Below are 57,671 nucleotides of genomic sequence, written 5' to 3'. Positions count from 1 at the left end.
CTTCTCGATTACTTCGTGTTGTTGGATTAGATTGCGAAAGTTGCTCATTGATTTTTCACTACGGTATAAATATATGTTCGGTATATAGTGCTTACTTGGACATATACCTTTGGGAGGTAATCGCCGAGGAGACTCGCAAATATATCGTAATTCAGCAACCTTATCTAATGCGGTATTCAGCAAAATATTTAGGCAGAATCGTCGTCGAAGCACCTGGCATTTGAGGCAATACATAATGCCCGTCCTTCACCGTTGCCGGCTCTTCAAAAATATGACGAATCCATGGAATGTACTCAAGCATGATTGCATTTTGTGTAGATGCGACAAGGTGTTGGTGAATCTGTCCCATATCACCTACGTGCGGACAAATCGGAACATCATAGGAAGCGGCTAAGCCTGCCACTTGCAGCCATTCCGTAATACCGCCAACACGGGTTACGTCAACTTGGCAATATTCGACGGCGCCTTGATGAATATAGTCTCTGAAGGCGTATTTGTTGTACACATGCTCGCCTAAAGCAATCGGAACATTTAATTCGTCTGCAAGCTTCTTGTGACCCATAATGTCATCCGGATTCAGCGGCTCCTCCAGCCAGAACAAATCGAATTCTTCCAGTTTTTTGCCCCAAGTCATAGCGGTATTAATATTCCATTGTTGATTGACGTCAATCATGAAGATCACATCGTCTCCGATCGCCTTCCTTACCGCCTTACAACGATCATAATCCTCACGCGGATCCGGCTTGCCGACTTTGATTTTGACACCTGTAAAGCCTGATTCTACAATCTCCGTTACGTCCTTAAGCAAACGGTCCTTCGACCAGTTGAGCCAGCCGCCATTCGTATTGTAAGCCTTGATCGGTTGCGATTTAGCTCCCCCAAGGTACTGCCACAGCGGTTTATTCGAGGATTTTGCCATAATATCCCAAATCGCAATATCTACAGCTGCAAGCGCCATATGCGTTACGCCGGATCTGCCAATCCAATGCATTTTGCCAAAACGCATATCATTCCACAGCTCTCTTACCATAAACGGATCTTTGCCAACTAGCAGCGGCGCATAATATTTATCGATGGTATCGACGATCATATCGTCACCATGCGCACATGTTCCAGTGTAACCGTATCCAACAAAGCCCTCGTCAGTAAAGATGCGAACTCCAGCTAATCCCCAGTGTGTAGCAATATTGATAGCATCTGTAATTGGCGGTGTAATCGGCACGTGCAGAACAAAACTTTCCACTTTGGTAATTTTCATTTGATCCATCTCCCTATTTTTTATAAGTAAAATCTATTAGTAGCCAAGTGAAGCTCCGCCATCGACGGGAAGAGCAACACCTGTAACGAAATCAGATTGAGCGCTTGCAAGAAACAACGCAGCCTGTGCAATTTCTTCCGACGTTGCCGGCCAATTGGATGCATATCTTTCAAAATCTGAACCGTAGCAGCCGGATCATCCTGCTCTTGAATCCAATGCTGCAGCAGTGGTGTAGAGACGCCCGCTGGACATATACAATTCACTCTGACGCCATCAGGCGCATAATCCAATGCTAATGCCTTCGTCATAGCGACGATTCCGCCTTTCGTTGCCGCATAAACCGGATTCATCTTTTGTCCAATCAGACCGTTGAGGGAGGCCATGTTGACGATCGTACCACGCGACTTCTTCAAATAGGGGAGAGAATGCTTGACCGTTAGGTACACACTTTTCAAATTAATATTGAGGAGACGATCCCACTCCTCTTCCTCCACTTCCTCTATGAACTTTGGCAAAATAACGGCTGCATTATTGACGAGTATATCCAGTTGTCCAAATCGTTGTACGGTTTCTTGGATAAGCGATTGGACATCCGCAGCTCTAGAAACGTCCGATTTCACCGATACTACGTGTTGCCCAGAAGACGTCAATTCATCCGCCAAACGAACAGCCTCTTGCTCATTCCAATCTGCAATCACCACTTTTGCGCCATTAGCAGCAAATAAACGTACAATTGCTTCGCCAATTCCCGAGCTACCTCCGGTCACAATCGCCGACTTCCCAGCTAGATTCATCATCATTGCCTCCACTCTTTATAGAAAAAACTTCTCAATCGAATGCGCGTATTGATCAAATGTTGAGCAAAATTTGTTCTGCTATATACATATCATTTATCATACACGATTTATCATATTATATAAATAGCATATTTTTAAAAATGGCAATCAAGATACCATCAAGCGAATTCGGAAGCTTGGGAATTTAGGGTTTTATGTGCCATCCTTTTTACTTATGATTCGCATGGAATTGTTGTTTTCTTGTTATGTTTAAAAAGGCCGTGTTACACTATGCTTAACAGTTCTTCAGGAGGAATAATGATATGAAATTCTTTGAAGATGTAGAATTACATGAAATTCCCTATCGCTTCAGCTATCGCAGGATAACGAGTGAGAATTATAAAGGATTCTACCATTGCCATCAGGGTATGGAATTTTTATATGTATACCAAGGCACTGGACAGATTGTTGTTAATAGCAAAGTCTACCCGATTCAATCTGGAACCTTCCTTTACTTGCAGCCTTATCAACTGCATCACATTCAAGTTGAAGTGCATCCAGATGCCCCTTTTGAACGAACGATAATCTCCTTGGAGCCATCTATATTTGAACACCATTTCGCTTCATTCCCTCACTTGAATATTTATTTTCAGCATTTATGGAAAAATGAACTCGAGGAGCAGGTACTTTACCAAATTGATGACAATAGCTTTATCAGCCAGTTATTTCAGCATTACAATGCTGGGTTTTCCAAGTACAAGAGCGATGTCAAACAGCAAAATTTCGCTTTACTCCTGCTGCAGACTTTTCAATTTCTCTATGCCAAAGGATTTGGAAATCCGATGGATCATGGATTAAATCCGCAAAGACAGCTTCGTTATTCAGAGAAAATCATGAATTGGATAGAAGTCCATTATTCAGAAGAAATCTCACTCGATACACTTGCCGATCATTTGCATATATCCAAATACTATGTTTCCCGTATCTTCAAACAAGAAACCGGCGCTACGCTGATGGATTATATTCTCGCTAGACGAATCAGACAAGCCTGTCTGTTATTAACAACTGGCAACAAAGGGATTGAGCAGATCAGCATTGAGGTCGGGATGAACAATTTCCCTTATTTCTGCCAGGCTTTCAAAAAGCTTGTAGGCATAACACCGATGAAATACAGAAAAAAACTACAACAGTAAATGCACGCTACGTTTAACGCGAGGAGACAATGATCTTGGACTTCGATGAGTATTCCTTATTTGCTGGGCACTTTCTGGAAAATGATACCTATATAACGAAGCGTCCTCAAGGCAAAACCGATTGGCTGCTTACTTTCACCCTAGATGGAGAAGGTTATTTTAACATGCAAGGCGATGTCCGAAAATGTCATGCCGGTGACTTCAACTTGCTGCGTCCTGGAACTCCGCAGCACTATGGGACAAGCAAAGGTACTACCTGGCAATTTGTCTGGGTGCATTTCCCCGATAGCTTCATAGAAACAAATCTGCTTCCCACTCAACAACTTTTGCAATTATCTATTGAAAGCGACTCCCTGCGCGATCGCATTTATCGAGCTTTCACTCGCATCCTGGAGGATTCACGCGAACGAGGTGAATATTGGTTTGAGCTCTGCAGTTCCTCCGTCCGAGAACTTTTATTGATCATTGCTCAGAAATCCAGCAGAAAAATCGATGCTCGCATCGAGGAGGTGCAATATTTACTCTCCAAGCAAATGCGCCAGCCTATTCGGATTGACGAGCTAGCGGTTGCAGTTGGCCTCTCCCCATCACGTCTGTCCCATCTTTTTAAAGAAAGCACAGGCCTTTCCATTATCGATACCTTGAATCAAATGAGGATTCAACAAGCCGTTCTCCTCCTGCAGCATACGGATCGCAGCGCTTCTGAGGTCTGCTATGATGTAGGCTTCCAAAACTACAACCATTTCACGAATCAATTCCGTAAATGGTACGGCGTTAACCCAAGTGTATTCAAGAAAGAGAATCGGTAAATCGCACGCGAAAATTTCGTTCTCCTCTTCCTATCATACTGAATAAGCCCCCGCAATTAAGCAGGGGGCTTATGGCTTACTTTATTTTGCCTGCAGAGCTTTATCAACAAATTGAGTCGTGTATGTTTGATCTAATTTGATACCTGCATCTTTTAATTTAGGATTAATCGCACTCAATACTTCCAGCACTTTTTGTGGAGCGTCGGCAGGCATTTTGCCGTCCGCTGAGAACATGGGCAAAGTGCTTTTCAGCGCTGTCAGATACATATCTTTATCACCTGCATAATATTCCTTCGGCAGTTTATCCGTAATCTCCTCAGGCGAATGTGTGTTGATCCATTTCAACGTCTTAACAAAGGCATTCGCCAAATGCTGCACAACATCCGGATGGTCTTTAACATAAGAGCTCATCATATATAGGGACGTTGATGGATAGTTTCCACCCAAAGCTTGCTTCGTTCCTTCCACTGTGTTCATATCGACAAGGACGGAAGCAATATTTTTGGAAACCAATAAGGATACGGTAGGTTCAGTAGTGACAGCCAAATCAATTTTCCCTTGCTGCATCGCTGCAATCAACGTTTGCCCAGCTCCAACTGGTATCGGCGTGTAATCCTTACTTGTATTGCCGCCCTTCGTGACCAAATAGTTGGCTAGGAAATTGGTCGAAGAGCCAAGACCGGTTACTCCGATCGTGTGGCCTTTCAAGTCAGGCAATCCCTTGATCTGATCTTTTAATTTATTGGATACCATAAGCCTTTCTCCCGGGATCGCGGCCATTTGCACGACAGATTCAAGCGCCTTGCCTTTGGACTGCATATCGATCGTATGGTCGTAGAATCCGCCTACGCCCTGGATTTCACCTGCGATCAATGATTCTTCTGCAGATTGCCCCGCTGCTTCATTAATCAATTCCACAGTTAGACCTTCATCCTTGAAATATCCGAGATTCTCTGTCAATTTATAGGGCAAATAGATAACTTTCTCTAATCCACCTACCATGATGGTTACTTTAGGCAATGGTGCCTTAGAAGCCTGAGCAGTCTCTGCCGGTTTGACATCCTTGCTCGGTGCAGCAGTTTGTTGTGATGAACCGCAGCCTGTGGTGAGCATAGCTAGCAAAGCAATACTGGACATACCTACTATTATTTTTTGGTTTTTTCCCATGTTTCTTACCCCTTTTCGAAATAGTTTTTATTATTACTGGCGAACGTAGCGCCATGCAATAAACCTTTTTTCCAATTTGCTAACAGCCCAGTTTGCGCCTAATGCCGTAATCGAAAGGAGAACCATTCCAGCGAATACGCCTGCAGTGTCAAAGGCTCCCTGTGCCTGAGAGATCAAAAAGCCTAATCCCTTGGTAGCTCCGATAAACTCACCGACGACAGCACCTACAAGCGCAAAGCCGAAACTCGAATGTAAGCTGGAAAGAATCCAAGTTAATGCCGATGGAATGATAACATGCCTGGCAAGCTGTCGCTTATTAGCGCCGAGCAGTCGCGCATTATTCACCAGATTTTTATCAACTTCTCGAACCCCTTGGAAAGCATTGAAGAATACGACGAAAAAGGTGAGCGTAACTCCTAATGCGACTTTCGAGGGCATGCCTAGGCCAAGCCATAAAATAAAAATGGGTGCTAATACAACGCGCGGAAGCGCATTCAACATTTGGATATAAGGACCGAGAACAGCAGAAAGCAGTTCATTCCTTCCCAACACATATCCACCTAGAACGCCTAAACTTACACCGATAATGAAAGAAAGAATTGTCTCCTCAAATGTCACGATGAAATGAATATACAAGGGACCTTGACTTGTGCCTTCCGTAAACCATTCGACGATATGCATGAAAACGGCTGAAGGACTAGAGAAAAAGAATTTATCAATAATTTGCTGATCGGCAAGAAATTCCCACAAACCGAAAATAACGATAGCTACCAGAATTTGCAAGGCGAGGTTGCGTGTTCTGATCTTCAATGCTTTTTTGCGAAGTTCACGTTTCCTCGAGCTAATTTCTTCCTTGGTATTTTTACTTATTACTGATTGTGTGTGCATAGCTGATCATCACCTCATCTCTTAAATCATTCCAAATTTGTTCATGCAATCTCATGAAAGCTGGATCAAAACGAACTTCAGCAACGTTCCGAGGTCGCGGTAGATCAATCTTATAGTCACCTTTCACAGTAGCAGCTGGTCCAGCACTAAGCACTACAACTCGGTCACTAAGGGCAATGGCTTCTTCCAAGTCATGCGTGATGAAAAAGACCGATGCGGACGTTTCCTCCCAGATCTTGAGAAGCTCGTTCTCCATGAGATGCCGCGTATGAACATCAAGCGCAGAGAAGGATTCGTCCATTAGCAGTATCTGAGGTTGAACGATCAAGGTTTGGGCCAAAGCAACCCGCTTCCTCATCCCACCTGAAAGCTGATGGGGGTAATGCCCTTCAAATCCTTTAAGCCCTACAATTTCAATCCATCTTCTTGCTTCTTCATAGGCTTCCTGTTTATTCGTTCCCCTTAATCGTAAACCTAGAGACACATTGTCGATGACCGTTTTCCAAGGAAAGGCGTTTTCTGTTTGAAATACACAGGCTGCAATTTTATTAATACCTTCCAGTGTTTCATTTTGAATCTTTATGCGACCTTTGGTCGGTGATTCAAAGCCGGCTATGAGACTTAATGTTGTTGATTTTCCGCATCCAGTGGGTCCGACAATCGAAACAAATTCTCCTTTTCTTACGGTTAGATTGATATCTTGAAGGACCGTGTGGACTTCACCGGACGGTTTCAGAAATTCTTTTGTAACCCCTTGCAATTCAATCATTGGCGTTTCAGTCACTTTCGCTTCATATCGAACAGCTTCAATTTCCTTGTTCATTCTGGATGCCCTCCTGACTTGCAAATTATTTGATAACGTTTACAATACTGAGTATATCGAACAGAAATGAAAGCGTATACATTTCTCCGAAAAGTTCAATAACTACAATAAAAACAGTTTTCACAATAAAACCAACGGCTAGAATTGAGGTAAGAGCGATGAAAAAGAAAGCAAAAATGACAATCAGATCCAAGATCAACATACTTGTATTAATGAATATTTTGTTTGTTCTTTTATTAGTTTTATCCGCGCTTTCTTATATAACAATAAACAGGAAGTTTCAGGAAACAGGAAATCAGGCCCTATTTCTAGCGCGAACCATAGCAGGATTGCCCGAGGTCATCCAAGCATTTCATGAGTCAAATCCGTCGTCCATTATTCAGCCCTTTGCTGAAGATATGCGAAATAAAACTAAGGCGGAATTTATCGTTATCGCCAACAAGGATTTAATCCGATATAGCCATCCAAATCCCGGGAAAATAGGAGCACCCTTGGACGGAGAAGACGCCGCGATCGACCAAAAAGTGCTGCACGGAGAAGAAATTCAATCGACATCAGGAGGTAGTCTCGGTCTTACCATTCGTGCTAAAACGCCGATATTTGATGAAAATCATCATCAGATTGGACTTGTATCCGTAGGTTTTCTGGTACAAAATACGTGGAAAGAAATCTATAGCATATTATTGAAAATCGCCATCACCGGCGTTGTCGCTTTGCTATTTGGCCTCATCGGCGCCTACTTGCTTTCCGGGCATATCAAAAAGCAAATTTTTAATATGGAACCTCATGAAATCGCTTTTATAACGCAAGAACAAGCTGCTATTTTGAATTCAATTCGAGAAGGAATCATAGCCATTAATAGCGAAGGCCAAATTACAACATGCAACCTTGAAGCCAAGAAAATATTAGATATGGAAAAGACAAACTTGAATGGCCGAGATATAAGTTCAGTTCTGCCCTCATCTCGTCTATCGGAAATACTTGAAGGCGGAACTGTGCATAGAGATGAGCCGATGCTTATCGGCAATACACTCGTCATCACGAATCGAGTTCCTGTACTTGCCAAAGGAAAAATTATTGGCGCTGTGGCTACTTTTCGTGATAAGCTGCATCTCGATCAGATTGATCAACGTCTAGCTGATATTGGGCAATACGTTGATTCTTTGCGAAGCCAAAGGCACGAGTTTATGAACCAACTCCATCTGATTTCAGGCTTGATCAAAATGAAAGAATATGACATGGTCAATGACATCATTGAGAAAATTAATGTAGAGCAGCAAAATTTATTAAACTTTTTCTTATCCAGAATTCAAGATCCTGCTGTTATCGGGGTGCTGATCGGCAAAATGCACCGCGCTAAGGAATTGGGTATTCAGCTGAGAGTTGACTCCAATTCAGTGCTTCCGGACCCTTGTCCCTATCGAGATATTGTCATTACACTTCTCGGAAATGCGATAGAAAACTCATTAGAAGCTATAGCAGAAAACCATACAAATACAACTTTTAATGAAATTATTGTGTGCTTCGCAGATGACGTAGAGCATCTAACCATTACTGTACAAGATACGGGACCTGGAATTGATCCTAAACTAGGGGAGGATATCTTTAAGGATGGCATTTCAACCAAAGGAAGCGGACGAGGATTCGGTCTTGCCTTACTTACTCGTTTAGTCGCTAAAGCCGGAGGCGAATTATCAGTCGTTAGCAGCCCTTCCGGTACAATATTGAAAACCACTTTACCTAAACTAGGGGGAGCATCTAATGAATAAATCCAATCGTGTTCTCGTCGTAGATGACGATTTTATGATCGCCAACATGCACGGTAAATTCATTTCATCACAACATGGGTATGAGTTAGTGGGTACTGCATACAACTATGAACAAGCTCTTTCCTTGATTCAAGAATTGAATCCGGATTTACTTCTTCTTGACGTGTATTTACCCGATCATTCGGGAATTGATCTGGTGTGAACGATCCGCAGCCGCAACCTGCCTTGCGACATCATTCTCATTACAGCTGCCAAGGAACGTGAAATCGTCGAAGAAGGCTTTCGTTTAGGCGTATTTGACTATTTGTTTAAACCGTTTGATCTGGATCACCTCCAGAATGCGTTGATCAAATATGCACAGTTTAAAACGCGACTCTCTTCTTCTGATCAATGGAACCAAGAGTCGCTGAATAATCTGAAGAAACTTCGGGCTCCTGATCCAACTGTGAATCCATTTCACAAAGGAATTGACATGCGGACCCTGGAACGTATTCGACAATATTTACTAGGATGCAAAGAGTTGCAAAACGTAGATCAGATAGCTCAACAGACTGGCGTTAGCCGTTCCACCGTTCGCAATTATATGACCTACCTGGTCGAAGAACATATCGTTGAGGAGCATCTCCAATATGGTACGATTGGCCGTCCTCAAAGACTTTACAGATTAAAAGGATGAGATGGATTTTAGAATGAGCGAGCCTTGATCACGAAATCACAGTCACAATGACACCATCTAAGTTGTTGCCTGATATCTGATAGCGACCATTCGCGGGCACAGGGATAGTTGTGTTTTTGGAGACAGGATAGTAAGAGATTTCGTAGGTTTGATGATCTACAATAGTCGAAATGGTCTTCTTTTCTTTCAAGTAATCCAAATATTCTTCAAGGACAAAATTCTTTTCCTGCATAATTGCGCTGTGCGGTAGACCAACATAGCGAAAATGCCAAGGCTCAGACTGGATACCTGTGATTGCAGTTTTGTTACCTGGATAACGCAAAATAAACCCGAAACGCCATGCGTTTTTTTTCAGCCACTTTCCTTCAGGTGCTTGACTCATTTCCGCTTGTGTAGATCCAATATCAAGCGATAAACCTAAATTATGCTCGCTGTAGCCTGCTGGCAACGCATATTTAGCACCCATTTGTTGATAAAGCTTATTTTGTTCTTTATTGTCCCTATAACCGCTGCTGATTAAAAATCGGCTAACCCCATCTTTTTCTGCGGCTCCAATCATTTTTGAAAATTTTTGCACCAAGTCCGGCGACAACTGAATCGTTTTATCCAGCACAATGAATCCATTCAACAACTCCTTATGCTCCAACAGATTAACCGCTTCGGTCTCTTCGCCACCTGGGGGGACTGGATGTTCCTTATTTACTAACAACAAATCGCCTTTATAAATCTGATCTTTTGTTACTTTAAGCTCTTTCATTTGAGAAGTCACCTTTTGAGCTTGATTGGCTTCTTCCGTTGGTTTCTCGTTAACGACTTTCAATTTATGCTGAGTAACTCCATAGCCAAGCAATATAATGATAACGATCACTAAAACCCACTTCTTCATCCTTAGTTTTCCTCCTAACCATTCATTCACTCTAGGATAAGGAAGACTCTTAAAAAAGAAATAGGGTTAAAAATAAAATTTTTCTTAAACTTGTACGTCCAATTTAAAAGAAATAGGCTGCGCACAAAGTCTAGTTTCGACTTTGGCGGCAGCCTATTCCTTTTTGCACCGGAGAATTTTATTGTTCCATGAAGTAATGCTGCTGTTTCCAGCCGAGAACTTCTTTAATCTTCTCATTTGATAGAAAGCTAGCTCGTCCAGGCAAATGTTGGGCGTATTCAGCAAGCTCAGGCATAAATCTATGGATCAGCTCTTCACTAGAAAGATCGGATGAAGTGTCGTCTGCTGCCAAAATAAGTGATTGTGCGCCAAGCCCATCTTTCTCCACAGCCAATCTACAGGCAACTGCCATATCCCTGACATCAATATAGCTCCAAAGTATGCGAAGACGCTCTTCCGGATTAGCGAAGGTCAGATTAACTCGCGGATAATCCTTCGGTTCCAAAATATTTCCCAGACGGAAGGAAATTACTTGCATACCCGTCCTACGATGGAACGCTTCCCCTGTCATTTCATTAACCATCTTGGATAATCCGTAGCTGTCTTCCGACAACTGAGGATGGCTTTCATCAACAGGAAGGAAATTCGGCGCGAAAAATTGGTTTGCAAACACAATACCATAGGATGATTCGCTAGATGCGAGCACCACTTTGCGGATTCCTAGATTTGCTGCAGCCTCCAAGATGTTATACGTATTCATGACATTATTCCGAAATGTGACGTCATTCGGATAAATAAACGCTTCCGGTATCGCAGCGAAATGAATCACCGCTTCCACGGGTTGTCTATCCCTTACACTGTATTGCGATAAGGCATTGTGAACCTGACCCAAATCATTCAAATCGACAATCTGTGTCTTGCACAAGGGTTGTTCCGGCAGTTTCCAATCCAAATTCAATACCTCATACCCTTGCTCAACCAACTCTTTCACAATCCACTTACCGGCTTTTCCACTACCGCCTGTCACGATTACTCTCTTTTTCATCGCTATCTCGCTCCCATTCATTTCTATGTTATTCCACAGCACCAAATATCCTTAGTTTCATATCGTAGGCATGACGTTGCCGCCATTTACGGGAATAAATGCTCCTGTAATAAAACTCGCCAAATTAGATGCCAGAAATGCTACCACATTGGCGATTTCCTGATCGGTGCCGCGACGTTTCATCGGTACATTGCTCTCATACGACTCTTGGCGTTCCGTAAGGTTTTCCCGATCCTTATCGCTGATCGTCCAACCTGGCGCCACTTGGTTAACAGTCACCTGATGTTCGCCGACTTCCTTTGCCAGTACCCGATACACCCCGTCCATCCCTCGTTTGCCGCTCACATAGGCGGATTGAGAAGGGAAGTTTTGCATGGAGCATTCCGTATTAATACCGATAATCCTGCCCTTTTTGCGTTTCACCATGTCCGGTATGAATGCCTTTGCGAGCAGTACACTTTGTAAAACGCACGATTCAAACTGGCTGATGTAGTCTTCTATTGGCTGATCGAGTACCGATGTCCAATTGTACTGAACAACGGCATTTGCAACGACTATATCTACAGCCCCCGTAAGTCCCAGCGCGCGTTCCTTCATCGCGGCAACCTCTTCCGCTTTGGTCACATCGGCTTGAACAATAACAGCACGGCGCCCTATACTCTCGATCTCAGCCTGTAACTCGGCCGCCTTCGACTCATTCTGAATGTAGTGAATGACAATATCCGCTCCACATAGGGCTAGCGTTCGGGCCATGACACGGCCAAGTTGTCCCGAAGCACCGGTAATAAGCGCTGTTTGGCCTCTCAAATCAATGTTCATACAAACTCTCCCTCTCATCGTCATGAAGTGCTGGAGCCAATAACTGAAATTTCAGCTGCGAATGGGTTTTTGTCATTTACCTTCGATCATCTAACATTTTCAATTATAGATAAACATTTCTGACATGAGAAGGAGTGAAAACATTTAAACTAAGTTACTTTAAGTTAACTGTAGGTTGAAATAGGGAGATACATTAGACCCTCGAGTGTTCTGGAAATCGATTCATGAATAAATGGTCAAATCCACTGGATTATAGGTCGAAAGCGGGAACGACCAACTATTCCAACAAGCCATTAATCACGTTATAGAGGCATATCGAGGTGGTAAAAAGGTTGGATATTTAAAATGATTCGGCCCCATGGCAAATATTTTTGCTATGAGGCCTATTTTATTTTTAAAGAGAAAATCCTAATCGCATCAGCTGTCCCGCTGTTCCCGCTTGAGTATATCCAAATACGTATGTCCAGCGTTCAGCACTTCAATAATGCGATCGACATCATAGACACTTCCTCGCCATGTCCCCCCGCTTGCAGCCTGCAGCGCTGCCCACAGCCGAGTATCATCCGGCAGCTTGTGATCCGGCATGAGCTCAGGATGGGAAGGTCGTGAGCCGAGTATAGCAGCTCCCTCTTCAGGACTAAATTGATCTTCGCCTTGCCCGATAAAATTAACGGTTCCTTCCAAGCGTGAAAGATCGATGGTAACTTCAAGCAAATCCCCGTTGCGCAGCTTTCCGATCGGTCCGCCAGCTAGTGCTTCAGGGCCAATATGGCCGATACACGCCCCCGTCGATACGCCGGAAAACCGGGCATCCGTGAGCAAAGTCACATATTTGCCGAAGGGCAAATGCTTTAATGCGGAGGTAAGCTGGTACGTCTCTTCCATACCCGTACCGGATGGGCCTCTGCCCATTAGCACCATGATGTCGCCTTCGACGATATGGCCGTCTTTAATCGCTTTAACGGCCGATTTTTCGGTCGTAAATACTTTCGCACGTCCGGTGTGGCGGTAGACGCCATCTTCTCCAACAACTTCAGGGTCAATAGCGGTCGATTTAATGACAGAGCCCTCCGGTGCAATATTTCCGATTGGAAATGTCACTGTGGACGTGAGTCCCCGGCTCTTGGCTTTGGCAGGACTCATAATAATATCATCGGCATCAATGCCGTCCGTGTCCTTCAAATGCTGGCGAATCTGATGACGGCGCTCCGAAGATTCCCACCAATCCAAGAGGACACCGAGGTTTTCGCCTGCCACCGTTTTCACGGATTCATCAAGCAGCCCCAGTTTCCGCAAATGGAGCATCACTTCCGGCACGCCCCGGCCATAAATACGCGAACCGTCGGATGATATTCCGGACCGTTCGGCAGCACGCTTACGAGGCGAGGCACGCTTTTGTTAATCCGGTTCCAGTCGGCCACGTCCGGGACGCGGCATTTCGCCGCATGCGCAACGGCTGGGATGTGAAGCAGCAAGTTGGTTGAGCCGCCGAACGCAGCGTGAACGACCATCGCATTTTGAATCGCGGCATCGGTCAAAATATGGCTCATGTGGATGCCTTTCGCTTGCATCCAATAGATGGCTCTCGCCGATTGTCTGGCGATATTGCGCCACAGCGCCTGTCCGGACGGAGCGAGCGCGGAATGCGGCAATGACATGCCCAGCGCTTCCGCAACGACCTGCGCGGTCGCCGCCGTTCCAAGGAACTGGCAGCCGCCGCCAGGGGTTGCACATGTGCGGCAGCCCATATCCGCCGCTTCCTGCAGGGAAATTTGCCCTTGCGAATAGCGGGCGCCAATCGTTTGGATCTTAGCCGCATCTTCACCGTTCGTCGGAGGCAATGTCACGCCGCCGGGGACAATAATGCCCGGCAAATCATGAATGCCGGCGAGTGCGATCATCGTTGCAGGAAGCCCTTTGTCGCAAGTCGCGATGCCGATAACGCCGCTGCGCGTCGGCAAGGATCGTACGAGCCTTCGATACACGATAGCCGCATCGTTGCGATACGGCAGCGAATCGAACATCCCCGTCGTGCCTTGCGAACGGCCGTCGCAAGGATCGCTTACATAGCCTGCGAACGGAACCCCGCCCAGCTCGCTGATCTCGAGCGCCGCCTCTTTCGTGAGGAGACCGACTTCCCAGTGGCCGGTATGATACCCGAGGGCAATTGGCGTACCGTCCTCTGCACGCAAACCGCCTTGTGTGCTGAGGATGAGCACTTGTTTCCCATTTAACCGATCCGGCTTCCACCCCATGCCCACGTTCTGGCTCAAGCCGAACAAATCGCCGCTCGGCCAGTTAAGCAGCATATCGCTCGTCAGAGGGAGCGAGCCCTGAGGACCCGCCGCGTGGGTTTGCAATCGGTAGCTTTCGTGATCTTCCTGCCCCATAATATAAGTCAAAGCATCGCTCATCGCTTACTTCCCCTCGCTCGTCCTGTTATTTCATTTCCAACAAACAATCGTCTCGCCCGTTAACGCATCGGATTGCGGTCCGCACAAGAACATGACGATACCCGACATATCCTCAGGCTGCGCTACTTTCTGCAAGCGTGAACGGTCATCTTGCTCTGTTACTGAACGCGTCGCCAGGAAACGAGCCGTGTAGGTCGGCGCAGGGGAAATACAATTGACGTTCACATCAAAAGGCCTCAGCTGCTCAGCTAAACTACGCGTATATTGCGAGATGCCCATTTTAGCCGCTGCATATATGATCCCCTCGCAAACGGGAAGATGCCCGGCAATCGAGCCAACGTTCACGATTTTACCGGCACGGCGCTCACGCATATGGAGGCCGGCATATTTACACGCATACATCGTGGATAGCAAATTGCGATCTACGACGCTACGGATGTCCTCCACCGAAATATCCAACGCATCGTTTGGATCCGGACGCGGTGTATGTAAACCGATGTCCCCGCCGGCGTTGTTCACCAAAATATCAATCGAACCGAGCGTTGCAATCGATTGCTCGATGAGCGCCTTGACTTGCTCCGCATCAGACAACTCCGCTGCAAGGAAATATGCCTTAACGCCATACTTTGAAGCGATTTCTTGCGCTACTGCACTGCCGGATGGGGCTTCATTAAAGCGGGCTGCCGCTTCTTCATTCACATCATGAATAATGAGATTAGCGCCCGCACGTGCCAAATCAACGGCATACTGTTTCCCAAGACCTCTGCTGGAACCGGTTACAAGAGCATTTTTACCTGTCAGATCGAACATCGTCATCCTGATCACCTCATGGGATTCATTAGTTACGCATATCGCTTGATTAGGTTCGATAAGTAAGCCATGCCGATATTCATTTCTTCCAACTCGTAAGCGGCGATGACATCAGCCGACGCGCCCTTTTCGAATGGGGTTTGCCAATCCCCTTTGTTTCTTGCATGATCCTCGACAAATCGCAGCAAACGAGTAAGCTGACGTGCCGAACGTTCCGGGTATTCTGTCCAAAAATCTTCCTGAAGCACACGGACATGCCTCGCTTCCAACGCACCATGTTCGACCGACATCGTAATCTGCGGATTGACTTCTTTAAAGATTCGCAGCAATTCGGGAAAGTTAATCACACCTTGTCCAAGCGGCTTCCGTACTAACCGGTAGCCTTCTTCGGACGAATAAATGGCGTACTCTTTGAGATGGACATTTTTCACATAAGGGGCTACCCGCTGAAAGAATTCAACAGGCACTTCGGCCGTGGCCAGCGGATTTCCGGTATCGAGCGTGATGCCAAATTTCTCGGAGCCGATGCTTTCGCATAACCAGAGCAATTCTTCAGATGCCAGGTCCTGGTGGTTCTCTACCGCTAAATTAGCGCCATCAGGGTTAGCGGATTCCATCACTTCTTGGCAGGAACGAAGGATAGATTGCAAGAAAGGCTGCCATGAGCCAGCCATATGCCTGCGGTCCCCGCCGAACTTCGCCCCGCCTACAACCGTCCTCACGGTGAGGGCGCCTACCCGGTCCGCCAACTGCAGCGCTTCCTTTAGTTGAACAGGATCAAACCCTCCGGCGGCAACGTTAATGAACAGCCCTTTGTCTCGTGCATAGTCAGCCGCTTCGTCGGCATCGCTGCTTTTTAGAATATCGAACGGGATTTCACTGCCTTCGAGTCCATAAGACTCGGCCATCTGCAGAAGTTCCTTCGCCGTAATCCGTTTCCGGTTAGCTGCTGGGTGAATGCCCATCGCATAGACAGTTCCGTAAGCCGTGAGTCCGAATCTCATATGCATATGCCTCCTATATATCCCTTATTCAGATGTCCAACCGCCATCAATCACGATCGCCGAACCCGTCATGAAGCTGGACAGATCGGAGGCGAGATACACCATAAGCCCTGTAAGCTCCTCAGGCTTCCCCCAACGCTTGATCGGCAGGTGATCCAGGAAAAATTGATTCGCTACCGGATTGTTGATGACAGTTTGGTTAATGTCAGTAGCGAAAGGCCCTGGGCAAACGGCGTTAGCGGTGATGTTATGCTCAGCCCACTCCAGCGCCATGACCTTCGTCAGTTGGATCAATCCGCCTTTACTTGAGCAATAAGCGGACCGTTCAGGAAGTGCCACCGTACCCAGCATGGAGGCGATATTAATAATTCTCCCGAATTTTTGTTTGATCATTTGCGGAACGACCGCTTTGGCGCACAAAAAAGGCGCTTTCAAATTCGTCGTCTGAACAAGATCCCAGCTTTCCTCGTCATAGTCAAGAATCGGTTTGCGCACATTGACTCCGGCATTATTAATCAAGATATCCAAGCGCCCGTATGTATCCACAACTTTTTCAACCACAGCCTGAATCTGACTAAAATCCGTCACATCGGCAGCGAGCCCTAATGTATCTTTGCCTGTTTCTTTGCGGATTTCCTCCGCTGCCGCGTGCGCTTTGCGCTCCTCCCGGCTTGTCACCACTACACTTGCTCCCGCATTCGCTAACGCACGTGAAAACTCCAGCCCAAGTCCCTGGCAACCGCCAGTAATGAGTGCAACCTTCCCATCCAGCTTGAAATCACTCATAAGTATGTACATCCCCTCACCCACGTATTTCTTATCGTTTTAATTATATTCACGTGTTGATGGAGACTGAATGGAATATTTTTGGGCACATCCGTAAATATTTTGTGAATACTCTGAAGCCCCTATTTGCGGTAGAATGATGTTGCAAAAAATGCAACACTGGTAACCACTATAGCCCATCTACCCTCGTGAGCGCTGAATGACTCTAAAATCGAGTTTCTACAACATCATTCGTTAGAGAATGTGGATTCATTGATTATTAACGTAAAAGGACCCGAGAGAGGTCACTTTTTTCAAAGTGTACATCTTTCGGGTCACAGTTCTCTCCTGGAAGTCTAAGGGCCTCGTCAATCATGTTTGGATCACTTTGCTTGGAACGATATGGAATTTCTTTTTGAAGCACTTGCTAAAATAGTACGGATCCGAATAGCCGACACTTTGCGAGACGTCAACAATTTTAAGAGAAACTAACCCTTCGGGCGGCACTTCTCTCAGCATCTCCATCGCTCGGTCCAGCCTCAAATCGGATAAATATTCCGTAAACGATTTTCCCGTTTCTTTCTTGAAAATATGGCTTAGATAGCTTGGGTTGGCACAGATATTGCGAGCTGTTTCCTGTAAGGTCAAGGACTCCTCGGCAAAGTGCTTTTCAATATATTCTATTGCTTTACTAACGATTTCGGAACCTCTGAACCGTGCCAAATAGTTATCCAATTCTGGAAAGACAATTTGATTAAAAAAGAGCTGAAGCCACATCTGCAACCCCGAAATGGTTTCAAGGCTATGCATTTGCCTAAACAACGGATGACGGTCCGTCATCCATCCACTGGGCAGCGTCCCCCCACGTTCCAGAATGACAGCGCTGCCGAGTGAAACACACTCCATCAATACGAATAATGCAATTTCTTTGCTCACCTGAATGCTAGCGAGTCTCGAACAGAGCTCGTTGATTTTCGCGGCAAGCGCTTCCCGATTCTTATTGCGAATTGCCGTTATCCATTCCGTTCGATCTATAGGCAGAGAAAAGACGGCATCTTGCGGACCTTCTTGATCATGTGTGTAAGAGATAACCCGGTTACCGCCTTTTGCAAATTTAACCTTTAAAACATACTCCGCCTCCGAATACGAGAGGTGTACTTGGCTTAAACTTTCATACGTTTGCCCTAAAGCGATCGTAACACCAAGATGCATTCTTTGGTCGATAAAGCTGCGGGCTTGCTCGCAAAGTTCAATTAGCGCCTTATCTTGATCCTTGTTGTGCCCGACTAGCATGGCGATCTTGTTGTCCTCGCCGTCGATAACCGCACAATAAGCATTTGAAGACTCGAAGGTATCCTGTAAAATGTTTTTGACCGCAAACCGCCACAGCTGGCGCTCTTGTTCTTTGCTATAACGGACGCCTAGTTCGTCAATTTCGACAACAGAGGCGACATAACCGTGCGCATTCAGCGGAATGTCATAATACTCGGCTTGCCGATACAGTGTTTCCGGACTGTCTGATGGCTCATAAAGGAGAAGCTGACGCACAAAATGGTCTCTTAACAAAGGTTTCGTTCGTTCTACTTGTTCCTTTAGATTCTTAACGTCAAGAGAGGATTTCATCTCCTGCATAAGCTCTTGACGAATTTCCGTTAAACATTGGCTAAGTTCATCTTCATCGACTGGCTTTAGCAAATAATAAGACGCCCCCAACGTTATAGCAGCCTGGGCAAACTCAAATATATCGTAGCTTGTTATAAATATAACTTTCGTATCTATATATGAAGATCTTAATGCTTCTACAAAATCTAATCCCGTCATTCCCGGCATATTAATATCCGCGACGATCAAATCATACTGCTCTTGTCGCGCAAGTTCTAAGGCTTGAGAGCCATTCTCTGCTTCTTGCTCGATGGTGTAGCCAAGAGCCTCCCAGTCAATCAAATTGATCAGAAGTTTACGGAAATAATATTCATCATCAACGAGCAATACACGTAATTTACGGTTCATAGACAGCTATATCCTCTCCTCATGCTCAGTTTTTTCGAAGACAAGAGGGATCCGCAGCTGCACTTCTACGCCTTCTCCAGGTTCCGAGAAAATCGTGATACCGAATGGCTCTCCGTAGCGAAGTCTAATGCGTTCCTGTATGTTGCTGATGCCAAAGCTGGATAAATCATGATGAGTCGGTTCATGCTGCCAAATTCGCTCGAGCTTCTCTTCGCTCATTCCGTTCCCGTTATCCTTCACCGTGAAACAGAGGACCTCCACACCATTCGTCTCTTCAATCCCACCAGTGATCTCACAGAGCGCACCTTCCTGCTTGTCTCTAAGTCCGTGGTAGACCGCATTTTCCACAAGCGGCTGCAGCAGCATATTCGGGATCCAACATCCCTCGATCCGGCTATCGAATTCAATCCGATAATGCATACGTTGGTACCGGATGGTTTGGATATAGAGATAGCTTTCAAGATGCTTCCTCTCTTGAGACACTGGAATGAGCTCTTGACCGCGATTCAGCGACATCCGATAAAAATCGCCGAGCGATTTGACGACCTTGCTGATATCATGGGCTTGTTTCATCAAAGCCATAGAACGAATCATTTCTAACGTGTTATATAGAAAATGGGGTTTAATTTGCGAATAAGAAAGTCGAAGCTCCAACTTTCGCTTTTGCTTCTCCTCATAGTTAATGGTATTCATCAGGTCTTGAATCCGGCTTACCATTTCATTGAATTTATAAGCTAAACGACCGACTTCATCGTTAGAAGCGACGATCGTCCGCGTATGTAGTTTACCGTCTCCAACGGCTGTCATAGCTCTACTTAGCTGCATAATCGGATTGGTAATCCACTTGGAAAAAATAATGGATAGGATGAGCGCCAAAAGTAACCCTGTCAGACCAAAGCCTAAAATAAATAAAGTTATTTTCCACTGGTCTTTCATTAATTCCTTGGTAGGTACCGCATAGACAGCTCTCCACCCGTTCTTATCCATCACTTTAGATGAAACGAGTATGTTCATCTTCCCATTGTTGAAAATTGTAGATCCATTCCCATCAACAATCATCCGGCCAAACAAGTCCTGAGTCGATCGATAAACGATTTCAGGATCATTAGCCGAAAGGATCCTGCCCTCGGCATTGACGATCATGATATTGCTTCGTAAGTCGTCGTTGCTATAAAGGTTGGATAACTTTCTCTCATCCATGTTGATATAGATGTAACCCATCAGCAGCCCATTGTTGATATTAATAATTCGCCTTCCTATGGATAGTAAATTTTTATGCTGATCGTTGACAAGAAACGAGCTCTCGAATGTTTCTATCCATACGGCCGTACCTTTCGCAGTTATCAGTTGTTCTTTCGGATAGACATTTACCGATGAGTGGGTCACATTCGACATATTGTCCGAGTAGTAAATTTTGCTTCCATCTGTCGATTGAATGACAATCGAGTCAATATAAGGGTTGGATTCGACCAGCGCATTCAAACTGGCATACATCGATTGGATGTCATCCAACTTCTGCAGTTCGCTGTTCTCCTCAATCGTATTCATCAATACGGACTGGTACGTTTTATTGATTATCGAGAGCTTCGAGAAATTTTCGATATCATTAAACAAGGTGTTGATGGTATTGGTAATGTGTCCAATCTTTTGTTCAGAGCTGCGAAGAGCCCGTTCTTCTGCTTGATGCAGAGTCATTTGATACAGCGTTATGGTTAAAAATACGATACTGGGTAAAATGACGATCACATTGATGAACTGAATTTTTTTGCGAATCGGCATGTCTTGAAACACTTGGAACACCTTAATACCTATCCCCTCCAGCAAGCAATGCCGTGAACCAGCCGTTTACGGCTTCCTCATAATTTGCTCCATACTTTCTGTATACTGTGAGGAAGACAGTGTTCCCGTATACAATTTCTGGTTCAAATCCCGATATTCTTCTCCCTTAGACGTTGTGATTGCACTATACCAATACGTTTGGATGAACTTGAAGCTTTTGAAATCCTTAACATACTCCGCATAAGCATCGTTTATTTTTCCTTCTGTTTTCATATCCGAGGCTGCATAGGAAGCTTGACCAAGCTTGACGAGTTCATTATTGATTTTTAGCGAATATCGGATTGCGAACTCCTTAGCCTTCTGCAGCTGCTGGGATTGCACGTTGACGAACAGCCCGTAAGGCGTGCTGCTTCGCTCCCCGGTGTTTGTAGAGAATGGATCCGCTGCCGCTCCCGTCTGGGGAAACTTGATATAGCCCAAATCGTCGCCTAAACTTGAAATGGCTTTCGTGAAAATCCACGAGCCGTTGATGAGCATAAGCGCCTTACCCGTGTAAAACAGTTCACGAGCTTCGAGATCGCTATGATTTAAAAAACCATGTTGAAACGCATTGGCCTGTACTAACTTAATGACTTTGTCGGCAGCATCTACAAATGGCTTTTCGGTGAATTTGATTTCATTGTTAAGCGCTCGGTTAAAAGCATTTGGATCTTCGCGCAGCACCAGCGTGTTATAGATGATATCTCCAGGCCAGCGGTCTTTGCCGCCTAGGGCAATAGGAATAACACCTCTTCGATTGGCCGTCTGGATCACAGCAAGAAGTTCATCCCATGTTTTGGGTGGCTGAATGCCCAAATTGGCCATTAGCTTCTTATTATAAACCACGACTTGCGATTGCTCGGGACGGTAAGGAACGGAGTAAATGCTCCCATCCGCTTCTTGAATCAAACTTCCTTTGTCAAATTTGGATTCAAGTCCAGTTAAGGTCAACACATCATTTAACGGTGCTGACACATTAGCATTCAATATGAAGTCCCGCTCGGATTTGCCTAAGTATTGCGTGAATATGTCGGGCAGCTCATTTGCAGAAACGGCCACTTTGATTTTGGTTTTATATCGTTCCGGATTAATAAATTCATAATTCAGCTTGATATTCATCTCTTTGGCGACCTCTTCGGCAGCCGGTTTCAAATAGATATCCGTATTAAACATCCATAGGGTCAATGCCCCGCCATTACCCGCTTCGTTTGCAGCTGCTTGGGCCTGTTTATAGGAAGCGCCGTTACCACAACCAGATATAAGTACAAGACCAATCGTCAACAAAGGTAATACACTTTGCTTCTTATGATTCATGTAAACTTCCCCCAGAGATGCTGTTTTGTGGTACTGAATCGTTTTAGCTCTATTATAGCTTAAATCTAATAGAATCATAGTTAAAAAGGTCAGCCAGAATGCTCCGGATGACCTGTTGCGTATGAACCATTTGGCTTAATATTTCGCGCCGCCATCGGCAAGTCCGCCGATCACAAAAGTCTGGGCGCCGAGATATAAAATTAAAGCAGGAATCGAAGCGATAACCGAAGAGCTCATCAGTAGCCCCCAAATGAAGGAATCAGAGAATTTAAAGCCTGCAATACCAACCATTGCGGTTAGCTGGCTTGGACTCGTCGTGACAACAAGTGCATACAGAAACTCGTTCCATGACATGGTGAAGGCGAAGGTTGCCACCACGGCAATGCCGGGAGCAGCAATGGGGAAAATAATTTTCCATAGAGTTTGCAGTCGCGTACATCCGTCAATCAGCGCAGCTTCTTCCAAAGAACCCGGGATCGCCTTGAAGTAGCTAAGCAGCATGTAGCAGCAATAAGGCACAATAAACGTCGGATATATAATCAGTAATCCATACTTGTTATCGGCAAAACCAAGCTTGCTGACAAGCACATACATCGGGATAAACAGCACCGCTGCCGGCATCAGATAGCAGATGATGATACTTTTCGTAATGAATTTTCTGCCACGAAACTTTAGCCTGGTCAGGCTATAGGAAGCGAAAATACTTATTAATAAGGAGATCAGAGTGGCAAGCAGGGAAACGACTAAACTGTTTTTAAGGTTGGTCATAAACTCGGTTTGACTAAACAAGTCCTTATAATGCTTCGTCGTCACCTCGGTCGGGATCAAGGAAGGTTTGGCATCGTACATCAGTGCGTCAGGTGTAAACGATGTTTTGACCATCCAATAGACTGGAAATAATGTCCAGATTAAGCCGACAACGACGATTGCATAAATCAACACTTTTTTGCGAACAGCACGTACGGTGGATGCTCTCATCCTAGCTGCCACCTCCTCTCAATCTTCCTTGGCCAGCTTGCGGGTCATAAAAAACATCAGCACCAGCAAGATCGGAATGATGGATCCGGCCACACTGAGCGATTTGCCCATATTATTTTGGAGAAACGCAGTTTCGTACGTATAAACGGAAATTACCGCTGAATTATACAGAGGTCCTCCTCCGGTAATTAAGAATATATTTTCAAAATCATTGAACGTCCAGATCGAGGATAGCATGGTCGTAATGACAAGAACCGAACTGATGGAAGGAATCGTGACCGAAAAAAACTGTCGGATAGGACCTGCCCCGTCAATTTTTGCAGCCTCATACATCTGCCTGTCAATCGTCTGTAAACCTCCAAGGATGCTGAACAAAAAGAAGGGGATCCCCCGCCAAATATTGACGATGATGACAGAAACTAATGCGATCTTAGGCCCGCTTAACCAAGCGACCGGATTATCAATCAAACCTGAATCAAGCAGCAATTGGTTGATGATGCCGTAAGAATCGTTATACATCCATTTCCACGTAAGCGCCGACACCAGTCCGGAAATCGCCCATGGTACAAGGAACAACACCCGTACAATGGATCTTCCGAAAAATGCCTGATTGAGCGTCAAGGCAAAAATCATCCCGATCACCAGTTTGAAGAACACATCCGTCATAAAATAAATGAATGTATTTTTGAGAACCTTCCAGTACACCGGGTCTGTAAAAATTTCGCGATAGTTGCCAAAGCCGATAAAATGCGCTTCGGTTCCTACGGTTTTATCGGTTAAGCTGAGGTATAGCGCATTGATAAAAGGAATGCCGATCACCACGAAAATAACGATGATAACCGGCATGACCGACGTATACCCCAAAACCATTTCACTTCTTCGATTGGATGATTGCAGCATGGTTTCACCTGCCTATGGGAAAGTACGTCAGTTAGATGTGTTGTGTTTTTATCTTATTTTTTCTCGTAGACTTTTTTGTAGTTCTTCTCAATCTCATCCAGTGCTTTTTTCGGATCTACATTATTAACCACAATGCTTTGAACAGCTTTGGGTAGGATGTATTCACTGATGACTTGAGAAGCGCGTGCATCTGGAGGTCCTGGATCACCCAGTGGAACAATATTTTTCGAAGCGTCGAACCAGCCTTTATTTTTCGGCTTTTGCCAAAACTCCGTATTCTCAAATCCGTTCAACACCGGCACAGCCAATCCATTTAACTTCTCGATCAGCTTTCCATAAAAATCTTTGTTGAAGAAGTAGTCGATGTATTTTTTGGCGTTTTCAATATTTTTGCCTTTGTTGAACATGACGAACACGGTACCGCCGCCTGAACCAAATTGTCTTTTGGGACCAGCTGGCCAAGGCATGATCTGCGTGTTGTTCAGCAATTCCGGTTTCTCTTTTCTCATAGCCGCATATACGCTGCTGGAGTTAAAAATGATCCCTACTTGACCATTCAAATAAGCTGTATTGTTCCATGAGTCATCGCCTGTTACGGCTCCAGGAGGTGTCAACTTTTCCGTGAAAAAGCTGGTGTCATATTTGATGGCTTCCAAAGCTTCCGGCGTATTGACCGTAACTTTACCGTCCTTGTCGACCAAGTCCGTTCCGAACGTTCGAATTAAGTTTTCGATACGGCCATTCGAGTCTCCGCCGCCTCCAAGCTGAAAGCCAAGTCCATAAAAATTATTTTTCGGATCGTTGATCGCTTTGGCCACTTTCTTTACATCGTCCCACGTTTTCGGAAGCTCCAGATTCTTTTCTGCTACCTTATCTTTTCGCACATACATAACGTTAGGATTATGATAACCGGAACCTCATACCAACCTTCTAACGCATAGGCATATTTCTTGGAGTCTTCCCGGAAATCATATTTCTTTAAGATATCCGAAATTTCCACCAATTGATTGTTGCCCACGAATTGTTTCGCGACAAAATCGTCAGCTAGCAGCAAATCGGGCGGGTTCCCCGCTTCAACAGCCGCAAGCAGCTTTGTTTTTAAATCTGCCGGCGGGATTGCGACATACTCCACATCGACATTGAACTCCTTGGAGAATTGGGCCACTCTTTCTTTTTGCGAATCATTGTATTCCTTCACGTATTCCGACTTGTCCCAAAAGATCAATTTCGTCTTTTTGGTATTGCTTTGCTCCCCTGATTTGGATGCGTCTGCGCTTTGTGCGGTTGGAGCCGTCGTGCTGCCGCTCGCTGGAGTTGCCTTCAAACTGGCATTGTTACTTGGACTGCTGCAGCCCGCAGCTGCAAATACGAGTGAGAAAACAACTGGCACTGACATCGCTTTCTTTAGTTTGGACATGTCGCTCCTCCTTATTTGAATCCGTTTACATGTCGATTATAGCCCGACGGAGGATGCAGGATGAATGGATTATTTTTGGGCGCACCCGTAAATATTTTGTTCGTGTGTGTTAATATAATCTCATATAAAAAAAGACTGTCACACTTGGGATGGTGAACATATGACAAGAGACGAATTGAGCAAATTAATTGAACGGCGAGAAGAAGGACGAGCCAAGCAGGATCAAGCGATCTTAAGTGAGGTTCGCGAGAACTTATTAGAATTGCTTTCCGATTATCCGGATGATGCGGAGATCAATTATCAAATTGGAATAGCGCATGACAATTCCGGCCTTGGACGTGAGGCTATTCACTATTATGAGCGAGCTCTTAAGTTGGGCTTACCTGGTCCTGATCTAGAAAGATGCTTAATGGGTTTAGGGAGTACATATCGCTACTGGGGGCATTACGAAAGAGCCGTCGAGACGTTACGTAGAGGCGTGAGGGAATTTCCAGAGAACCGGGCAATTCAAGTGTTCCTCGCCATGGCTCTATACAATAGCCAAAACTACAAGGAAAGTGTTGAACTGCTGATCACTAATTTAATGGAAACTACCTCAGACGAAAAACTTCATTATTTTAAACGCGGAATATTAGCTTATAACGAAGACCTTGATGAAACAGCTGAATAGGGTGAAAGAAAGACTAGTGAATAATGAAATAAAAAAAGCAGTTTCTTTACAGAGACTGCTTCTCGTTACGCTCGATATTTCTGTACTTGCTTTTTCAATAGCATCATCTGCCCAATATGGTAGGCGTTATGGATACACAAATTCGAAATCACACCCCACCACTGCGCATTGAAGTAGGACGGTATTCTTTTTTCCAGTTTAGAGTCGTCACAGTTCATAATAACTTCTTGCCAACGTACAAACCCATTGCTTAATCTCCGAATAGTCTCATTCCAACTTGCTTCATCCTGCTTCAAGAGATCCAATTCAAAAGTTTCATCGTTCGTTATATGACTTGTACCTAACAAATCATCATGAATAAACCGATTTAGCCACATTTCATTCCAGAAAATGAGATGGTTTGCAATCTCATAGATGGAGTGTGGATAGTCTTCTGCTTTCCAGACTGCATCCTTTACAGGTAAATCATTTAAAATCGTTATAGATGGTTTAATCCAACTTTCATCATCATGACAAGCGGCTAATTGATCGAGTAATACTTCCTTGACACTAATCAGTATTTCCACCTCCAAAGTTATAACGTGCTGAAACGGAACTAAGTTGTTACCGAGTGTTGTTTATTTGCCGAGATTTTGGAACTCATCCTTTGTTTGTCCATAAACGTATTCGTCATAATGCTTGCCCTTTGTAAAAATCATTTCTCTGAGGATCCCTTCTTGGACGAATCCAAGATGCTCCTGCAAAGCACGTGACCCCACATTGAAGGCATACACATAAGCGTTCACCTTACGGTAGCGTAATTCCTCAAAGTAATAACGGAGCAATATCCTTGTTGCCTCAGAGGCATATCCTTTTCGCCAATGTTTATGGAAGATAGCTATACCATATTTAAAGGTACCGTTACGTGTATCACAGCTGTTTGCAGTTATACTGCCAACAAGAGTTCCATCGAGGGCTTCAACTGCAAGGAATACATTATCGCCATCGAAGGTCTTAGATGAAGTGTATTCCGCCCACGACTTTGTTCCCTCTTCAGATCGAGGAAAATGTATGAAATCACACAATCTTGCACCTTCGGAATCGTGGTCATTCTCATGAAATTCTTTCCAATCTGATGATAGTACAGGACGTAATCTGACTTTTGAACCAGACCAAATATTGCTGTGCATCTCTCTATTCCCCTTCATATTTTTATTACCAATTTACCATTTTTGAAAGGAGAACATTCCATTTTAATTAAACTATCCGGTAGCCGGCTTATTGCCGCTCGAATGCTTTGATCCCAGGCGGCAGCGGCACTTTCGCCGGATTCGGTTCCTCTCGCTTGTCCGGCACAATTCGGTCACCCACTAGAATCGCCATATAAATGTATTGTGGGGTGAGCTGAGCGGGAGCATCCATGGTCTTGCTGAAAAACATCGTTTGACCGTTTATCAACAGCGGAAGGCTCCCCCCTTGCACAGCACTGCCTACGTATTGCTTGTACGAGCCGAGGCTGCCTTCTTCTTTCACATCAAGCCCTTGAAGCATGTCCAGCGTAAGCGTCGTGTTCTGACCGTGACGCATATTCACCTTGCCCGTATCGCCAACTGGCATATCGCCGGCTACGTCGACCGTGGCGAAGCTGCCTACCGCCCCCTCCAGCATCTTAACAATCAGTTCCCAGTCCTCCTCATCCTCCGGAGGATAGACGGTAAGGAATTTGTCGATGGGATCCTGTGTGTTGGAGGAGTCAAACTTATGTGAAATGTTCCAACTCATCAGCATCGGACTGACCGCCTGCGCAATCGCCAATCGCTGGGTAGCATCGCTTGAGCCGACATGTGCCTTCCAACTCACGTGTGCCATTTCTCCCATGGCCCATGACAAATAATTGCGGTCGAGCTTGTAACCCTGCCCTCGCAAATAAACGTTCAGCGTGACGGCTGCTTTCACTTCCTTCTTCTCCTCGTTGTTATGTACAGAAGCATTTCCCACTCCGACATGGGATGCCTCTGCCCCTCGGAGTCCCTCTTGCCCAACGGTAGTAGGTGCGTTCGCCCTTTGAATGGCTACACGCCGATTCCGAATGTCAGCCAGAATTTGCTCCACCTTGGCCAGCTTAGCCGGGTCTTTCGCCTTCAGCTTCTCCTTATTTGCCCGCTGGTCGTAGCTAGCCCGCCATTTTCCAATAATAACTTCAATCTTTTGCATCTGCTCTTCCTGAGCCCTATAATCCGTGTCCCCTAGCTTCTCGTAAGCGTATAGCGCGTCATCCAGATTGGCCCACGATGTCTTGCCGATCAGCTTCGTTCCGGCCTTCAGGCCTTCATCTTTTAGCTGCTGCCTCGTTGGGAGCCCTGGCGCTCTTTGTACACCTGTTGACGGCGGAGCAGCGGAAAGCCCCACGCCACTCTTCAATAGCTCCCCAACCATCCGATACCCACTGTCCGCTGGAGCTGCAGCCAATCGCCATAGGTTGCTTCACGTTGCGTCGCCCCGCCGGCCTTTAGTTCGCTGCTCGCATTTTCCTTATTTCCCGCGCCCCGTTCGGGAGCCTGATGCCGCATCCCAGCCATGCCAAAGCCCCTCCTTCAAAATCGTACTTACTTTGCTAATATAATTCGGTATGCTTAAATATTTTCCTATATTTGTAACAATCCTATTATATTGTTCGCTTATTTTTCACTTTTGTTGATACGATTTATTAAGGACACTAAAATAGACTGCCCTCTTCCAATTATCTTTCCTCCATATCAAGGGTATAAAAAGCCTAATGGAATAAATAAAAGAATATTTCCTCCGATATTTTTGATAAATACTCCTATATTCTGAAGAACTAAAAGGAGCTGCCATTGCAGCTCCTTCATCGTTTGTATAGAGTTAGAGTCCGTCCTTCATTGAACTATAGTTTAGCGTAATGACCAAGTAACAAAAAAAGGAGCTGTATACGCAACCCCTTCGCTGATTTAGAATGGTTTTCTATAAACCTTGATGATACGTGTACCGTTTCGGATAAGCCTTTGCGCCTGTGTTAGGTTGATCCGAACTAGGACGGAAATGTCGCTCGTCGCGTTTTCCACGTCGAATACCTTGAAAATTCGTCCGTTAGCAAATAATACGCCTTTCAACTCGACTATCGTTGTGCGAGTCGGTTTCGGATCGGAGTCTTCAAATTTCGTACGCTTTACACCTGCACGAAGGAGTGCTGCTGCTTGTTGCGCAGTCGTTCTTACACCAAATACCGGATCAATTTCAACCCCGGTTGTTTTCGCCTCCACCTCGACAATCAGAAAAAAACGATCGCTGATCTTAGCTATGCTATTCGCCCCAATGGTTATTGGTTGAGCCATGTTTCATCACCCCCTCGGACTTACTATATGCGAGGATGTGAGTTGGGGCTCGTAATAAGTACCTAAGTATCAGTTCAAACTAAGAAATGTGCAAATTACTCATAGATTCGTAGCAATCCAAATAATCTATTAATCAGTTCAACCGTTGAAAGGACACGAGAATGATTGTATTCGTCCTGTCCTTTCCTAACCTCGTTAGTTGAGCGACGAACTTAAACATATATGTAAAAATGGTTATTTTCTGATGAAATGGCTTGCCACACCGCTAAAATGAAAATTTCACTAAGACTATTATCAATATTGCGACACCGAATCCACTCATTAACAATCCTGCTTTTTTTTTCTGAGGCAAATAAGAGGAAATCCCATTGAATATCAGTGAAAAACATAAACCAACCATCATCCATGATGAAATAATCGATTTTCTTGGTAAATCGACCACAGCTACAAAGGAATAAATAGCAATGGCAACCACAATTAAACTAAACATAATACCTAATATCCTCATAATTCTTAACATAAATTTCACCCCATAGCTAATGAATAATATCCATAGATCGAGCAGCTCATTGATCGTTTGTATGGATCCATCATTTGAGTTAACGTTCTCCCGTTAGGGTGATGACTAAGGCTGAGTAAGCCTATCGATTGAAATTAACTCATGTTCTCCTTTATTTCTGCAACTTGTTTGTTCAATTCATCTAGTTTGCGATGTAGTTCTTCATCTGTTCGTTTTCTCAACTCGTACGCTTTTATAAAGCGATATAGCAGATAGATTACTCCCCATGGTGATAAGAAAAATAAAAAATTCGCAATTTGTCCGGTTATGTATAATGACATATAGTATCCCTCCTAACATACCATATATTGGATAATTAATGGAGGTATTTGTATAAATCTATCTGCGCTTTATGAAGTTATCCTAACTTGCGCTGTTATAATTCCATATTATTCCATTGTATTAATCTGCCAGTTACATCAACAGGCTGCCCAGTAAGCTGGCAGCCTGTTGTTTTTGTGCTATCGTTTCCTTTAGAGCTTAACAACCCATTATTTCCTTGCCACAATCATGAAACGTTTCGTATTAGTCTTGATCCCCTTCTCCGTTTGATTTGCTTCAATAAACTTTTGAAGTATTTCAAAATCATAATCAGCTTGCCCGAAGTTAGGGATAACAGGAGTGTATTTCAAAAAGAAGACCAAATCCTCGTAAGTTTGGAAATACTGCGTTGCATCATATTCAAACGACTGAATATCAGTAAAACCAGCTTCAGCTAGCTCTGTAAGGTATTTATCTTTTAAGATCCCTTCTTCAGTTCCAAAACCCTGTCCTCTGCCGAAAGCTTGTTTAATGTTTAATTTATCATTTTCGCATACCTGTTGAGTTAAGAATATACCATCATTCGCTAACACTTTTGAAACTTCAGTTGCATAAAACTCACTGTGCCGACAGGACACCAAATTAAAAAAGAACATAGGAAAGGTAATATTTTCAGCTTCCATTTGTAAGAAACGAATATTTGTTTTATTTGATTTTTTTAAGTTTTCAGTAGCGGACTGTATCATTCCTTCTGAATGATCAATGCCAACAAGTAGCAAAGCAGCATCGGTAATAGATATTAAAGCTTCCCCACCGCCCGTACCAATATCAAGCAATAGATCGGACTTATTGCATCTTTGAGTAATTTCATAAAGAAAATTCCATTGTTCTCCTTCAGAAGTAGTTCTTAATTTACTAAAGTCCCAACCGTTTAATTTTCCAACCTTGTCGTAAAAATCCTTGTACTCAGACCTGTTCACACTTTGTCCTCCATCTTTAAAATGAGATAATAAAAAGCCAAGAGCTGGCTGTGCATGAATAAGAGCAAATGAAAAATTCATTTGTTCCGTCATTCAAGCAGTACGAGTGTCCTTGGCTTAATATCTTGGATATCAGCCCGACACCGTTCAAAGTATTAGTTTCATGAGACCAAAAGGACAGAAAATCCCCTTTGTCAGCTGGTACGCGTTTTACCCAGCCCGCAAACTAATTACTTCGAACGATACGGAGTGACATCCATTTCACCTCATTTGGAAGATAATTCAATTGTAAATGTTGATTGCCCTATATTCAAGCATGTATTCAACATAACTCCCGTTAGCTCAAAAAACAGTGCTCAAGATTAAAGAGCATTCGTCGGGAATGTCATAATGTTCTTGTCAAAATCGGGAATGTCCCAAAGTTCTTGTCATTTAATTTTGACAAGAACTTGAGGACATAAAATGAAAAAGCCGCATCAAATGCGACTTTTAATGTAACCATGTTCTTATCATCCGACATTTGTCTAATGACACAAATCTACCTACATTTGTCTGGAATAATCCTATTTCATTCGCAGGGTTTAAACCCTCAAAGGATTTATAAATATGAAATAGCTTCCATTGTTGTCCAACTAGCACTGGCAAATGCTTTGTAATTCGTAACGGCTGCTTGAAAATCTGCTTCACTAATTGTAGCCGTGGCATCGTATACAACAGCTGTTTCAAAACCAGTTTCGATCAAATGCCTCATATGGGACTCTACACAAATGTTGGAAAGCAGTCCTGCGATAATTATCTTCTCTTTTCTATGTTGTCGTAACTGGTAAACCAAGTCATTTGTTTGTGGGCTAGCAACCTTGTGTGGAGTTGAAACGACGGTTCTCCTATCAAAAATATAAGGTTTTAAAGAATGAACAAAATCAGCTCCAAATGACGGTGGTGTGTATGCATTTGCCACTTGATACATTCTAAGACCTAATAACATTTTTTGTTCATTCCCCGTAAATTGCCAGCCATAATCATGAGGGTATAAATAATGGGGTGATATAAATAGTTGGTATCCTCTACTCATGGCAGTACTCATTAATAGTTCAAGGTTATGTATAGTATTGTTTCGTTCAATATTTGCTTTTGTCAGATGATAGCCTCTCCCCCCAGGACACATAAAGTCATTTTGTGGGTCTGTAATCACAATTGCGGTATTATCTGGGTGTGGTTGAAACATCATTTACCTTCTCTCCCTCTCAGAACTTCTTTACAGCAATTTATATGTCAATTCCAGTTTGTCTTATGTGTGTTTCTATAAGAACCAGTCCATTGAAAAGGAGAAATCAAACATGTCTAACAAACTCGCAAACTGTAGGAAAAGAAGTATTCAATTGAAAGTCGAATAGCACATCTTAATCCAACCCAAAGAAACATGGCAGGATGTTAAGGTGGTGTTAGATATTTCAATCCACGCAATTTCAATCCACACACCCTATGCAGGATGCGACGCTAACGGGAATCATAGAAAAAATGTAATAAGCGTTCACCCAATAGATTGAGTGAACGCCTACTTTACTTCAAAACTTAATTTGTTACTTCAAGACTTTATTTGTCACTTCAAAAGTTTATTGTCTACTTCAAAACCAATTTGTCAACCAACAAACATTGTTGGGAGACAAATTGCTTTTGAAGTGCAGAAAGCCAGTAAACTCAAAAGTTTCTGGCTTTTTTGGTGAAAACAAAATGACAAATAAAGTTTTGAAGTAGATTATCGGCCACATTGTCTCAATTACAAATTAGTTTTGAAGTACTTCTGACAAATTAAATAAAATCAGACGACTTGTTGAACTAACATTCCTCGTTAGCGCAATGCCCAACGAATTCCATTTTAATTGTATTAGAATCGTTCTTTTATATAAAAAAAGATTTTGGATACCGTTACTCGCTTCTTAAGATCAGGGAAATAGGGAATTTTTTTATGAGTTCACTTCCATTTGGAGTATGACTTAGGTTTGAGGAAAATAAAGATTTTATTATTTTATATTTCTTACATCTATATTCGTATTAGGAAGGAGGTGTAAGTAATCGAAATGCACTGCACATCCATCACCAACTGGACTCTGGGCAACTACACCGACTTTTAAACTATGAATATTATTCATTCCAAAATACCGCACTAATGCCCATTCGTTACCATCAAGAGAGTAATGAAAAGCTATACAATTATCATATCGAGATACTCTTAAGAAAGGGCTTATATTCCCGACATAGTCACCGATACAATCATCCGAAATATCTTTAGTTACAACACTAATAATGGAAGGTCGACCTCTAAAATCCTCATAACATAACTTGGCCCAGTTATTCTCGTCTGCCATTACCATAAGACATCCGGAGTCATTCCGGTCACGTATGTCTACGCTGACCCGAGTGGTTAAAATAAAATTTGCATTTGTTGTCGTATATAGGAATGGAGCAGAATTTTTTCTTATTTCCTGTGTTGGGTTATGGAAGAAGTCTGCACGAGGTGGCGCGGTAATCATAAGTGAATTTTGTTCAGAAAATTCCCATTCATGTGGTTCATTAATCCATTTAAGAGAAGTATTTAGACTCTTCCCCACGCAGTTATTAAAAAGACTCATACCTAACCATCGCCACCCATCCATATAATATATAACATAATGTATATCTAGTGTGATTATAACAGAGGGGAAAACTATTTTGTTCAAATCTCTTACTACATTTCTCCGTGGTTATCTAGGAACTGCAGACAGCATTTTCAAGCAACTAATGCTTCCGGTGAAAATGGAGACAGAAATAACAGCCGTTAAGATAATCCGGCCGCATTTTTGTTCTTTGCACTATAGTTACCCGTTAGCTCAATAATGACCACTTTTGAACTCTGTATCGCTACAAGCCTATATTTTTCCTTTTCTATACTTTATTAATTGCATTATCAAGAATGCTAATTGTTTTCATCAAGTTTTCCCCTAAATCTTCTCGATCATGATCATCAAATCTTTGATTATCATATGGGATATTCAATGTGTGATCTTTTAAGTTCAGTAATACCTTTTGCAAGTAAGACTTTAATTCATTACAAAACTTTTCCCCCTCATTTTCCCACATATCCACTCCGACATAGCTAAATGATTCTAGAATTTCACCATCCCCAAGTGAGCCTGAGAGTGGATTTATTAGAGTTCTATTAATTGCTTCTGGTACAACGTGCGATAAAAATATTTCTTGCCGAATTAATTTGGCAATGTCTCCATTTGATAAATCGCGTATTTTTAGTAATTGAATTTTATCATACCAAACGGATAGAGGTATTCTAGAGTCGACCTTTAGATCATTTAGTATCCCTTTCAAAATAGAAATCTGCTCTAATGTCATTTCTCCATAATCATTATTTGCATTCAGAAACATTGTACACAAGCATCCTTTCAATTTAACTCATCGTTTCCGGTAACCTTCGCTTGCGACATTTGTAAACTCTTGTTTCCGTTAGCGGAATAAACTAAAGTAAAAACTTCGGGTTATCTTTTCCAAACCCTAGTCACTTCCTTAAGATTTAAGCCGTTTAAACTAAGTTTATAAATATCAGGCATATCCAACTGTCTCCAGAAACGAAAATCAAACGCAGCATCAAAGTGGTTCATCGTTAATACCATGAGGTTACCATGTGTACCAATGACTATGTTTTTACCCGTGTATTCTTTTAAAAATTGATTGAGGGCATTAACCCCACGTTTTTGTGCCTGTATATTTGATTCTCCACCCTCCCATGCAAAAGCGAAATCTTCCCATACCTTTGTAATCGCAATTTCAAAATCGTCAACAGGTTATAAAGATAACTCCCTTTCCTTAAAATCTTCAACAACCTTGATTGGCTCATCAATATGTTCAGCCGTTCCTTCAACCGTCTGGAACGCACGCTTATATGGACTGGACAACACAACCTCAATATTCTCAGTCTTAAGTAAATTCGTTACTTTATCTGCGTCTTGAATACCTCGTTCCGAAAGAGGTCTACCCAATTCATCAGGTGTATAGACTGAATGCGCATGACGAACAAAATAAATATTTGTATCCATTTCTACACTTACCTGCCTCTCTACGCTTTAATATTTGACGATTAATATTGGAATCCTGCATTAAACTGCCCTTTAGCTTAATACCATCAACACTTATTTTAATTAAATGACCTATTATGGAATTTTTATGGTAATCTTGAATTGATAATGGGAAAATTCCGTAAATTAGGTGATCTGCTGTGATTAATGTTATATTGGGGCTCATTTTTATTATCTTGTTAATAGTAAATTTAAAATATGAGATGCAAAAATCGATACACGTTACAATTACAATGATTACATTATTAATAATTTTTATCTTATCTAGTTCTTATGTATTTTACAAAAAACATAATTTATCTTTTTGGGACTACAGAGACTACAAGAAACAAGCACTGAATTATTCAAAGCAGTATGACCCTGATCATACATATGAATTTAGTAATCTCGAAAATCAAGGATGTGAGTGGATGGTAGGTTGCTCTGTTGTAGTAAAGTTAGAATCTACCTCTAGTTCGGATCAGTTAAAAATATTATTTAATGAAGGCAGACTTGTTCCAATAGCACGTCCAAGAGAAAAAAATGAAATGTTTCTCAATTAATCTGCCCGTTAGCACAACAGGCCACCGAGTTTATCACCGGCAGCCTGCTAGATCTTGTTATGAAGCTATCGTTCGCCGTTAGTTTAGAAAATTTTAGACTCTGTAAACACAGATTGAACAGATAGGGGCGTTTAATTCATCCCACACTTGATCATAGTCATCGACGTCCTTCAATTCAAAACAGATCCCTTTGACATCGGGCAACTTCACAACATAGGACTCATGTGTACACTTACCGAGATGCTTTTCGACTTCCGATATTGTATCACCGAGTCCAATTATTTCTTTATACTTCCCAAGGAAACCGTCAAGTGCCATTATCTGATACGTCTTATTCTCTTCCCCTAACCAGAACCACAATGTGGTTGTCTTAACGACTTTGCAGTTGGATCTTTCCTCGATTTGATATTTTTCAAGCAATTTTATTATCTGCTCAGCACTCATGCCAATTTGAAATGCTCCTATGCTTTTCCCTGGTACTACGTCCCCATATCTCAAAATATCCATACGATCACCCAATAGATGTGTCTTTGATTCATTTTACCATTAAACTAATCTGCCCGTTAGCGGAACAGGCTACCGAGATTAAATCAGCGGTAGCCTGTTGTGGTAATCTTATTCAACTATATTATTAGTTAATAAATCCGGCATACTGCAAAAATCTTTTTAACATCACTACAGCTTCTGCACGAGTTGCATTGGCGTCGGCTACGAATGTGTTGTCCGTTTGACCCTCAACTAGACCAGCTCCCGTCACTTGTGCAACCGCTGTTTGGGCCCAGCTGCTGATGCTGCTACTGTCGGTGAATTTACCGAGCAGCTCTGTTTGTTTCCCGTTTACGCTGTAGCTTTTTCCTGCCAAATCCATCGCCTTGGATAGCATTATTGCCATTTGCTCGCGGCTGATGTTAGCATTCGGATGGAAGGAGCCGTCCTCAAATCCGCTGATCAAACCGGCTTTTGCCGCCTCACCTACGCTACCTGCAAACCAATCCTTGCCGTTAACATCCGTAAAAGCCGCCGCTGCGTTATCGTTAAGCCCCAAAGCACGAACCAGCAACGAAGTGAATTCGGCGCGTTTGATCGTTTCGTCAGGAGCAAACTGAGAATCCGTCCGCCCTTTAATCAAGAGCTTGGAGGCCATCAGACCCACATCCGCTTTGGACCAATGGCTTTTCAGATCGTCAAAGGATTTGCTCGACTGAACAACAGTATAGATGCTGTTGCTGCGGTTCTTAATCATGACTTGAGTTTTGCCTCCTACGATTTGGAAGACTGCAGGGACAAAGGTCATTTCCCCGGTTGCCGGATTATACAAAATGGCTGTCGCAGTGCTTGGATCTGCCGACTGATTAATGACAAGATTGCGAGTTACGTACGTATTTCCAAAATTGTTGATTTCCACTGTCTTGCCGCCTGCACTCGCCGTTATACTAAATTCGATAACTTGCGCATTAGATCCACCAAGTAGGGTAACGCCATTGTGTATCGCTTTTTGCGAAATTTGATCGGCAACAGTTCCTGTCACCTTCTGAATTGTCACGCTGATTTGCACGTTTTTAGCGTCAGTCCCTAGCGTTTGTGCCACCTTCGCCGTATCGATGACCGATGTCGGTAAATGGTACGCTGTACCGTCGTCATTTTGAATAGAAATGACCGATTGAGGTATGGTTTGTTTCGAATCGGCAAGAACGCTCATAGGCAAGTCGACTTTGGCGACATCGCCATTGCCGGTAACTGCTATCGTGATGCTTTGCTTGCTTGCATCTTTTCCATTCAGTGCGCTTATAGCCTTGCTTAACCAGTCGCTTTCAACCACAACATGATCCACATTTTGACCGGACGGGGACTTTTCGTGTTTCGTTTCAGGATTGGACCCTGCTCCCTTTTCGCCTGTCGCTCCACCTGATGTTTGAGGCGTACCCGAGCTTGGAGTTATTGTGTCATTGGTGACTGCTAACTGGATACTATCGGAATTATAGATAACCTTAACTTTATAATCGCTAGGCAAACCCGCGGTCTCAACCGATGAGAATTGTCCATTCCGTTGATCCTTACCATGGGTTATGATAGTGACGACGCCGTTAGGAACATAATTACCCGTAAAATTCAGACGTAATTTCCCATTTGCATTTAACGCACTCTTAATCTCGAGTAGATCATCTTTACCGTTAAGGTTGAGCTCAAAAGTACCATTGTCAGATTGTGTGTAAGTTCCGCCGATAGTCATCTTCCCGTAAACATTTTCAACGATGGTTCCTCCGTTGTTCTCAACATCGCCGCTTCCGAAAGCCGTCTTCGAATCACCCTCAAGTGTTCCTTTGTTGATCTGTGTACCTCCGGAATAAGTATTGTTGCCCTGCAGCTTTAAAGTACCCGTTCCTTCTTTTGTCAGCTTTCCTGTACCGGAGATATCGTTACGCCAGCGATCCAATGCATGGAAACCGCCTTTGTTAGTATCCATTGTCACTGTAACGTCATTGACAAAAGCACCATAACCATCCGCAGCGGCAAAGAGATTAAGCCGTCCCCATCCCTCAGCATCATCAAGCAAAGGATAGCCTGATGGAAGACCAGTAGTAGCCAAAACCCAGCGACGTTGCGTGTTATCAAGGTAAGGCAGGCGTGTTTCCAGCAGGACCTCCGCTCCCTTAGGAACCACCATTGGGTTAGTCGTTGGATTTATCTGGCTAAATCCATATGTCAAACGTTGAGTATAATCCGATTTGTTCTTTGAGTAGTCGCTGAACCGATCTACCGCTGTACCGGTTTGCGTCAACAAATTCGCATGGGCATTGTCATAAGCAGCCTGCTTGATGGTTTGATTGGCCGGATCAGCCAAGGTAGCAGCCGCCAGGGATGTTGCCAAGACACGTCCTCCCATGACATCAAGAGGGGAATGCATACCGCTTATAATCCGGTTGTTTCCAAGCTCCGAGGCACGGGTCAACAGTTCCTGAAACCGTTCAGGCACAGCATAGGCCAACGACAAAGCGGCGAGATACGCAGCATTGGTATGACCGCTCGGGAAGCCGCCGTCCGAGGCCGGAGTGCTGCTTTCTGCAGGAACCAGGGTAGGGACAATGACATGATCACCAAACTGACGCCACGGGCGAGGGTACTGGTAGAAATTTTTGGATGGATTGCCTGATGCATAGTTGCCACGCAGCGTTCCGATCAGAGTGATCATCTTGCCAAGCTCGGAATTCACGTCGCCGGCGCCATTGGAACCGTTGCCGTCGTCGTGTTTAATCGTTGTGGCATCAGCCTCAACGCCTGTAATCGTTGTGTACGTTTTCGATTTGGTCCGATATACATCGGTAAGTGATCCAAGACCCTCTGTGACTGAATAAGTTTGGTTTCTTCGGTCATCCAAATAGGCCGCTGTTTCTTGATCAGCCGTGCGTCTAGCTGCGATATTGGCCACATACTGCATGTTAGCATCCAGCACAGCCGGGTACAGCTTGGTTCCGTTTTTCCAGTAATACACAGCATCCGTAACTTTGTCACCAGGTGTCCAAAGCTTCAGAAACTCGGATAGCGTTCCGATGGCCGCGTTGGGTACCGTCGTATTAGACGACGTATTGGTTTTGTAATTATCTACAAAGTACCCCCAAGATGGCGGTGAAGCCGGAGTCACTGTTGATGGAATTGTTGCCGCATTCGCAAAACTTCCGCCCAAGGAACTAAGAAATAATGGCAGCGATAATGCAACTGATAAATGTTTTCTTCCTACTTTCATCTTCAAATCGTATCCACTCCTGTAGTTTTTCTATGTTCAAACCTATTATAATCATCCAAAAAAAAAGAGCCCTTAATAATTTATAGATAGACCTATAAATTATTTGGGCTACTTTAAACATTTTGTAAACCTCACGGCTGCATTTCTGCCATTTGACGCTTCACGATCTCCCAAATATCTTTGGCAAGAAAGACTTGGTCTTTATTTTCTGCATACCATTGATTCATATAATCTTCAAGCTGCTTCCCGTTTGCTTTATTCCAAACAGCCTGTGCGTCTGATATAGCTTGCTCCGGGCTGTAACTCCCGCCGCTGATGATCGCTTTGACATAGAGATCCGATATTTCCTCAAGTAGTATCGTTTGGATCATATTCAGACTGTTCGGAAACACAGGCATATATTCTCCCACCGTTAAGCCGGGATACTGCTTGCTCGGATCAAGATACATGTTTTGGGCGCTTTTATAAAGATCCAGCGATATCTTTTGTTCAGGAACTTCCGGGTTCAATTTGTTGGTAATATATTCGCACTTTTTATTAATTTTAGTAACAAACATCAGATAATCCGCGTTATAGCTGACCTCATTTTTTTCTTTATACGTATCCAATACGCTCGGACAGCCATACGCGTTTTTTTGCCAATGTACCCCTTCATCTCCAACAAATTTTACCGATGTTTCCGGCTTCATCATGAAGTCGATATATCGCGCGTCAGCTTCAGGGGATTTCGTATGAACATTGATTACGGTTGTCATTTGAATCGGATTATTAATTGCGCCTGTGAACGCTCCCATGCTTGTTTTAGGATAAGCCATCGGTGCAACTTCTGCTCCCGGTACATTTTTCTTAAGAATAGCAAGGTCTGATAAGGTAAACTCGGTCCAATTGACGCTTGGATTAATATAAATACCGATCTTTCCCTTAAGAAAATCCTGCTTAGCTTTAGATCCGCTGCTATCGTGCATATAATCTTTATCAATGATGTGATGATCATATAAACGCTTCTTAAATGTAAGAGAAGCCAGTTCGTTTTCCCACTGACGTACTATGTTACCATCCTTAATCCCCCAAGAAAATTGAGTGCTTGATGATGAATCACCGAACATTTCGTTCAGAGCAGTCTCTGAATAATAACTAAGGTTTGTCCCATACGTATCATCCATTCCATCACCGTCCGGATCCATTTCGGTGAAAGCCTTAGCCACCCTAAAAAATTCCTCTTGCGTTTTAGGCACTTCTAAGTTTAGCTTTTTCAACCAATCCGTCCGAATAAAAAAAGCATGTAAGGGATTAGCTTCATTCAGCTTCCCAATTTCATACAGCTTGCCATCCGATTTGGTGCCAGCTTTCTTTAACTGCGGATATTGCGTGATTAATTTCTCGTATTCCGGCATAAACTTCAAAACATTGTCTAAAGGCAACAATTGGTTTTGTTCATACAAGTTGTTACGAGTAGTTGTATTGTATTCGTTAATGATGTCTGGAGCTGAACCGGAAGCAATCAATTTCATCAGGATTTGCCTCGATTCACTTCGCTGGATGGGAACGAACTTTACATGTACCGGTCCATTACGATCGATCCAATCGGTCCATCGATTTTCTGCGTAAGATCCCTCAGAAACCGGAATCATACCCCGGTCATAAACAGAAACCGTAATCTCATTTTTGGCTGAATGGTTGCCTGAATCACTTACATTATCATTAAAAAGTGTGTAATCAACTAGCACAACAGCCGCAGCAATAATAAACCCTAACGTAACTCCAATCCACAGCTTCTTATTCAGCATAATCGTTTTCTGATCCTCTTTTTCATCAAAATGATGGCTATACGCAACCATACACGCTTACATGGATATCGAATTGCGGAATTCCTTCGGTGACATTTGGTACTGCTGCCGGAAAACATTGGTGAAATAATTCGGTTCGTCGAAACCGGTAGCGCTGGCAATTTCTGATATTTTCATGTCGGAATTGCGCAGCAGCAGCGCCGCCTTATCCATACGCATGCGGTTTAAGTAGTTTTTAAATCTCTCCCCAGTTGCCTTCTTAAATAAAACGCTAAGGTAGCTTGGATTCATTTGAACGTAAGAAGCCACATCCGTCAAGCTGCAATCCTGTTCATAATGTTCTTCGATATATTTTACAGCTTTATCAATTGTATTTTTACTTTTCGATAACTGCCATCTTTGGAAGCAACTCATGAAGCTGTCACTAAGCACCTTTGTCCACACAAAAATTTTATCGGAAGTTAAATCGGTCATATCCATTGAAGTTTTGTTATACAGACCGCTCTCTTCGATATCCAAATAGTTCTGTGCAGTTCTTTGTAAGGCAACGGCCAATGACAAAGCTTCCAATTTTAATTTGTAATAAGGTAACGGCTTAAGGTAGGCTATAAATTGATCCAATACCTGCTGCAAAATACTCGCTTCTCCAGTTAATATGGCGGAAATGAACTGCGCCTCCAAATCCGAAATTCGCTTTTCCTCTAAGCTAAGCTCTGATTGCTGCACTTGCTTCGAATGGCACTCATTTAGCTTAAGAAAGGCTTTATGAAGCACATGACGAACATCTTGTTCCGAACACGGCTTTGTTAAAAAATCAAAAACGCCGAGCTTTACTGCCGCTTGTGCATGTTCAAAATTTCTATAACCGGTCAAAATAATAACGATAAGATCTGGATATTTATTCCGTAAAAGCGAGATGAAATCAATACCGTTCATGATCGGCATGTTAATATCCGTAAGCACCACATCCGGTTTGAAACGATCCAGCAACGGTAACGCATCTTCTCCGTTGCTTGCTTCGCCTACAACGATCCATTCAGGTTGATTGAGCTCAATCATTGTAACCAGACCTTTACGAAAATGAGGCTGATCCTCCACGATTAATACTTTACTGATTATCATACTTTAAACCCTTTCTTTTCAACGTTTCTGAATGGTAAAATGAGACGCATCTTTGTTCCTCCATGCAGTACACTGTTAATTTCTAGCCTATAAGGTGCGCCATACATCAGTTTAATCCTTCTTATCACACTATTTACCCCAAGACTGTCTCGACCATCATTCCGATGCAGCGGAGACATGCCATCCACGCCAACAATCTTCGATATACGCTCCTCATGGATCCCGCACCCATTATCCGCTATTTCGATTTCCAACAGATCATCATTTCGAATGGCTTTAATTATCAATTTCTTATGTGATAATTGGTTACGGAAAGCATGTACAAACACATTTTCTACTAGAGGCTGGAGCAAAGAACGTAATATTTCGCTTTCTTGCGCCTCCTCTTCCACCTCGAAAACTGTTTCTAATTCGGTTTCAAACAGCTCCGTTTGTATTTTGACATAGTTACGGACCTGGCCAATTTCATCTCTGAATGTCGATGGGATGTCTAACGGCATTAACGAGTATTTGAGCATCTCTGATACGGCTGTAACAAGAGAAGCTGTATCTTTGTCATTTTGCAAATAAAGCTTCCAATAAATTTCATTTAAAATATTATGGAGGAAGTGTGGATTCAACTGAGCCTGCAGCGCTTTTAGTTCCGCCTTCTTTTCACTCAATTGTGTGAGATAGACTTCATTAATTAAACGCTCAACTTTTTCTGTCATCTCATTAAAGCTTTCTCCGATGTAGGCCAGTTCATCTCTGGATCTGATCTTGATGCGAGTATCGAAATTGCCGGAGCGCACTTTTTGAAGGCCGTTTACTAAATCTTCAAGCGGCCGAAGCAGTTTTTTACTTGCCAGCATAATCAGAAGGCTTATCACAATCACACTGATGACACCAGTGTACAAAATTACTTGTAAAATCGTCTCGTTTTTTGACCGGATCGCCACCAGGGAAGTGCCGCTGACAAGTGAAAACTTAAACGCCTTCGAGTTGCTTTGAACAAATAAATACTGGTCCTTGATTTGAGCATGATTCAAGGCTTTCAACTGATTGAGCTCTTCTTCCGACTTCAAAGCCACATTGCTATATAATAAATCGTTCGACTGATTAAACAAATAAACCTTTCCCAAGTCGTCTTTCGTTAACCCTTCAAGGCTGCTGGAAAAAAAAGTTTCATCCAGAGTGATGATCAGCATGCCATAAGTATGCAAAGAGCTGTCTTTCATCCATCGAGCGGAAACAATCGATGGCCTAACCCCGTTAGGCTCTACCGAACTCGGCAAAGGAAATCTTAACCATATCAAATCCCCGTAGGATTGATTGATCTTAGGAAGAATAGCTTGATAAAAGGAAGCATCCAGCTCGTTAATCGACGGCGTATTAAAACGAAAATAAGACGGGTTCCCCTTTAGATCAAACATATACAATCCCGTAATGTACGGCGCATCCAATTTGATTTGATTGATTATTTCTTTTATTTGTTTTTTTTCGTAGTAGGAGCGAAAAGTATCATAGTTTCCAGTTGAATTGATTTCACTGATCTTATTTTCAATTTGAGAATTAAAAACGATTGACTGTGATATTCGTTGCATTTCCTGCAGTTTAAGATCCAATTTGGCCAAAGCTTCTTCATTGGTTTGGGAAAACTGCTTACTAATTTCTTTTTCAAATAAATCAAGGTTATAGTGGTATGTGAAATATCCAGCCGCACCAAATGCTATCAAAATAATAATGGATAGGCTGATAATGAGCTTGATCTTAAAGCTTCTTCCGATTACGAGGACTATTTTTTCCCACAACCACATCATGATGGATGAATTCACCTCAAAAAACTAATAACCTTAATAATAATTGATCTACATTAGGACAAAATTTTCTCATTGTAAATTACATGTTAATAAAAGCGCCTCTTACCTCAACGAAAAAAGGAACTGCCACGCGGCAAGCTCCTCCACTATCTGTTTCCTGTTAGTTCAATGGGCACTAATTTGATCCCCTGCTTAAGGTATATATTTGTTTGGATCTCTGAAAAAATCAACACAATTATACCTTCCAACGAGATTAAAAGTTTTCTTTGTCTCATCAAACTCAAGAACAAAAACTTCGCCTCGCATTCCTGAGTTGATGTTTGTATCCACGATAGCTATTCTATTTTAACTGAGTTGTACAACAGATTCGCCAGATGAAGGCATCTGTGTCTGCGGAGCATTATAACTAAACTGAGGGACAGGCTTCATTGCAATGATTATCAAGCAAATAAATATTCCTAATAACAAAAATGTCCTAGGTCTATCGCTCAAGTAATTCACCTCCATTTCATTAAACGAAAAAACAACCAAAAATTCCAATATTTAGTTTGAAGTTTTAACTATACTGCCCGTTAGCGGAGCGAAGGGCTACCACGCGGCAGCCCTTTCACTGTTTAACTATCGTTCCTCGTTAGTCTAGGCTCCGTTCATGCAAGAATTACATTAAATTACTGACTTCAAAACTACATAATGGTATAATTTCCCTATTAATTATAGGGAGATGATGATATTATGCCAGATGACATCCAGCTCTATATTCCAGTCAAAAAAGAAACTGTTGAAAAATCCTTTAATACACTCGACGACTTAACAGAAGACGACACCAATGAAGAACTTGTTCCCTTTACTCAAGAAATCGTTGAAAAAATCGCAGCCAAGTTTACCAACTTTGAATTAAACAATCTTCAAGTATCTGTGAGTGCAAAAATAGGATCAGGCAACGCATTAAAATGGGTTGTGAGTCTAGAAGGCACTGGTGGACTTGTTCTTAACTTTAAGAAATTGTAGAGTTAACTACCTTCGGGTAGTTTTTCAATGGGTATCACCTGTATTTTGTAGGGCGATGCTGGTACAAGCACGCGACGCGACAATGATTGACGCTACCTGCGTATGAGAATGACTGCCTGCGGAATGACGAGCCAGAAGCCGGATACCGGCATAAAAAATACACCAATCAAGCTAAGCGCCAGCAGGTGGACGCCAACGAATTTCGGTACGTCCTCCCCCTTGACCCGAATAAGCCAGTTCATCAAGCAGGCAAGCATAAACAAAAGAACACCAAAAAACAAAAACCAGAAAGTGGCAGCTCTGTCGGCATGCAGTTGGGGTTCAACCGCGTTTATAAAACCGTCATTCACGATATCAGTTATCGACTGCCAGTAAACGATAATTCCGACTACTGTGTGTAACGCAGCTGTCCAAGCGAGCATCACACCACTATGTTTTTTCAATTTCATCTTAAGCGTTTCTCCTCTGCCGATTGGCCGGTTATTTACGCGATTCCAACAGAATAATCGGGACAGGACGACTGAGTCGTCACCGCGGATTTGTACGGTCACCAGGGATCATCCGCGCTTGCTTTCCGCCCGCTTTTTGATCGCTTTCAGCATCATTCTACGAATGTAAGCACTGCCAGGATAAATGATCGCCCAGTACAGAGCAAACTTCACCTTAGAGGCACTGCCTGTCGTTTGAATCCGTGTTTCCGTACGGACAACGGCGTTCCCGTGCGGTCCTTCGTGCACACTGAAGTTCATGACAGATTTGGCATACCGCGAATCGACAAACGCATTAAAATCGTCTGCCGACTTCAGCTTTATTGGCATGTTTCCGGTAAGTTTCCAAAATTCCCCAACGACACCCACGACAAATTCCCGGTTCCGTTCTTCCTCCAGCAATAGAAAGCCATATCGCTCCATCTCTTCAACATATGGAAGCGTATCTGCCAACACCTTTCCTCTTTTACCCATTAGCAAGGATGGAAGCGTACGGATCGCAAACAACAGACGCAATAGCGGAATTTCAGTCGCTGTCACCTCCCGAATCGCTCGATATACGGTTCCCTGCTCCGCGTGTATGCCAATCTCATGGCGCTCTCCAAACTGGTAATCGGGCATGTAACGGTCGATCATCATGTTCATCTTCATCCTCTCTGAATGCTTACGATTCTACGACATGGCCAAAATGTATCATTAGTACACCCTCTGCAAGACGTGCGGCCTCCACCTGGCGTCCCAGTAAGACCCTAGGCAGTGCAACGATCCGTTTATAACTGCCGACCTGTAACGTCAATTCATCACCTTTTTGATTCAATTGGAGTTGTCTCTTCTCGGTAAAAGGAAGTGAGATTCGAAGCTCATAACCTGACTCTGTTTTCCTCACTTCCTCCAATATGCCTCTGTGGAGAATGGCTCCGCATTCCCGTTCATGAAAAGCTGCTGCCGCAACGCGCTTAAGCATCTCCTTGCCAACGACCTCCAAAGGCATCAGCGGAACCTTCAAGATCGGCAGAGGACTGAAGCAGTGGGTAATTTCTTCTTCGTACCGGTTTTGTATTTGTTTCCACTGTGCGAAATAACCTTCGGCCGCTTCTTCGGACAGCACTTTATTGACAATGACCGCATCAGTATGAAACCCGTACAAATTGAGGTTGGTAAAAGCCCTCCGCGTTTCAGAAATGACCATTTTTTCCGGATTCACGACGAGACGAATGCTGGTAATTTCGGGATCGGAGATTACCTGCTGCAGCTTTTCCAATCTATCAACAACTTGGCTGAAGCTATCCATAACATCGTCGCCGGGCAATTCCAAGCCCTTGGTCACTTTCATAATCGGGCGGGCCAACTTGAGAATCTTGCGCTCGTAAGGAAAAATATTTCGAACCCACCATCGAAGCAAATGGGGATAGCTAAGCAAACGCAGCGTCTCTCCAGTCGGTGCGCAATCCACAATGATTGCATCGAACTGCCCGCTTTCCACATGCTCTTTAATTCTTAGCAAACTGAACAATTCTTCTAAGCCCGGAAATACCATCAGCTCTTCAGATCTAATATCATCTAGGTTGGCCCACTGCATAAAATTTGAAAACCAGCTGCGCACGTTTCCCCAGTAGCGCTGAGTTTCCTTTAAGCTATCGATTTCTTGTGCCCACAGTCGCTCATCGACTAAAATCGGTTCGTGCTGGAGTGAAATGCCCAGAGAATCCGACAAACTATGGGCGGCATCGGTGCTTAAGACGATCGTTCGTTTTCCTTCGGCTGCCATTTGGTAAGCCGTTGCTGCGGCGATACTGGTTTTTCCGACGCCGCCTTTACCCGTGTAAATAATGATACGCAAACCAAGCACCTCCATTAGTACGATATCGTAGTATTTGCATAAAAAAATTATTGGATTTCAATTTTTCTAGACGTCGATGATTTCGAAGCCCCAGTGGGATCCGAATTATGCTGCAAAGCTTTGGCCACTTTCAGCGAAAGATGAATAAATTGCTGAAGCTCCTCGGCTGTCAGGGCAAGTTCAATACGGCCAAACATCGTATTCATCGTGCCGAGCGCCTCTTCGGCGATCTGCTCCCCGTCTTCCGTCAGACGATTGACGATGATTCGTTGGTCTTGTTGCGATTTCTCTCTATAGATGTAGCCTCTCCGCACAAGCCTTTTGGCAATACTGGTCACCGTGCTGAGCGGTGCACCTAGGTGATCGGCCATTTGGGACATCGTCAGCTGCTCATGAAATTTCAGCAACAGCAATGCGGAAAAATCTGAACTTGTGAGCTGAAGTTCCAGATGTGTTGTGTCAGGAAATATACTGAGCGGACGAAGACCGTTTTTAAAAATAAGCTCAAAAAACTGCTGCATGAACATCCCTTTCTTCTGCCAATAAACTACGATATCGTAATTACTAATGTTAATTTACTACATCTTCGTAGTAATATCAAGCTCATTTGTTCAACCTACATAGATGTATAAGAAGTACTCCGAATATCTATCAATACACAATATAATAAATATAAGTAAGCTTTTGTCCTTAAAGTCTCCGGCTCGAATCACTCCCCTACAAAATAGCATGTCGCTTCAATACTTCGAGAAGAATTAAAACTGCCCCGATATCGGAGAAAGGCGGCAGGCTGCCTTTCATAGTTGTTTATTGAGCTCTCGTTCTTTCGTTAGCGTAATAACCTGGTGTTACGTATAACTGGTTAGTTCAGCATTTTCATTAAGTTATTATTTAAGTGATTGCCAAGCTTTTTTAAATCTTGTATACGTTTCGTCGGGGAACTCATAACCCCACCGTCGGTGATATTCAACTTTACCTAAGTCGTGTAATTTGTTTATTTCAATCAAAAACTTTCTTGCTAAATCCCTTAAGTTTATGGTCGGTGCTAAAAACAGATATCCCCTTGTCAATTTCATCGGTATTAAAATTGTCATCAAACTCAAGCACTTCAAATGTACAATTAAAACCGTCTCGTTGAATTCTAATACGATTTTCATTCGGCTCAGTTTGAATGACTATAATTACTTCTGGGGCTCCTTCAATTAAACTTGAGAGACATTGAATAATGTCATAAACAACATCCGTTAAAAAAGAGGAAAGAATAAGATATTCATTCGTCTCATTAGTGACCTTTATATCCAGCTTAATCTATTCTTATCGCTATATTGCCTAGTTGTTCCCCTTGCTGCATTCGGTGAAAGGCTTGAATCGTATCTTGTAATGGATATACTTGATCAATTATCGGGTGAAGCGAGTGGCGTTCCATGAATTGAAGCATATCCGTAAACTCTTCACTGCTTCCCATTGATGTACCAATGATACTGATTTGAGGAAAGAAAATGTCTCGGATTGGGAGTTCTATTCGATCTCCCGAGCTTGCTCCAAACGTCACGATTCGGCCATTTGGCTTTATGACATCAAAGTAATAGGGGAACGTTACAGGCCCAATGCTGTCGAGAATAAGATCCACGGTGTGTCCGTTCATACTGTCCTTCCAGTTGCTATGGGTATCGAATGCATGATCAGCCCCATGTAAGAGAGCAGCTTGTCTTTTCGCCTCATTTCGTGACGTGACGCTGACTCGTGCCCCTGCCGCTAAAGCCATAAGCATGGCATAAGACGCTACCCCGCCTCCAATGCCGGGAATAAGAACATGTTCCCTCCGTTGCAATTGTCCTCTCGTGAACAAAGCTCGATACGCTGTCAAGGCAGACAAGGGCAGCACGCCTGCTTCTTCCCAAGACAAGTAAGCTGGCTTTTTGACAGCATTCCGAGACGGAATAATGATGTACTCGGCGAATGTACCATCCGATGGCCCCCCTACAATGGCTGGAACCGAAGGGACATCGTTAGGGGATTCCCACCCGATGCACGGATTAATGACAACTTCGGAACCAACTCTACAGTCGGATACGCCCTCACCTATCTCTTCAATCCTGCCTGCTCCATCCGAACCAATAATCAGGGGAGCTTCCTGTTCCATTCGGTCTGCCATGATGAACAAGTCTCGATGGTTCAACCCTGCAGATTTCAGTTTTACTTTTACTTCTCCGTAGCCTGGCTGTTTGTCACTAACGTCTTTGTATGTTAAGCCATTCAAGCCGCTTTCGCCGGCATGTACGACTGCTTTCATCTTCATTCCTCCCTCTACCTTATTCTGTACGTCTTTAAAAAATTGTACTTGGAGGATGAAATCCTGTAAAATTGTCAAAATCGAATGCGACTATCAAAAATGATCATACCAAGGAGGTGACATCGAAATGGAAATCAGTGATTTGAAAATTTTTCAAACCGTCGCTCACAAGGGCAGCATAACGAAGGCCGCGCAAGTCTTGAACTATGTGCAGTCCAATGTGACCACTAGGATACAGGATCTTGAGAATCAGTTAAAAGTACCACTCTTCCGTCGTTCCAACCGGGGAATGACGTTAACAGCGGCAGGCGAAAACTTGTTGAAATATGCAGATAAAATCCTGTCTTTGATGGACGAAGCAATAAAATCCACACAATTCTCGGAACATCCCGTCGGTCCCTTGCGGTTAGGTTCTATCGAAACGACAGCTGCCACTCACTTGACTCCATTATTGACTGAGTATCACTCACGTTACCCTGATGTTCATCTATCACTTGTAACCGGTGAAACGCACAGTCTTTTGCAAAAAGTATTGAAATATGAACTTGATGGAGCTTTTGTATACGGACCTATCCATGAGCCCGAAATTGAACATGTTGCTGCTATTGAAGATGAATTGGTGTTTATCTCGGAACCAGGAAAAAATGACATGCACGATTTACTTACAAAACCAATGTTGTTTTTCGACGTTGGGTGCACCCATCGCAAAAAGGCTGAGCATTTCCTAAGAGAAAACGGATTGATTTCCATTCAAATAATGGAGTTTGGCACGTTGGAGGTTATTCTAAATGGGGTATCCGCCGGCCTCGGCGTGTCTTTATTGCCACAATCCTCAATTGCCAATGCGGAAGAGGCAGGAATCATCGCTTCCCACCGACTGCCTGAAGGGTATCGGGATTTACAGGTGTGGTTTGTGTATAAGCGGGAATCGATCTACTCCAGTGCATTATTAAAATTCGTTCAATCCATTGAGTCATTTAAGTTCTTTGCTTAACTGAGTTAATTCAACAAATATCTTCTGTTCGTGATTTGATGGTATCATTCCTAAGAAAAGGAGTCCCCTTATGAGGAGGTATTTCAACAGGCTCGTATTCATGTCTGGTACAAGAGCTTCAAATCCCGATGCTTGGGCGAATCTTAGACGAAGAAGGATAAGACAAGGCGGCAGTTAAGATAACTGCCGCTGTTTTGTTCAACTATCGTTACCCGTTAGTTTAACAACTTGCAAATTTGAATTCTGCATAAACCATGTAAATGCAAATCATACTGTAGTGAGTCAAAGTATTCATAAGTGAACGATATGTAACGAACGATTCTCTATAAAAATTACAGCAGGTTTGAAGTAAGCCTTTGTTGAGCTCTTTTTACCATATAAGTTTCTGTATTTCTAACAAATCCATATTTTTCATAAAGTTTATGAGCATCTTTCGTACCTAATAACCCTGTTAAACCTTGGTATTTCTCCAAATTTACTATGGTATCAACGAATTTTTTGCCTAAGCCATTACTTCTATAATTTTCATCAATGTATACGTCACATAAGTAATACATTGTTGCTTCGTCAGTTATTAAACGGGCAAATCCAATTTGTGTTTTTCCATCATATACTCCATAACAATCAGAATTTTCGATAGATTTAACAATTTGCTCTACAGACCTATTCTTTGCCCAATAACTATTAAGTAAAAAATCGCAAACAATTTCAAGATTTAATAAACCCTTGTCATCACTAATAATAAAACCTTTGTAGTCCTCTTCCAAATGAGTGTACCATCCTTTCATCAATTGACTATCATAAATTGGGTATTTATGTATAGAATTATTGCATTATTATTCATTATATTGAATATTGATACATCAGTCTATACATTCTTTCTTATTGAATCCTGCCCTTTAGCTTAATGAGAAATGGAGCAGCTGCCGTGATGGCGTCTGCTCCATGATCTGATTGAACTAACGTTTCCGTTAGTTTAATGGGTACTTTTTCGCAATATTTCCCGTTAGGCGAGAAAAAGGCCACCGATCTATCGACAGCCCTTTTCTGGTCAAACATTAAGTAAGCCTTTACTTCATATTTTGGCAATGAAATTGGAATTAGTTAATTAGGTTTAAATTCTTTAACATGCGATACAAAAATGATGCACTCTGAGCGCGGTCTGCATTCATGGCAGGAGCCAGCTTGTCATCCGCCACACCGCTTGTAATACTTGTTTTTATCGCTACAGCCATTGCTTCTTTCGCCCAGCCTTGAATGCTGTCATGATCAGCATACCGAGAGAGAATTTTGTCGATATCCGCCGGGGATACAGTCTCCTTCCACATCCCACTCGAATACATTGCTTTGTAGATCATTTGAAGCATTTCCATTCTACTTATCTCTACATTCGGTTTAAAGGTTCCATCTGAATAACCATCGATCAAATGTGCTTTCACCGCAGACCCAACGGATTGCGCGAACCAATCGCCGGATTTCACGTCTTTAAAAATGGGTTGACTATCACTTGTATCAGGGGTGACGCCAAGCGCTCTCGTAAGCATCGTGATAAACTCGGCACGAGTCACCGTTTTAGTTGGCTTAAAACTGCCATCTTCATATCCGTTTAGCACAAATTTGGAAGCCAATGTATCAATCGCATCTTTCGCATAACTGTTCTCAACGTCGCGGAATGTTTTACTATTTTGAACAACAGCATATACGGCATTATTTCTCCCATAGATCTGCGCCTGTAGATTTCCTTTCGAATCTTTCGTAAAGATGGCTGGCACAGGATAATATTTCCCGGTTGCCGGATCGATCATCACGCCAACGAGATGACTAAACGTTGTTTCGCTAAATGAACTTGGCACATTTAAAAGGTGTTTCGTATAAGAATCAAATTGATTCATGGTATGATTCGATCCACTTTTTTCGATTAAGTTCATCTTATAATCGATTGGTGTCGTAACAGACGATACCCCTAATTGATGCAAGAGTTCATCGTTTACCAGGCTCTTCTTCGACATACGCAACTTTACATGTGCACCATTCAAAGGCACCCCGAATTGTTCAAGAGATTTTTGAACTGTGCTGGCGGGGAAATGAAAAGCTGCAAACTTGGACTGGATGGTCAATACCGTTTTCGGGTTTTTATTCAGTAGTTTTTGAAATAGTTCCGCTTCAAAATCGAACTCGAAATCATCCCAACCATCCGATGGTATTTGTAAGACCAACTGATCTTTATCACTAGATGATGGCAAATGGTCCAGTGCATCAAGAATCGTATTCGTATCCACGCTAACTTGCGAAACCTTGTGCCCCTTGGAATCGGTAACCGTTGTCGGGTTTACGGAAAGGCTGCCGTCACTATTCTGTTGCACCGACGGTGATTGGGTGCTGTCATCCGTACTGCTACTTGGTGCCACGGGTGATGGCCCAGGTGATGGCGACGGCGACGGCGATGGCACGTTGCCTCCCGTGTCAGGCGAATAAGGAGTAATCACAACACCTGAAGCATAAGGAACAAATTGGGAACCGGAATTCAAATACCCTAGCAATTCACCCATCACATTTTGTACACCAATCATGTATTGGTTGGCTTTTGACGGGGAGTTATAGTTATCCAGCAGCATGAAATCAGACAAATTATAGGAGTATGCAGAAGCTCCAGTTGCCGGTATCTCCGCAATTCTAATTTCATTACGTTCATTATTGCCGTCAATCGTCTGAAAGTCAGGCATGATAACATAGCTTGATATGCCTGTCTCATTTGATGCTGCATCCCACTTGATAGTCCCGCTCAAATTATTTTTAGTTGGATCTGTGCTTTGCATAGATGCATGCAGCGGCAGCATAGAATCATTCCACAGACTAGCAAAATCTGGGGTGATATGCTCGGATGTTCCATCAAAGGTGTATAAACGAATTCCTATTGCGCCAGTTGGGATATTGGTTTCTGGTATATCAGGAGCATAATTCGTCCAGTCAGGAACAAAAGGTGTATTGAGAATCATATCGCCTAGCTTATTCCCTTTTCCATCTTCGAAATAAAAGCGATAATCCGTTGGCCGCAATGGTCCAGATGAGGGATACCAGGAGAAATAACCGGAAATTTTCCCTGCAGGCGTACTTTGAGCTTGACGGTATAGAAATTTAGTCGGCTGCGTATTTGAAATCGTCTGAAGCGTATGTGAGACTTGGCTGCCGAATACAAAAACCGGATCCTGAACGATCATTTCATCTCTCTCACCATTCATGCCATTTGTAATGCCTACACGATAAAGACCGGGATACAGATGATTGAATACGGCAACTCCATCCGTTGAGGTGACAGCCGTCTTTGTATTGCGAAAATCATTATCATCTACAATCGTAACTGTAATCCCGGAAACAGGAGCACTGTAAACAGAACCGTAAACGGAGTTCGAAACGGATTGATTTGCCGCTGTTGACACATTCCATTCTTTAACCGGTACTCTTAACGTCACGGAACCCGGGTTTACCGTATACCCTTTGCCATTATTATCGTAGTTTACGGTTTCCGATACGGCATGATTCCCCGTATATTCGGTATGGATTTTCACACTATACGTTCCCGGTGGCAAGTGACCATCCAGTGTATGAGTTACTCCTGTTACACCGTTCGGCGAGTCGTATCTACGGGTTGATTCGCTCAGGCTTACAGTGCTTCCACCCATCTGAAAAACATCAAAATAGATCTTGTCCAAATTCGACAAAGCCGGAATATCATACGTAAACTTTAATTGATCATTATTAACCACTTGAATGGAAACATTTTTCAATGGTTTTGGCGCCACAACGTACGATGACGCAAAAGGAATCATGGGTAAAGGTTTATTTGTAATATCAAAATTGTAACCGACATCCAAGAGTCCATAAATGCGCGAGTTAATATCATAGTTTGATCCGCTTGCAACGACAGTACCATCCTCATTGATGAAAAAGGAATTGTCACAACCTGCAAAAGCAGCTTTTACGTTGGATACGGTTGTGATTTCCGTGAACTCGGTTGCTTGCCAATATATTTTTGGATCGCCTAGTTGACCACGATAGTTAGCACCTACTCCCCAAACAGAGCCATCGTTCATTAGTGCGAGCACATGGTTATTACCGACACTTAACGATTTCAAACTTTTGTCTTTCAAAGATGTCACCTGTACGGGGGTATAGGAATCATTGGAGTTCCCTGTACCCATTTGCCCACGACTGATTTGCCCCCAGACAAAGACACCGCTGTTTGTTAAGGCATACGCGAATGCAGCATTCGGGTTAGATACGATAGCTGTTACTCCAGAAATGCCGTTGACAACAGTTGCAACGGAAGCGGAAGACGTCGTATTATTCAGTCGATCTATCAGACCCCATTGATATACGGTTCCGTCGTCCTTTAAAGCATATGAGGCCAGATTGCCTTTAGCTATTTGCTTAATACCGGTCAATACCGTGTTGTTCTCGTCAATAACAACTGGCGAGGGGGTAAGATTCATGGAGAATGGACTAGCGAATTGACTACCTTGTCCCAGCTCTCCCTCAAAATAATTACTGCCCCATGTCAACACTTTCCCATCAGATGTTAATGCCATCGCCATCGTTTGACCTGCTGCAATCTGTTGGATGTTGCTCAGACCATTTACTTTCGAAGGGGTGCTATTTCCGCTATTGTTAGGGTTGGGCGGCAGCATCCCCCACTCCCACACATTGCCTTGAGTGTCTAGGGCCAACGCGTAAGTGGGACCTGCGACAATATCCTTCATTTTCGGAGAACCGCCAATCGCAACCTGGACTGGGTATTGGTGGTCGGCTATATCACCTGTTCCCAGCTGGCCATAATTATTTTTCCCCCATGTCCACACCGACCCGCTGGCATCCAAAGCGGCTGTAAAGCTTCCTGAGGAAACAACTTTAACCGGGTAGACACCTGCAATCCCCGCCTGAGAAGCATCCGTTGAAGCGAATGAGGCAGGGAAAGGAAATAACGACACGATCATAATCATCAATGTTAAAATCCGAAGCAGCTTGAATTTCATAAATACACTCCCATAATTTTTATTAAAAAATTTCACTTCCAATAGACCACAAGTATGTAGAGTATCATTGAAAGTTTAAAACTGGTTTAAAAAATAAAATTATTTTGGTGAATGCAAAAAAAACAAAGGAAGTTATTTCCTTTGCTCTACCATTTTTAATTTAGTCTTCTTTAGAATCCAAATTGCATTCTTCCATTTTTAACACTTTTGTTTTGTATTTCCCAAACGCTAATCCCTTGATACGCCTGCCAAGATGAGCCCAACGGGAACCATTTAGAGCGGTATGGAAGGTCAGTTAATTTGAGCCCTTGTGAAACGTAAGCTTTAAATTCAGGACACCTATTTTTTCCACTGATTTAGCCCGGAAGACCCGTTAATTGCTGCTCAACAGCATAACAGCAAGCGAATCCATATAGTCTCGCCAATAAACAATTTTTCGATCTTTAATCGTAACTACTGAGCAAAATCGATTATCGTAAGGCTTACCGGAATATGGTTCGATTCCGTGGACCTGATATTCCATAACAATAATATTTTCTCCCTGAACTTTATAGACTTTAAGATGATCGGCGCTATTTACTTTAATACCATAATTACTGAACCAACTCATATAGGTCGAGCGACCTTCCATTCTGTTTGGAAATCCAGGAATGTTGTATAAAAAATCAAATACGGCATCATCCGCAACAGCATCCCAAAAGTAGTCCCCATCAACTTCACCTTTAAGTCCTTCCATAATGATGTTAAAAAAAGGTTCGGCATTTTTAAATCCAATAGGCTGCTTTTCCATGTTTATGCTCCTTTAAATTACAATTATTTTTCTCTAAGATTATCATATATAACTGGACAACAGCGTGTCATATTAACATCCTATTTTTTATAGCCTTATATCCTTTACCATTGGATGAAAATCTATTCCACGCTTTCGTAAAATGAGTTCATGTCAGCATACAGTATGATTCCGTCCAATAAATTCACTCTCTTTGATCTATCGCGCTTCGTCTCTCCGATTCAGATTTTGCATTATTACCTCCATTTTGCCTATGACAGTATCTCGCAGGCTTTGAGGTTCAATCGCTTCAATAACCGAACCGTAAGAGAGAAGATAATTTGAAAGCCAATCCCCTTCAGGCATAGATGTAAGAACCGTAAAAGATCCATCTTCGTGTTTCGTTATTTCTTTTTCATTGAAGTCATCGTAAACTCTATACGCCCCTGCTGATGATATTTTTAGCCGAATATCAATGAATTCACGAATGTGATTATCTTCCGATTCAGCCGGGGACTCACTCGGTGTTCTTTGCCCGAAAACATCGTCGGAGATTTCGATATTAGCCATACGAGATATTTTGAAAGTTCTGTAGGCTTTTTTATCGTAGCAATACGCTTTTAAATACCATGCCTTATCCTTAAAAATTAGTTTCATCGGCTCAACCCTGCGCATGCTTTTCGTACCCGAAGTATTAAAATATTCGAACTTAATGATCTGCTTTCTGATAATTGCCATTTTTAGCTCGTTGAATTTTTCTTTTCTTCTTTCATCGCTTCCCCATGGGGAAAA

At 43.1% G+C, this 57,671-nt stretch carries 52 protein-coding genes and 2 pseudogenes (1 of these 54 only partly in view); 9 read left to right on the top strand and 45 right to left on the bottom strand.

The annotated features are described in order from the left end of the window. Positions 1–160: 160 nt before the first annotated feature. Both ACBP55_RS13200 and ACBP55_RS13195 read right to left on the bottom strand, forming a co-directional pair. Positions 161–1,258, bottom strand: coding sequence for a mandelate racemase/muconate lactonizing enzyme family protein (locus tag ACBP55_RS13200; RefSeq protein WP_464652137.1), 1,098 nt, complete (start codon positions 1,256–1,258; stop codon positions 161–163). Positions 1,259–1,278: 20 nt separating this feature from the next. Beyond that, complete coding sequence (locus ACBP55_RS13195; RefSeq protein WP_464652135.1) at positions 1,279–2,058, bottom strand: SDR family NAD(P)-dependent oxidoreductase; 780 nt, start codon at positions 2,056–2,058, stop codon at positions 1,279–1,281. Between the two features lie 299 nt (positions 2,059–2,357). Between ACBP55_RS13195 and ACBP55_RS13190 the strand changes: the two genes are divergently transcribed. Continuing rightward, positions 2,358–3,227: an AraC family transcriptional regulator gene (locus tag ACBP55_RS13190; RefSeq protein ID WP_464652133.1), complete on the top strand. Its 870-nt coding sequence runs from the start codon at positions 2,358–2,360 to the stop codon at positions 3,225–3,227. A gap of 35 nt (positions 3,228–3,262) precedes the next feature. Then, positions 3,263–4,036, top strand: a complete 774-nt coding sequence (locus ACBP55_RS13185; protein WP_464652131.1) for a helix-turn-helix domain-containing protein — start codon at positions 3,263–3,265, stop codon at positions 4,034–4,036. Between the two features lie 81 nt (positions 4,037–4,117). Here the strand turns inward: ACBP55_RS13185 and ACBP55_RS13180 are convergent, their stop codons facing one another. The 3 genes from ACBP55_RS13180 to ACBP55_RS13170 are packed head-to-tail and all read right to left on the bottom strand — an operon-like array spanning position 4,118 to position 6,914. Beyond that, complete coding sequence (locus ACBP55_RS13180) at positions 4,118–5,203, bottom strand: ABC transporter substrate-binding protein (RefSeq protein ID WP_464652129.1); 1,086 nt, start codon at positions 5,201–5,203, stop codon at positions 4,118–4,120. Positions 5,204–5,236: 33 nt separating this feature from the next. Beyond that, complete coding sequence (locus ACBP55_RS13175) at positions 5,237–6,091, bottom strand: ABC transporter permease (RefSeq protein WP_029193698.1); 855 nt, start codon at positions 6,089–6,091, stop codon at positions 5,237–5,239. Beyond that, the gene (locus ACBP55_RS13170; protein WP_464652127.1) at positions 6,066–6,914 is read right to left on the bottom strand and encodes an ABC transporter ATP-binding protein; all 849 of its coding nucleotides are present in this window, start codon (positions 6,912–6,914) and stop codon (positions 6,066–6,068) included. The genes ACBP55_RS13175 and ACBP55_RS13170 overlap by 26 nt, the downstream gene beginning before the upstream one ends. A gap of 158 nt (positions 6,915–7,072) precedes the next feature. Here ACBP55_RS13170 and ACBP55_RS13165 point away from each other — a divergent pair, with 158 nt between their 5' ends. The 3 genes from ACBP55_RS13165 (at position 7,073) to ACBP55_RS13155 (ending at position 9,359) form a co-directional block, all read left to right on the top strand. Beyond that, a complete protein-coding gene (locus tag ACBP55_RS13165) occupies positions 7,073–8,683 on the top strand; it encodes an ATP-binding protein (protein WP_464652126.1) in 1,611 nt (536 codons plus the stop codon). Then, positions 8,676–8,885: a response regulator gene (locus ACBP55_RS13160; RefSeq protein WP_464652124.1), complete on the top strand. Its 210-nt coding sequence runs from the start codon at positions 8,676–8,678 to the stop codon at positions 8,883–8,885. The genes ACBP55_RS13165 and ACBP55_RS13160 overlap by 8 nt, the downstream gene beginning before the upstream one ends. A gap of 102 nt (positions 8,886–8,987) precedes the next feature. Beyond that, positions 8,988–9,359 carry a helix-turn-helix domain-containing protein gene (locus ACBP55_RS13155; RefSeq protein ID WP_464652122.1) on the top strand — a complete coding sequence of 124 codons (372 nt, stop codon included), beginning with the start codon at positions 8,988–8,990 and terminating at the stop codon, positions 9,357–9,359. Between the two features lie 28 nt (positions 9,360–9,387). On the opposite strand, the gene ACBP55_RS13150 is transcribed toward ACBP55_RS13155, so the two are convergent. From ACBP55_RS13150 to ACBP55_RS13085, 14 genes and pseudogenes are all read right to left on the bottom strand, one after another. Further along, entirely contained in the window at positions 9,388–10,245 is an 858-nt protein-coding gene (locus ACBP55_RS13150; protein ID WP_464652120.1) for a M15 family metallopeptidase, read from the bottom strand. A 178-nt stretch (positions 10,246–10,423) separates the two neighbouring features. After that, positions 10,424–11,290, bottom strand: coding sequence for an NAD-dependent epimerase/dehydratase family protein (locus tag ACBP55_RS13145; RefSeq protein ID WP_464652118.1), 867 nt, complete (start codon positions 11,288–11,290; stop codon positions 10,424–10,426). A gap of 57 nt (positions 11,291–11,347) precedes the next feature. After that, on the bottom strand, positions 11,348–12,109 hold the full coding sequence (locus tag ACBP55_RS13140) for an SDR family NAD(P)-dependent oxidoreductase (protein ID WP_464652116.1): 762 nt from the start codon (positions 12,107–12,109) through the stop codon (positions 11,348–11,350). Positions 12,110–12,526: 417 nt separating this feature from the next. After that, positions 12,527–14,523, bottom strand: a pseudogene (locus ACBP55_RS13135) (YjhG/YagF family D-xylonate dehydratase). Between the two features lie 30 nt (positions 14,524–14,553). Beyond that, positions 14,554–15,339, bottom strand: coding sequence for an SDR family NAD(P)-dependent oxidoreductase (locus ACBP55_RS13130; protein WP_464652114.1), 786 nt, complete (start codon positions 15,337–15,339; stop codon positions 14,554–14,556). Positions 15,340–15,365: 26 nt separating this feature from the next. Continuing rightward, a complete protein-coding gene (locus ACBP55_RS13125; protein ID WP_464652112.1) occupies positions 15,366–16,337 on the bottom strand; it encodes a sugar phosphate isomerase/epimerase family protein in 972 nt (323 codons plus the stop codon). A gap of 24 nt (positions 16,338–16,361) precedes the next feature. Further along, a complete protein-coding gene (locus ACBP55_RS13120) occupies positions 16,362–17,123 on the bottom strand; it encodes an SDR family NAD(P)-dependent oxidoreductase (protein WP_464652111.1) in 762 nt (253 codons plus the stop codon). 351 nt (positions 17,124–17,474) lie between these two features. After that, entirely contained in the window at positions 17,475–19,112 is a 1,638-nt protein-coding gene (locus ACBP55_RS13115; RefSeq protein ID WP_464652109.1) for a response regulator, read from the bottom strand. Positions 19,113–19,118: 6 nt separating this feature from the next. Next, positions 19,119–20,912, bottom strand: coding sequence for a sensor histidine kinase (locus tag ACBP55_RS13110; protein ID WP_464652107.1), 1,794 nt, complete (start codon positions 20,910–20,912; stop codon positions 19,119–19,121). A gap of 45 nt (positions 20,913–20,957) precedes the next feature. After that, positions 20,958–22,244, bottom strand: a complete 1,287-nt coding sequence (locus tag ACBP55_RS13105) for an ABC transporter substrate-binding protein (RefSeq protein WP_464652105.1) — start codon at positions 22,242–22,244, stop codon at positions 20,958–20,960. Between the two features lie 135 nt (positions 22,245–22,379). Further along, positions 22,380–23,222 carry a carbohydrate ABC transporter permease gene (locus ACBP55_RS13100; RefSeq protein ID WP_464652104.1) on the bottom strand — a complete coding sequence of 281 codons (843 nt, stop codon included), beginning with the start codon at positions 23,220–23,222 and terminating at the stop codon, positions 22,380–22,382. An 18-nt stretch (positions 23,223–23,240) separates the two neighbouring features. Further along, positions 23,241–24,122: a carbohydrate ABC transporter permease gene (locus ACBP55_RS13095; protein WP_464652102.1), complete on the bottom strand. Its 882-nt coding sequence runs from the start codon at positions 24,120–24,122 to the stop codon at positions 23,241–23,243. A gap of 53 nt (positions 24,123–24,175) precedes the next feature. After that, a complete protein-coding gene (locus tag ACBP55_RS13090) occupies positions 24,176–25,006 on the bottom strand; it encodes an ABC transporter substrate-binding protein (protein WP_464652100.1) in 831 nt (276 codons plus the stop codon). Continuing rightward, positions 24,988–25,539 carry an extracellular solute-binding protein gene (locus ACBP55_RS13085; protein WP_464652099.1) on the bottom strand — a complete coding sequence of 184 codons (552 nt, stop codon included), beginning with the start codon at positions 25,537–25,539 and terminating at the stop codon, positions 24,988–24,990. The genes ACBP55_RS13090 and ACBP55_RS13085 overlap by 19 nt, the downstream gene beginning before the upstream one ends. A gap of 160 nt (positions 25,540–25,699) precedes the next feature. Here ACBP55_RS13085 and ACBP55_RS13080 point away from each other — a divergent pair, with 160 nt between their 5' ends. Then, entirely contained in the window at positions 25,700–26,209 is a 510-nt protein-coding gene (locus tag ACBP55_RS13080; RefSeq protein ID WP_464652097.1) for a tetratricopeptide repeat protein, read from the top strand. 65 nt (positions 26,210–26,274) lie between these two features. Here ACBP55_RS13080 and ACBP55_RS13075 read toward each other — a convergent pair whose 3' ends face one another. The 12 genes and pseudogenes from ACBP55_RS13075 to ACBP55_RS13020 all read right to left on the bottom strand — a co-directional run bounded on the left by ACBP55_RS13075 (position 26,275) and on the right by ACBP55_RS13020 (position 35,426). Then, entirely contained in the window at positions 26,275–26,775 is a 501-nt protein-coding gene (locus ACBP55_RS13075; protein ID WP_464653311.1) for a DinB family protein, read from the bottom strand. Positions 26,776–26,826: 51 nt separating this feature from the next. Next, positions 26,827–27,378, bottom strand: coding sequence for a GNAT family N-acetyltransferase (locus tag ACBP55_RS13070; RefSeq protein ID WP_464652095.1), 552 nt, complete (start codon positions 27,376–27,378; stop codon positions 26,827–26,829). Positions 27,379–27,466: 88 nt separating this feature from the next. After that, a complete protein-coding gene (locus tag ACBP55_RS13065) occupies positions 27,467–28,624 on the bottom strand; it encodes a hypothetical protein (RefSeq protein WP_464652094.1) in 1,158 nt (385 codons plus the stop codon). Continuing rightward, positions 28,606–28,767: a hypothetical protein gene (locus ACBP55_RS13060; protein ID WP_464652092.1), complete on the bottom strand. Its 162-nt coding sequence runs from the start codon at positions 28,765–28,767 to the stop codon at positions 28,606–28,608. The genes ACBP55_RS13065 and ACBP55_RS13060 overlap by 19 nt, the downstream gene beginning before the upstream one ends. 390 nt (positions 28,768–29,157) lie before the next feature. Continuing rightward, positions 29,158–29,541: a hypothetical protein gene (locus ACBP55_RS13055; protein WP_464652090.1), complete on the bottom strand. Its 384-nt coding sequence runs from the start codon at positions 29,539–29,541 to the stop codon at positions 29,158–29,160. 265 nt (positions 29,542–29,806) lie between these two features. After that, on the bottom strand, positions 29,807–30,061 hold the full coding sequence (locus ACBP55_RS13050; RefSeq protein ID WP_464652088.1) for a hypothetical protein: 255 nt from the start codon (positions 30,059–30,061) through the stop codon (positions 29,807–29,809). 134 nt (positions 30,062–30,195) lie between these two features. Continuing rightward, the gene (locus ACBP55_RS13045; protein WP_464652086.1) at positions 30,196–30,381 is read right to left on the bottom strand and encodes a hypothetical protein; all 186 of its coding nucleotides are present in this window, start codon (positions 30,379–30,381) and stop codon (positions 30,196–30,198) included. A 210-nt stretch (positions 30,382–30,591) separates the two neighbouring features. Further along, positions 30,592–31,341, bottom strand: a complete 750-nt coding sequence (locus ACBP55_RS13040) for a class I SAM-dependent methyltransferase (protein ID WP_464653310.1) — start codon at positions 31,339–31,341, stop codon at positions 30,592–30,594. A 598-nt stretch (positions 31,342–31,939) separates the two neighbouring features. After that, complete coding sequence (locus ACBP55_RS13035; RefSeq protein ID WP_464652085.1) at positions 31,940–32,569, bottom strand: cysteine hydrolase family protein; 630 nt, start codon at positions 32,567–32,569, stop codon at positions 31,940–31,942. 793 nt (positions 32,570–33,362) lie between these two features. Further along, positions 33,363–33,971 carry a DUF1349 domain-containing protein gene (locus ACBP55_RS13030; RefSeq protein WP_464652083.1) on the bottom strand — a complete coding sequence of 203 codons (609 nt, stop codon included), beginning with the start codon at positions 33,969–33,971 and terminating at the stop codon, positions 33,363–33,365. 292 nt (positions 33,972–34,263) lie between these two features. Further along, positions 34,264–34,758, bottom strand: coding sequence for a contact-dependent growth inhibition system immunity protein (locus ACBP55_RS13025; protein WP_464652080.1), 495 nt, complete (start codon positions 34,756–34,758; stop codon positions 34,264–34,266). 110 nt (positions 34,759–34,868) lie between these two features. Beyond that, positions 34,869–35,426, bottom strand: a pseudogene (locus ACBP55_RS13020) (histidine phosphatase family protein). Between the two features lie 179 nt (positions 35,427–35,605). Between ACBP55_RS13020 and ACBP55_RS13015 the strand changes: the two are divergent. Further along, positions 35,606–36,007: a hypothetical protein gene (locus ACBP55_RS13015; protein WP_464652079.1), complete on the top strand. Its 402-nt coding sequence runs from the start codon at positions 35,606–35,608 to the stop codon at positions 36,005–36,007. A 93-nt stretch (positions 36,008–36,100) separates the two neighbouring features. Here ACBP55_RS13015 and ACBP55_RS13010 read toward each other — a convergent pair whose 3' ends face one another. The 5 genes from ACBP55_RS13010 to ACBP55_RS12990 all read right to left on the bottom strand — a co-directional run bounded on the left by ACBP55_RS13010 (position 36,101) and on the right by ACBP55_RS12990 (position 44,457). Further along, positions 36,101–36,514: a hypothetical protein gene (locus ACBP55_RS13010; protein WP_464652077.1), complete on the bottom strand. Its 414-nt coding sequence runs from the start codon at positions 36,512–36,514 to the stop codon at positions 36,101–36,103. Positions 36,515–36,638: 124 nt separating this feature from the next. Further along, a complete protein-coding gene (locus ACBP55_RS13005) occupies positions 36,639–39,749 on the bottom strand; it encodes an S-layer homology domain-containing protein (protein ID WP_464653309.1) in 3,111 nt (1,036 codons plus the stop codon). Positions 39,750–39,880: 131 nt separating this feature from the next. Further along, positions 39,881–41,587 (bottom strand): type 2 periplasmic-binding domain-containing protein, encoded by a 1,707-nt coding sequence (locus ACBP55_RS13000; RefSeq protein WP_464652076.1) that lies wholly within the window; start codon positions 41,585–41,587, stop codon positions 39,881–39,883. 6 nt (positions 41,588–41,593) lie between these two features. Beyond that, the gene (locus tag ACBP55_RS12995; protein WP_464652075.1) at positions 41,594–42,658 is read right to left on the bottom strand and encodes a response regulator transcription factor; all 1,065 of its coding nucleotides are present in this window, start codon (positions 42,656–42,658) and stop codon (positions 41,594–41,596) included. After that, positions 42,655–44,457, bottom strand: coding sequence for a sensor histidine kinase (locus tag ACBP55_RS12990; RefSeq protein ID WP_464652073.1), 1,803 nt, complete (start codon positions 44,455–44,457; stop codon positions 42,655–42,657). The genes ACBP55_RS12995 and ACBP55_RS12990 overlap by 4 nt, the downstream gene beginning before the upstream one ends. Positions 44,458–45,189: 732 nt before the next feature. Between ACBP55_RS12990 and ACBP55_RS12985 the strand changes: the two genes are divergently transcribed. Then, positions 45,190–45,465, top strand: a complete 276-nt coding sequence (locus ACBP55_RS12985) for a hypothetical protein (protein WP_171645654.1) — start codon at positions 45,190–45,192, stop codon at positions 45,463–45,465. A gap of 92 nt (positions 45,466–45,557) precedes the next feature. Here the strand turns inward: ACBP55_RS12985 and ACBP55_RS12980 are convergent, their stop codons facing one another. From ACBP55_RS12980 to ACBP55_RS12960, 5 genes are all read right to left on the bottom strand, one after another. Next, positions 45,558–45,914, bottom strand: a complete 357-nt coding sequence (locus ACBP55_RS12980; RefSeq protein WP_464652071.1) for a DUF6463 family protein — start codon at positions 45,912–45,914, stop codon at positions 45,558–45,560. A gap of 108 nt (positions 45,915–46,022) precedes the next feature. Further along, positions 46,023–46,592, bottom strand: a complete 570-nt coding sequence (locus ACBP55_RS12975; protein WP_464652069.1) for a hypothetical protein — start codon at positions 46,590–46,592, stop codon at positions 46,023–46,025. A 25-nt stretch (positions 46,593–46,617) separates the two neighbouring features. After that, complete coding sequence (locus ACBP55_RS12970; protein ID WP_464652067.1) at positions 46,618–47,793, bottom strand: ArsA family ATPase; 1,176 nt, start codon at positions 47,791–47,793, stop codon at positions 46,618–46,620. A 47-nt stretch (positions 47,794–47,840) separates the two neighbouring features. Next, on the bottom strand, positions 47,841–48,314 hold the full coding sequence (locus ACBP55_RS12965) for a MarR family winged helix-turn-helix transcriptional regulator (RefSeq protein WP_187273944.1): 474 nt from the start codon (positions 48,312–48,314) through the stop codon (positions 47,841–47,843). Positions 48,315–49,096: 782 nt separating this feature from the next. Further along, positions 49,097–50,086, bottom strand: coding sequence for a zinc-binding dehydrogenase (locus ACBP55_RS12960; RefSeq protein WP_464652065.1), 990 nt, complete (start codon positions 50,084–50,086; stop codon positions 49,097–49,099). Between the two features lie 127 nt (positions 50,087–50,213). Between ACBP55_RS12960 and ACBP55_RS12955 the strand changes: the two genes are divergently transcribed. After that, positions 50,214–51,080, top strand: coding sequence for a LysR family transcriptional regulator (locus tag ACBP55_RS12955; RefSeq protein ID WP_464652064.1), 867 nt, complete (start codon positions 50,214–50,216; stop codon positions 51,078–51,080). Between the two features lie 332 nt (positions 51,081–51,412). On the opposite strand, the gene ACBP55_RS12950 is transcribed toward ACBP55_RS12955, so the two are convergent. The 4 genes from ACBP55_RS12950 to ACBP55_RS12935 all read right to left on the bottom strand — a co-directional run. Continuing rightward, positions 51,413–51,847: a GNAT family N-acetyltransferase gene (locus ACBP55_RS12950; protein WP_464652062.1), complete on the bottom strand. Its 435-nt coding sequence runs from the start codon at positions 51,845–51,847 to the stop codon at positions 51,413–51,415. A gap of 333 nt (positions 51,848–52,180) precedes the next feature. Further along, entirely contained in the window at positions 52,181–56,110 is a 3,930-nt protein-coding gene (locus tag ACBP55_RS12945) for an S-layer homology domain-containing protein (RefSeq protein ID WP_464652060.1), read from the bottom strand. Positions 56,111–56,483: 373 nt separating this feature from the next. Beyond that, a complete protein-coding gene (locus ACBP55_RS12940; RefSeq protein WP_464652058.1) occupies positions 56,484–56,900 on the bottom strand; it encodes a nuclear transport factor 2 family protein in 417 nt (138 codons plus the stop codon). 198 nt (positions 56,901–57,098) lie between these two features. After that, on the bottom strand, positions 57,099–57,671 hold the 3' portion of the coding sequence (locus ACBP55_RS12935) for a helix-turn-helix transcriptional regulator (protein WP_464652056.1). 351 nt of this gene lie beyond the right edge of the window; only the last 573 of its 924 coding nucleotides appear in the window; its start codon lies off the right edge, out of view — the gene reads right to left on this strand; it ends in the stop codon at positions 57,099–57,101.

The organism is Paenibacillus sp. WG02 (assembly GCF_055396115.1).
This window is presented reverse-complemented; position numbering and strand designations above follow the sequence as displayed.

What these genes read in the sequence shown, in the direction of transcription:
- ACBP55_RS13125 (WP_464652112.1), bottom strand. Translation starts at nt 16,337, where the DNA reads ATGAGATTCGGACTCACGGCTTACGGAACTGTCTATGCGATGGGCATT.
- ACBP55_RS13055 (WP_464652090.1), bottom strand. Translation starts at nt 29,541, where the DNA reads ATGGCTCAACCAATAACCATTGGGGCGAATAGCATAGCTAAGATCAGC.
- ACBP55_RS13165 (WP_464652126.1), top strand. Translation starts at nt 7,073, where the DNA reads ATGAAAAAGAAAGCAAAAATGACAATCAGATCCAAGATCAACATACTT.
- ACBP55_RS13060 (WP_464652092.1), bottom strand. Translation starts at nt 28,767, where the DNA reads ATGGCTGGGATGCGGCATCAGGCTCCCGAACGGGGCGCGGGAAATAAG.
- ACBP55_RS13190 (WP_464652133.1), top strand. Translation starts at nt 2,358, where the DNA reads ATGAAATTCTTTGAAGATGTAGAATTACATGAAATTCCCTATCGCTTC.
- ACBP55_RS13195 (WP_464652135.1), bottom strand. Translation starts at nt 2,058, where the DNA reads ATGATGATGAATCTAGCTGGGAAGTCGGCGATTGTGACCGGAGGTAGC.
- ACBP55_RS13030 (WP_464652083.1), bottom strand. Translation starts at nt 33,971, where the DNA reads ATGAGTCTTTTTAATAACTGCGTGGGGAAGAGTCTAAATACTTCTCTT.
- ACBP55_RS12990 (WP_464652073.1), bottom strand. Translation starts at nt 44,457, where the DNA reads ATGATGTGGTTGTGGGAAAAAATAGTCCTCGTAATCGGAAGAAGCTTT.
- ACBP55_RS12985 (WP_171645654.1), top strand. Translation starts at nt 45,190, where the DNA reads ATGCCAGATGACATCCAGCTCTATATTCCAGTCAAAAAAGAAACTGTT.
- ACBP55_RS13145 (WP_464652118.1), bottom strand. Translation starts at nt 11,290, where the DNA reads ATGAAAAAGAGAGTAATCGTGACAGGCGGTAGTGGAAAAGCCGGTAAG.
- ACBP55_RS13140 (WP_464652116.1), bottom strand. Translation starts at nt 12,109, where the DNA reads ATGAACATTGATTTGAGAGGCCAAACAGCGCTTATTACCGGTGCTTCG.
- ACBP55_RS13180 (WP_464652129.1), bottom strand. Translation starts at nt 5,203, where the DNA reads ATGGGAAAAAACCAAAAAATAATAGTAGGTATGTCCAGTATTGCTTTG.
- ACBP55_RS13100 (WP_464652104.1), bottom strand. Translation starts at nt 23,222, where the DNA reads ATGAGAGCATCCACCGTACGTGCTGTTCGCAAAAAAGTGTTGATTTAT.
- ACBP55_RS13130 (WP_464652114.1), bottom strand. Translation starts at nt 15,339, where the DNA reads ATGACGATGTTCGATCTGACAGGTAAAAATGCTCTTGTAACCGGTTCC.
- ACBP55_RS13025 (WP_464652080.1), bottom strand. Translation starts at nt 34,758, where the DNA reads ATGTTTCTGAATGCAAATAATGATTATGGAGAAATGACATTAGAGCAG.
- ACBP55_RS12965 (WP_187273944.1), bottom strand. Translation starts at nt 48,314, where the DNA reads ATGCAGCAGTTTTTTGAGCTTATTTTTAAAAACGGTCTTCGTCCGCTC.
- ACBP55_RS13035 (WP_464652085.1), bottom strand. Translation starts at nt 32,569, where the DNA reads ATGATGTTTCAACCACACCCAGATAATACCGCAATTGTGATTACAGAC.
- ACBP55_RS13065 (WP_464652094.1), bottom strand. Translation starts at nt 28,624, where the DNA reads ATGGTTGGGGAGCTATTGAAGAGTGGCGTGGGGCTTTCCGCTGCTCCG.
- ACBP55_RS13005 (WP_464653309.1), bottom strand. Translation starts at nt 39,749, where the DNA reads ATGAAAGTAGGAAGAAAACATTTATCAGTTGCATTATCGCTGCCATTA.
- ACBP55_RS12980 (WP_464652071.1), bottom strand. Translation starts at nt 45,914, where the DNA reads ATGAAATTGAAAAAACATAGTGGTGTGATGCTCGCTTGGACAGCTGCG.
- ACBP55_RS13080 (WP_464652097.1), top strand. Translation starts at nt 25,700, where the DNA reads ATGACAAGAGACGAATTGAGCAAATTAATTGAACGGCGAGAAGAAGGA.
- ACBP55_RS12955 (WP_464652064.1), top strand. Translation starts at nt 50,214, where the DNA reads ATGGAAATCAGTGATTTGAAAATTTTTCAAACCGTCGCTCACAAGGGC.
- ACBP55_RS13085 (WP_464652099.1), bottom strand. Translation starts at nt 25,539, where the DNA reads ATGTCCAAACTAAAGAAAGCGATGTCAGTGCCAGTTGTTTTCTCACTC.
- ACBP55_RS13120 (WP_464652111.1), bottom strand. Translation starts at nt 17,123, where the DNA reads ATGAGTGATTTCAAGCTGGATGGGAAGGTTGCACTCATTACTGGCGGT.
- ACBP55_RS13070 (WP_464652095.1), bottom strand. Translation starts at nt 27,378, where the DNA reads ATGCACAGCAATATTTGGTCTGGTTCAAAAGTCAGATTACGTCCTGTA.
- ACBP55_RS13115 (WP_464652109.1), bottom strand. Translation starts at nt 19,112, where the DNA reads ATGAACCGTAAATTACGTGTATTGCTCGTTGATGATGAATATTATTTC.
- ACBP55_RS13175 (WP_029193698.1), bottom strand. Translation starts at nt 6,091, where the DNA reads ATGCACACACAATCAGTAATAAGTAAAAATACCAAGGAAGAAATTAGC.
- ACBP55_RS13150 (WP_464652120.1), bottom strand. Translation starts at nt 10,245, where the DNA reads ATGAAGAAGTGGGTTTTAGTGATCGTTATCATTATATTGCTTGGCTAT.
- ACBP55_RS13200 (WP_464652137.1), bottom strand. Translation starts at nt 1,258, where the DNA reads ATGAAAATTACCAAAGTGGAAAGTTTTGTTCTGCACGTGCCGATTACA.
- ACBP55_RS12945 (WP_464652060.1), bottom strand. Translation starts at nt 56,110, where the DNA reads ATGAAATTCAAGCTGCTTCGGATTTTAACATTGATGATTATGATCGTG.
- ACBP55_RS13095 (WP_464652102.1), bottom strand. Translation starts at nt 24,122, where the DNA reads ATGCTGCAATCATCCAATCGAAGAAGTGAAATGGTTTTGGGGTATACG.
- ACBP55_RS13050 (WP_464652088.1), bottom strand. Translation starts at nt 30,061, where the DNA reads ATGTTAAGAATTATGAGGATATTAGGTATTATGTTTAGTTTAATTGTG.
- ACBP55_RS13010 (WP_464652077.1), bottom strand. Translation starts at nt 36,514, where the DNA reads ATGGATATTTTGAGATATGGGGACGTAGTACCAGGGAAAAGCATAGGA.
- ACBP55_RS12995 (WP_464652075.1), bottom strand. Translation starts at nt 42,658, where the DNA reads ATGATAATCAGTAAAGTATTAATCGTGGAGGATCAGCCTCATTTTCGT.
- ACBP55_RS13105 (WP_464652105.1), bottom strand. Translation starts at nt 22,244, where the DNA reads ATGAATCATAAGAAGCAAAGTGTATTACCTTTGTTGACGATTGGTCTT.
- ACBP55_RS12960 (WP_464652065.1), bottom strand. Translation starts at nt 50,086, where the DNA reads ATGAAAGCAGTCGTACATGCCGGCGAAAGCGGCTTGAATGGCTTAACA.
- ACBP55_RS12975 (WP_464652069.1), bottom strand. Translation starts at nt 46,592, where the DNA reads ATGATGATCGACCGTTACATGCCCGATTACCAGTTTGGAGAGCGCCAT.
- ACBP55_RS12940 (WP_464652058.1), bottom strand. Translation starts at nt 56,900, where the DNA reads ATGGAAAAGCAGCCTATTGGATTTAAAAATGCCGAACCTTTTTTTAAC.
- ACBP55_RS13160 (WP_464652124.1), top strand. Translation starts at nt 8,676, where the DNA reads ATGAATAAATCCAATCGTGTTCTCGTCGTAGATGACGATTTTATGATC.
- ACBP55_RS13170 (WP_464652127.1), bottom strand. Translation starts at nt 6,914, where the DNA reads ATGAACAAGGAAATTGAAGCTGTTCGATATGAAGCGAAAGTGACTGAA.
- ACBP55_RS13045 (WP_464652086.1), bottom strand. Translation starts at nt 30,381, where the DNA reads ATGTCATTATACATAACCGGACAAATTGCGAATTTTTTATTTTTCTTA.
- ACBP55_RS13000 (WP_464652076.1), bottom strand. Translation starts at nt 41,587, where the DNA reads ATGGTTGCGTATAGCCATCATTTTGATGAAAAAGAGGATCAGAAAACG.